Below are 56,503 nucleotides of genomic sequence, written 5' to 3'. Positions count from 1 at the left end.
TAGTCGGCTGCCGGTGCGGGTCGACGTCTTCCGCCGGTAGGAGTGATCAACCTCGCTCGCCGAGGCGGCCGACCGAGACCGTGATCACTGCGGTTTCCGTCCTCATCGTCAGTCCGGAGGCTTCCGTCCTGGTCTGACCCGTGCCGCCTGCCGGTTGAGGTGGTCGCGTTCGGCCACACTTGCGGCCCGTTCGGCAGCCATCGCATAGAGATCAGCGGCCCTCTCCGACTGTCCTGCCCGTTCGCGCAGATGTGCCTCCACGGCGAAGTAGCGCGGCAGACTCTCCTCCAGCCCCCGCAGTTCGGCCAGACCGGCCGCAGGGCCGTCGGCCTCCCCGACGGCCACGGCCCGGTTGAGGCGCACGATCGGCGTATCACGCAGGGCCAGCAGCTCGTCGTACCACTCGACGATCTGCACCCAATCGGTGTCGTCGACCTGCTGAGCGTCGGCGTGCAGCGCCGCAATCGCCGCCTGTGCCTGATACTGTCCGAGTTCGTCGCGGGCGAGCGCGGACTGCAGGATCTCGATGCCCTCGCGAATAAGGTGGCGATCCCATCGGGAGCGGTCCTGATCGACCAGGGCGATGAGTCGACCGTCGGGACCGAACCGGGCGTCGCGACGGGCGTGGTGGAGGAGCATGAGCGCGAGGAGTCCGTCCACCTCGGCGGATTCGATTATCGTCTTCAGCGTCCGGGTCAGTCGGATCGCTTCGGCGACGAGGTCGACGTCGCCCGAGTGGCCCTCGTTGAACACGAGGTAGAGAGTGGTGAGCACCGAGGACAGCTCGCCGAGCCGGTTGAGTCGTGAGCCTGCGATCGTGGATTTGGCGCGGCTGATGCGTTGGGCCATCGTCGCTTCGGGCACCATATAGGCGTCGGCGATCTGCTTCGTCGTCAGTCCGCCCACCGCCCGCAGGGTCAGGGCCACCGCCGAAGCGGGACTGAGGTCGGGATGGGCGCAGAGGAAGTAGAGATCGAGGGTGTCATCGGCGTTCGCGACGCTGTCGGTCCCGGGTTCGGATGAGGCCCCTGGTTCGGCGAGTGTGGCTGCCATGACCCGTTCCTCGCGTCTCATCCGCGTTCCGTCGGACCGCACGGTATCGAGGAACTTCCGCCACGCCACTGTCACGAGCCAGCCCTGCCGGTCGCGGGGCGGCTCGGACGGCCACGATCGCAGGGCTGCGATGAGGGCGTCCTGTACGGCATCCTCGGCGGTCGCGAAGTCTGCTCCACGACTGACGAGGATGCCGATCACGGCGGGGACGAGCCCACGCAGCTCCGCCTCGGCGAGGGGATCCGGATCGGTCATCGCGGTCTCCGTTCACGTCCCCGATCACTCGTCCACGCAGGGTGCGTGATCGAGGAAGGGCCGCAGTTCGAGCCATTCGTTGATCGGCTCCCCGCCTTTGCCCGGTGCGGCCGACAGCTCACCAGCGAGTTCGAGGGCGCGGTCGTAATCCTCGACGTCGATGACCATCCACCCGGCGATGAGGTCCTTCGTCTCGGGGAAGGGACCGTCCGTGACCGGAGGTCTGCCCCGTCCACCCGATTGGACGAAGGTGCCCTCGGGTGAGAGCGCCTGGGAATCGACGAATTCGCCCGTGTCCTTGAGCTTGTCGGCGAAGGCGTTCATATACGCCATATGTGCGTCGACCTCGGCGGGGCTCCACTGGTCCATCGGGGTGTAGTCCATATATTCGCTCGACATCCGATAGTGCTTGAGCATGAGGTACTTGGCCATGATGGTCTCCTTGTCTCGTGTCGCTCGCACGGGTTGTGCTCGCTGACATATCTGGGACGCAGCCGGACGAGTGTTCTCGACATCAGCGGCGAAGATCTCTCGGATTCATTCTGCTCAGGTCGTCGAACACAGTCCCAGAATAGGCCGATGTGTCCGTCCTGGAACACGCGTCACCGGATGCGAACACAGATCACCCCAGGTCACGGCTCTGCGTTGAGAAGCTTGTCAGGTACGAAACACCGACCGCTTGATCGCACATGAGTCCAGGAGCAGATCATGAAGACACAGACACTTCTCAAGACCATCACCGTTGCCGGAGCCCTCGCCGCGACCCTGACGCTCTCGGCCTGCGATATGCACATCTCCTTCGGCCAGGAGGGTCAGGCCCAGGAACAGGATGGCCAGCAGGCACAGGGGCAGCAGACCGAGAACAACTCCGAGACGACCGCCGAAGACCAGACAACGGATACGGGCCCCACCTCGAACTCCGCCACCGACGGTGCGGGGTCGACCGGCACGACGGACAACGGCACGACTGGCAGCAGCACCAACGGCAGCGGCGGATCCTCGGAATCCTCCAGCGCCTCCTCGGCGAGTGATTCCTCCACCTCGACCGGGTCGTCATCGAACGGTTCCGCCGCGAACGGATCCTCCTCGTCGAACGACACGACCGACGGCTACCAGGGCCCGCGGATCGGTGAAGAGGGAGTCGAGCTCGACGCGGACGGCAACGGCAAGATCCCCGCGGACGTGCTCGAGAAGGACATCGAACACGCCTACGCCAAGCAGGGCACCACGGTCGACACGGTCGACTGCTACTCGGACCTGCGGATCTATTCCCACAGCGGCTCGCAGTCCTGCACCGTCACCGCGGCCGGAAAGAATCACTACGGCACCGTGAAGATCACCTCGGCGTCGCAGTCCGGCATCGGCTACAGCCTCGAATTCCCGAACATCTGAGCCGGCGCTGCTCGGTTCCGTCCCTGACGCGACCTCCCCGACCCGCTCCCCTCGAGCGTCTCGCATCCCCGACTCGCACTCCCCTGGACACCGCGACCAGGGGAGTGCGTTCGTCGCGGTCTGGAACAAGTCCGCATTTTCCATTGTTGTGCCCACTGTGGGCGTCGGCCCAGCCCCAGGTCGGCCTCGTCGTTCCGGCTGGCCGCGCCCATGTCAGATTCGACAATCTCACCGATCACAACCGACAAGGAGCACCACCATGGCACTCTCTGACAAGAAGGTCGCATTCCTCCTCACCAGCGGCGTCGAGCAGGTCGAACTGACCAGCCCGCGCGCTGCCCTCGACGAAGCCGGTGCGACGACCGTCATCGTCTCCCCCTCGGAGGGGACTCTGCAGGCGATGGAAGGCGATTGGGAGCACGCGAAGACCTTCGACGTCGACGTTCCCGTCGCCGAGGCCTCCGTCGATGACTTCGACGCCCTCGTCCTGCCCGGCGGCACCCTCAACGCCGACGCTCTGCGCCTGAACGAGGACGCAGTCAACCTCGTCAAGGCGTTCTTCGCCGCCGACAAACCGGTCGCCGCGATCTGCCACGCACCGTGGATCCTCGCCGAGGCGGGAGTGGCGAAGGGACGGAATCTGACCTCCTTCATCTCGACGAAGACCGACCTCATCAACGCCGGCGCCGACTGGACCGACACCGAGGTGGTCATCGACGGCAACCTCATCACCTCGCGCAATCCCGGCGACCTCGACGCATTCAACAAGGCGATCGCCGACAAGTTCAGCTGAGCAGTCGGACAGACCCTTCGACGAACTCCCCGGAACGATCGTTTCGGGGAGTTCTTCTGTTCGTCACCCGCGGTCTTGACAGCCGCGCATATGATCTACTCATGCCAGCTTCCCCGTTCCTCAAGGCGACGACTCCTGCCCTCGTGGCACTGCTCATCGGGCTCCTCCTCATCCTGTGCACCACACCGTCTCCTGCGCATGCGGCATATGAGACGTCGGGTGCGATCGGCACGATGCACACATCGCTCGGCGGAAAAGCCGGAAAGCTCGGCCCGGCCACCGGCCCGCAGCGGTGCACACTGATCCAGAAGGGCTGCTATCAGTCGTTCAAGCACGGCAGCATCCACTGGACGAAGGCCACGGGCGCGCACGCCACGTGGGGCGCCATCCGCACAGCATGGAAGAAGTCCGGTTGGGAGCGCGGAACTCTGGGATATCCGACGAGCAATGAGTATCGGTCGGGCTCCGAAGTCAGGCAGAAGTTCCAGCACGGCATGATCGTGTGGATGGCGAAGTCCGGTGCGAAGGTGAAGCTCACGAAGTCGGCGAAGGCGCCGTCGTCGTTCGCGATCACGGGGTCGGGGTTCGGCCATGGGGTCGGGATGAGCCAGTACGGGGCGCGCGGAATGGCTGCAGCCGGGAAGACGTCGACACAGATCCTTCAGCACTACTACACCGGCGCGAAGGTCACGACGATGACGAAGAACGCCGACACCGACCTCAAGGTGCAGCTGCTGACCGGGAAGAAGTCGGTGACGGTCACTCCACGCTCCGGTCGTCTGCGGGTCGCAGTCGGGTCGAAGACCGTGGAGTCGGGCTCGAAGATCTCGATCGAACGCACCTCGTCCGGCATGATCAAGGCGAAGATCGGGTCGCAGAGCTATTCGGGGTCGAAGATCGTCGTCGAATGGCAGGGCACCCGGTATTGGAAGGGCTCTTCGGCGACGACGGTGTCAGTCAGCGGAGCGCAGAACGGGGCGACCGGCACCTACCGTCACGGTCGCCTCGAGATCAGCCAGCTGAAGAGCACGCTCAATGTCATCAACGTCCTGGGTCTCAACAAGGAGTACCTGCCCGGCATCGCCGAGATGCCCGCGTCCTGGCAGTCCGAGGCTCTGCGCAGTCAGGCCATCGCCTCCCGCACCTACGCTTACCGCAACCTCGGCGCCGCGAAGCCGGCGTGTGGCTGCCATGTCTACGACGAGGTGGCCTCGCAGCGTTTCCTCGGGTGGACTCATGAGAACGCGAGCGACTCCGGTCCCTGGCGCAGAGCCGTGGCCGCGACCCAGACCACGAGCGGGTCGACGGTGAAGTCGGCTCGTGTCGTCACGTACAAGGGCAGCCTCATCGACGCTGTCTATTCCTCGTCGGCCGGAAACAAGACGCATTCCGCCGCCGAGGTGTGGGGGTCGTCCGTGCCCTACCTGGTTTCGGTCGATGACTCTCCGTCGAAGTATGCCTCGGCGAAGAACCCGAACGCCTCGTGGTCGGTGACGATCAAGCAGGCCGATATGGCACGGGCATTCGGTCTGGCAGACGTCCGTTCCCTGTCGGTGTCGAAGACCGGTTCGGGTTTGGTGAAGACGGTGAAGGCCACCTCGGTGAAGGGAAAGACCATAAGTCGCACCGGCGATCAGCTGCGAACGAAGCTGAAGCTCAAGTCCGCATCGTTCAACGTAAAGTGACCGCGACCGCCCGAGCTCAGCGAGCCGACCGCGACCGACCGAGCTCACCGCGCCGACCGCGACCGACCGAGCTCAGGTAACGCGAAACTCGAAAATGTCGTCACTGGTGGCGACTCTTTCGAGTTTCGCGTTACCTGAGGGATTCCGACGGGCGGGTTCGCACTCCGGCGGGGGTGAGCAGTCCCTTGTTGACGAGTTCGGCTTCCTTCTCGCGCACGATGACGGGGAGAAAAGATCGGGGCGAAGTAAGAGCGGAACGGCGAAGTCCCGGCCCGCAGAATCTGCGGGCCGGGACTTCCGTGGCGGAGGATAGGGGATTCGAACCCCTGAGGGCGTTAACCCAACCCGCGTTCCAGGCGAGCGCCATAGGCCACTAGGCGAATCCTCCGCGAATCAGCTTATCCGAGTCATGACGACAATGCGAAATCGCGGTGGCCGAGTGTGAAGCATCCCACTTCCCGCAGGTGAACAGGTCCCCCAGTCAGCGACCGCTCGCAGCAGCCGGAGCCTGGAGTGCGCACCCGGAGCTTGGCATCTGCTCCGAGTGAGCCGTGGTGTATCCCGCACCTCAGGGGAATCGGCATAGGCTTGCCGTGAGCAGTGCGCGAAGCGGTCTCAGCCGACTCCGCTCAGGCACGTTCCCGACCGAGGAGTCCTCGTGAAATTCATGCTCATCATGCGCACGGTCGATCAGGTCGCCGTCGAACGAATGGCCGAAGCCGACTTCAACGAGATGATCGCCGCCATGGGCACCTACAACGAATCGATGATCAACGCCGGCGTCCTGTCCGACGGCGCCGGCCTGGCCGACCCGTCCGAAGGCGCCGTCGTCGACTTCTCCGGCAGCGAACCGACTACCACCCCCGGTGCCTATGGCAACCTGAGGGAGCGGATCAACGGCCCCGAGGACTTCCCCGAAGACAACGAATGGATCCAGAAAGAACAGGAATGGATCGAGCAAGGTCGCCTCAACAACGGCTGAGTCCCGTCGATTCAAGCGACCGTGTGGCCCCGCCCACTCGTTTTGTCCACCGAGGCCGCTCTCGACTAGACTGATTCGTGGCTCCCCGTGCGGCGTCATCTTGTGAACTCCCCCAGGGCCGGAAGGCAGCAAGGGTAAGCGAGCTCTGTCGGGTGCACGGGGAGTCCTCTATTCCCCAAGATCACAATTCCACAACTCCCCTTATCCCCCGTCTGCCCAGGTCAGCTCTGCCTCCGCAGCCTTCCGGACGCCAGAATCGGGGCCGAGAAGCGAATTCGTTAATACTTTCGTGATTTTGCTTCATTACCATTATTCGCAGTTCTCATCCCTGTGTTTTAACGAGGTTTCCCTGTTGTCCACAAAGATCCAAGGGGCCCTTGCCGCCCTTTCGGCGCTGGCCCTGCTCACGGCGTGCACGCCGTCGAGCAACGATCCCGATGCGACCCGCAATGGCGCGAACAAGACCGCCGAGGCGGCCGCAGAACCCGTGTTCCGCGTCGGAGCCGTCACCGACGAAGCCGCAGAGTCCGCGTCCGAATCGACTCCGACATCGCAGCCCGGTGAGGATGCGACATCGCAGCCCAGCGAGGGCGCGACCTCCGCTGCGGACCCGAGTCAGTCCCCCGATTCAGCCGCCTCGATCCCCGGCGCAGAGAACTTCGGCGAAGTGACCGAATCCGGAGATGAGATCGACCTCGACCCCGGCCGGCGCATCGGCATCTCCGTTGAGAACGCCGACCTCAGTGACGTCTCCGTCACCGAGGAGGCCCACCCCCGGATCGCGCACGATCCCGGCACATTCTTCGACGCTTCCGGAACGGCACTCGAGACCGATGAGGATGCTCGGGCCGGTGCGTCGACCCCTAGCTCCACCGAGTCCGAGCCCATCGACGATGAAACGAAGAACGGCGGAACAGCGAACGAGGACGACGCCGAGGCGGTATCCGCCCCGGCTGAGTCCGCCGCCTGGATCTCGACCTACGGCCTCGTCGCCGACAGCGAATATACCGTGAAGGCCACCGCCACGACGGACGGTGGTGACGAGGTCGACTTCGATGCCACGATCACCGTCGGTGCCAGCGACGGAGCACCGATATCGGTGCGCACAACGCTCGCCGATGATCAGACGGTCGGCGTCGCCGCCCCCATCATGCTCAACTTCGGTTCCACCGTGTCCAATGAATTCCGAGACGATGTGGAACGTCGCCTCTCGGTCAAGGTCACCGACGAGGACGGCAAGGAACGGAAGGTCGACGGCTCGTGGGGCTGGCTCTATGACGACCCGCAGTCCCGACTGCATTTCCGACCGAAGGAATTCTGGCCCGCCCATTCGAAGGTCTCCGTCGATGTTCCTCTCAAGGACGTGCCGACGGGAGAGAACAGTGTGGGTCAGAACGACCTCACACTCGATTTCGAGATCGGACGCAAACAGGTCGTCAAGGCCGATGTGAAGACCCACCGCATGACCGTCACCCGAGACGGCAAGACGGTCATGGACTTCCCGGCCTCCCTCGGCGCCCCGAAGTCCCCGTCGTACAACGGCACGCATGTGGTGATGTCGAAGGCCGCCGACTACACCATGACATCCGAGCAGTGGGACTACGAGACCGATGTGCAGTGGGCCGTGCGCATCCACAACAACGGCGAGTTCATCCACGCCGCCCCGTGGTCTGCCGGCGTCCAGGGCTCGCAGAACGTCTCGCACGGCTGCATCAACCTCACCACCCAGCGGGCGAAGGAGTATTACGACTCCGCGATCTTCGGCGATCCGGTCGAGGTCACCGGTTCGCATGTGAGCCTGTCGACCAACGACAGCGACATCTCGGACTGGGTCTATTCCTGGAATGAATGGAAGAAGCTGAGCGCCCTCGCCTGAGAGCGCCCAGCTTGCCTGTCTGACTCGACCGGGCCGTCGCCGTCGACTTACTTGTCGAGCTTCTCCACGGCCTTGTCGATCATCGGCACATATCGCTCCAGCGTCCACGGAACGGTGAGCGGGTTGATGATCGAGGACCCGGTGACGAACGCCTGGTCTGCGGAGGCCACGACGGCACCGGACTTGATAGCCGGAATGTTCGCGTACAGTCCCTGCGATTCGATCTCCTGCCTGTTCTTCTCGTCGGAGTAGAAGGTGAAGATGATGTCCGAGTCATTGAGCTTGTCGGCGTTCTCCAGACCGATGAGCGCCGAATCCGTTCCCGGCTCGTCATAGTCCTTCTTCAGCTCATCGATGACCGGGTCGGGAGTCAAGCCGAGGGCGGAGACCATGGCCACGCGCTGCTCGGAGGGATAGAAGACGCCGAGAGTACCGGGACCGGAGTTGTAGATGTAGGAGAACGTGAGGTCCTTGTACTCGTCCCGCTTGGCCTCCTTCAGCTGCGTCTTGATGTCGTCGACGAGACCCTCGGATTCCTCTTCCTGACCGAGCGCTTTCCCGATAGTCGTGATCTGCTCATCCCATTCGATGGTCCACGGCTGCTTCGGGTAGGCCACGGTCGGGGCGATGGCATCGAGCTGCTCGTACTGATCGGCGGTGATCCCGGACCAGGGGGCGAGGATGACATCGGGTTCGAGCTCGGCGATCGCCTCGACATCGAGTTCCGTGTCGCCCTGGAACTGCTCCGGCAGCTCCTCGCCCTTGTCCTTCACCGCCTCATAGATCCACGGCATGTACCCGGTGTCATCGGATCCCCACGCGTATTCCTCCATGCCGACCGGAGTCTTGCCCAACGCGATCGCGGTCTCCGTCGATCCCTGACCGAGGGTGACGACGCGTTCGGGCTCGGCCTCGATGACCGCTTCGCCGAGCGCGTGCTTGATCGTCACGGTCTCGAAATCGGCAGACCCGGACTCCTGCGCGGCCTGCGATCCCTGTCCGCAGGCGGTGGCGGTGAGCGAGAGCGCGACGAGCGCTCCGGTGATGACGGCCCGGCGGCTGTGAGGAACTGACATTCCTGTCCTTTCGACAGTGGTCGGAGCCTGATGCGACCCCTCGACATTAACGTAGGACAGCCTAACTTAACCGGCCGCCGATTCCGCAATATCTGTGAGCCACTTCACGTCGATGTCCCATCTCTGCTGAGAGCAGAAACCCTCGCCGAGGTGGCCCTGCGAACCGTAGGCTCACCCCATGACCCACATGCTCCCGCACAGTCCGACCCCGCCGCCGCTGTGGCGTGAGGCGCTCGGCCGCGCACTCCGACTGCGCCGGACCGACATGGGTCTCACCCTGGCACAGGTCTCCGAACGGTCCGGGGTCTCGACCCAGTTCCTCTCCGAGATCGAACGCGGGCTCAAGGACCCGTCGTCGGAAGTCATCGAGGCCGTCGCAGCGGTCCTCGGTCTGCAGCTTCCGCAGGTTCTCGTGCTCGCAGCTGTCGGCATGACCTCCGGGGTCTCCGCGACCGCGCTGCTGTCCGCCGCCGATATGACGCGAGCCGCACCCTCTCCGCCGGCGGCGGGTCAGGTGCGGCTCGCTCTGGCTGCCTGAACGACTCAGCCGTCACCGGCCTCGAGCCGATTCGCCCGCAGCACCTCGAGGCGGGCGCGGTATTCGGCCTCCTCGATGTCGCCCTGGGCGAAACGCTGCGCCAGAGTCGCCTCGGCGCTCCTCGTCCCCTCTCGTGCCGCATTCGCCCACGGCGGTCCCCCGGCCTGCCGCCACCGGCGACGGTTGAGCGTGACGATGAGGGCGATGATGAGTCCGATGACGAGGACCCAGAAGATCGGGATGAGGACGAAGAACGGCCAGGCCAGCGGACCGTGTTCCATATGCATGATGCCTCCTTGGCGGGTGTCCACGGCGGTCGTGGACCTGACATCCATCACACACCTCGAGCCGGGCGCGGCGAATCCGCCGACGGGAGTCACCTGTGCTGCTTCCTGCGGAGCAGATCTCAGCGTTCGTTGAGCCAGCCGGGCGACACCAGCCCCGATTCGTAGGCGAGGACGACGAGGTGGACGCGGTCCCGGGCCCCGACCTTCGTCATGATGCGGGAGACATGGGTCTTCGCGGTCAGCGGGGAGAGCACGAGCGATGCGGCGATCTCGTCGTTCGACTGACCTCGGCCGACGAGCGCGAGGACTTCGCGCTCCCGGTCCGTGAGGACGTCGAGCCTGGCGTCAGGTTCCGCCTTCAGCCCCAGTGACATGCGGGAGAGCAGGTACTTCGTGACCTCGGGTGAGAGCAGAGCCTCACCGGCGGCGACGACGCGCACGGCTCGGATGAGGTCGGTCGGGTCGGTGTCCTTGAGCAGGAAGCCGCTGGCCCCGGCGCGCACGGCTCGAACGATGTACTCGTCGAGGCCGAAGGTCGTCACGAGGACCACGCGGACGGCATCGAGCCGCGGATCGGCAGCGATCTCCTCCGTCGCCCACAGACCGTCTCCGCCGGGCATGCGGATGTCCATGAGGACGACGTCGACGGGCGCCCTGCGCAGCGCGTCGAGGAGGTCCTGCCCGCCGGAGGCTTGGATCGTGACCGCGATGTCGTCCTCGGAATCCAGCAGCGAGGCGAAGCCGGCGCGCACGAGCTGATGATCGTCGGCGATCGCGACTCGGATCGGTGTCATCGCCGCGCCTCCTCGCCGGGTGTCCCTGTCGGATCGACGCTCCAGGGAAGGTCGACGTCGACGGTGGTTCCCCGCTGACCTGCCGATGACAGTTCGAGTGTTCCGTTCAGCAGCTTCGCCCTCTCGCGCATGCCCATGATTCCCGCCCCTTCAGCACCGCCGGACATCCCCGTCCCATCATCGCTGATGCGCACGCGCAGTCGGTCCGAGGTCCGTTCGATCACGACCTGTGCGCTGCTGGCCTGCGCATGTCTGAGCACATTCGTCAGCGCTTCCTGGATGATCCGATAGGCGGCCGCATCCGTCGACTGGCCGGGGCTCTCCCGCGCTCCTCCGGCGTCGGTGTCCCGCCGATCGTCCACGCTGATGCCGGTGGAGCCGACGAGGCGGGAGATCAGAGCCGGGACATCGTCGAGCCCGAGCATCGGTGCCAAGGGCGCCGGCTCCGCCCCGTCCGCAGAACCGGCGTCCGAGCGCATCGTGTGCAGCACGGTGCGCACTTCATTGAGCCCCGTGCGGCTGAGCTCCCTGATAGCGGCGAGCGCCGAACGAGCCTGCTCGGGGTCGCGGTCGATGAGGTGTTCGCCGACTCCGGCTTGGACGTTGATCTGTGACAGAGCATGGCCGAGGACGTCGTGGAGATCCCGGGCGATGCGCAGTCGTTCGACTTGGACCACCTCGGCGTGGCGAGCGCTCTGTTCGGCTGCCTCCTGGCGCGCCAGCTCGCCGCGGCGGCGGACGAATGCGCCGATGCCCACGGCGATTGCCAGTCCCATCGTGGCCGAGACCACCCGCCCCACCGACCAATCGATTCCCAGCATGGGGCCGAGCAGCAGGCAGCCCACCCAGACTCCCGCCGCCGAGGCGATCGCCCAGAGCTGACGTCCGCGGACCATCGCGGCGACGACGGCGAAGAGAAAGGCGGCATAGAACGGCGTCGTCCCGGGCCCGGCCTCCACCGGTGACCACGGTCCGCGGTCGCCCCACGGGCTTGGTCCCATTCCGTGTCCGCCGGATCCTGCATCGGGAGTCGCTGCCGCCCACACCAGGATGTCGAGGAGGGCAAGTCCCGCCAGTGCTGCCGCGCGCGGTCCCGGCCACCTCGCTGCGAAGAAGAAGATCGCAGGTGAGACGACCGCAGTGCCGATGCGGACGATCATCGCGGCCGCAGACGTATCGGTCTGGGCGGCAAGGACGATGGCGAACGGCAGCTGCAGCACCACTGCGGCGACGGTGAGAAGGACGATCCGTCGGCGTGCGCGCGGCGGAGATCCTTCCGCGGGTGCGCGGAGGTCTGGACGGTCCGATCTCATTCTCCGATCGTAGCGACCCGCGCCCGAGGTCGTCGTCATCCTCGGGGAGTACTTCCGACCACCTCGGTGGGAGCAGAGAGTCAGAGGATGACGTCGACGAGTCCGAAGTCCCGTGCCGCCTGTGCGTCGAGGACGAGGTCGCGATCGAAGTCACGGTGGATCTGCTCCGGGGTCCGACCGGTGCTGTCGGCGAGCATCTCTTCGACTTCTCGGCGCTGTCGCACGATCTCGTCTGCGGCGACGATGAGGTCGGGGATCGTGCCCCGTGCTCCTTCGGCGTGCGGCTGCCGCAGCACCGCGCGGGCGTGGGCGAGCATCGCCCGCTGCCCGGGTTCTCCGGCGGCCAGGAGCACGGCCGCGTCGGCGGCAGCCTGCCCGACGCAGGTGGTGGCCACGGGTGAGCCGATGTGGTGCATGGCGTCGAAGATCGCGGTCATCGCGGTCAGTGACCCGCCCGGGGAGTTGATGTACATGCTGATCGGCAGATCCCGGCTGCTCGAATCGAGGTGCAGCAGCTGCGCGATGATCGTGTTCGCCACCCCGTCGTCGACGGGCACGCCGAGGTAGACGATGCGATTGCCGAGCAGGTGAGAATAGACGTCGACGATCTTCTCGCTGCCACCGGAGCGGTCGACGACGTTGGGAATCGTGTACTGGCTCATCGGGTTCCTCCGATCTGCGCGTGCAGATCGGCCGGGGAAGTCAGGACCCGGTCGACGAGTCCGTATTCGATCGCCTCCTCGGCGGTGAACCATCGGTCCCGCAGTGAGTCTTCGAAGATGCGTTCGTACGACTTCTCGGTCGCCTCGGCGATCCGGGTGAGCACGGAGTCCCGGACCTCGCGGAGGTCGTCGCCTTGGAGTTCGATATCGGCGGCGGCTCCTCCGATCCCACCAGAGCCCTGGTGGAGGAGGATGCGGGCGTGGGGCAGGGCCAGACGTCTTCCGGGTGTGCCCATGCTGAGCACGAACTGCCCCGCCGAGGCGGCCCACCCGAAGGCGATCGTGACCACGTCATTGGGCAGGGCGGCGATGGTGTCGGCGATCGCGTGCATCATCGGCACGGATCCGCCGGGAGAGTTGATCCACAGGTGGATATCGGAGCGTGGGTCCTCGGCGGAGAGGAGGACGAGGCGGGAGATGATCTCCATTCCGTTCTCGTCGCGCAGCTCTCCGTTGAAGACGACGGATCGGTAGGCGTAGAGCATTCTCCGGGTTTCGGGGATCGCGGTCGTCGTCGGAGACTCGTCGGGCTCGGAGAACACCAATGGGCTGGTTGCGGTTCGTGTGTGCATGTCTCCACTGTGCGATCCAGCGACGGCGAACCGAGCACGGATCCGCTGGAAGCGGGACCGTGCCGCTGTGAGCGGACGGGCACATCTGAGGCTCCGGCGACCCTTGACTCTTCGTCCGGGCGCGGGCTTAGGATCGACGGCATGAGCACACAGCGAGATCGGGCCGGTCACCTCATCGATGCGCACGGTCGCACATTCGCCGCGGAGGCCGCGATCACACTCCGGGACAAGCCGGCCCCGCTGTGGCAGCTGCTCGTCCTCAGCCTGCTCCTGTCCACGCGCATCAGCTCCGACATCGCCCTCGCGAGCGCGCGCGAGCTGTTCTCGGCGAAGTGGAGAACGCCGCAGCGTCTGCGCGCGAGCACGTGGCAGCAGCGCGTCGATGCGCTCGGACGCGGCGGGTATCGCCGCTACGACGAGAGCACCGCCACCCGTCTGGCCGAGGCCGCCGATCTGCTCATCGACCGATGGGACGGGGACCTGCGGAAGCTGCGCGATGAGGCCGAGGGGCAGCCTCGTCGGATTTCGGGTCTCCTGCAGGAATTCACCGGGATCGGTCCGACCGGGGCGTCCATCTTCCTCCGAGAGGTCCAGCAGGTCTGGCCCTCGGTGAGGCCAGCCTTCGACCCGCTCGTTCGCAAGGGCGCGAAGACGGCCGGGCTGCCGGAGCAGGACGAGAAGCTGGCCGCGTTGGTCGACGACGAGGACCTCGCAGGACTCGCGGCCGCGCTCGTGCGTCTCGCCCGAGATCCGGACCTCGCCGCCGACGCGCAGGACTGAGACCTCCGCACAGGCTCGCGTGCTAGCATCGACGCACACGAAAGGGGATGAGATGATGGCGAATCTGTGGCTGACTCTGCAGCTGCTCGTCGTCGTGCTCTCTGCTGACCTCGACTCGGTCGTTCCCCAGTCCCCCATTCATCTCATCGTTCTGGCTCTCCTCGGCGCGGCCCTGCTGACGCCGATCGCCGCATGGGCGAGCATCGCTCTGCTGCGCGTGCTGTCGCTGTCCGCGCGTCCGCCGTCATTGCCGGATACGCGCCGAAGCACTCGCGAATTCCGCATGCCGGAGGCACCCGGCACTCCGGGTACTGCTCTGCCCAGAGCCCCCTCACGCGTCGTTCGCGCCATCGCCTGAACGACCTCACCTCGCGTTCCGCACGGAACGCCTCCCCGCCTCGGCGCGGGCGATCTTCCTTCGTCTGTGCGCAGCGATGCGTCTGAGTCAGTCCTCACGGTGGTGGCCGCCAACGACCCACGTCAACCGCGCCCCAGCGCGCCCTGTCCGAAGGACACACACCCGTGAACATCTACGAATTTCTGCCCATCCGCCTGCTCGTCGAAGCCGCCTACACGGTGGTCACGGGGATCAGCGACATTCTCGAACCCCTCGCCGGGGCTCACAGTGCGGCCCTAGCCGTCATCGTGCTCACCGTCCTCGTCCGCGCCGTGCTCATTCCCGTCGGGGTGTCGCAGGTCAGAGCCGGCATCACTCGGAAACGTCTGGCGCCGAGGATCAGTAAGCTGCAGACGAAATTCAAGAAGCAGCCCGAGCTCATGCAGCAGAAGCTCATGGAACTGTACAAGGAGGAGAACGCCTCCCCTTTCGCCGGGTGTCTGCCGGTGCTCGCGCAGATGCCCGTGCTCATGGCGGTCTATGGGCTCTTCATCAATTCGACGATCGGCGGGCATGCCAATGAGCTGCTCGGGCATACTCTCTTCGGCCTGCCGTTGAACACGAGCTTCGTCAAGCTGCTCGGCGCCGGAGATCTGACCGGAACAGCGATCACGGTCTACCTCGTCCTCGTCGTGCTCATCGCCGTCGTCGCCGGGTTCTCAAGGCACCTGCTCACCCCGGCCGTGCCCGAGACCCCGGCCGTTCCCTCGACGAAGAACGGAGCTGATGCTCCGGCGATGCCGGATCTGTCAGGAGTGATGAAGACCCTGAGCTTCATGCCCTTCCTCACTGCGATCTTCGCGCTCTTCGTCCCCTTGGCCGCTGCGCTCTATCTGGCGACGACGACCACGTGGACGCTCGGCGAACGGCTCGTGCTCAACCACGTCCTCGGGGCAAACGAACCGCAACGGGAGGAGTCCTCCCGAGTCGGTGACTGAACCAGACACACGGTGCCGGCCACGGAGATGAGGGAGCCCGGGACGAAAGATCGGAATCTTTCGGCCCGGGCTCCTTCCGGCTTCGAATCGAAAGCGGCTCTCTGCGCCGACGGCCGGTGCAGGGCCGCCTCGGTGATCAGGCGATGATCGGCTCCGGTCGGGTGCCAGCCACGACCTTGAGAGCACCGTCGACGACGGTGGCACGCACGGTGCCGCCCTCTTCGACCGCCTCGGTGACGAGGAGATCGGCGATGCGGTCGTCGAGTTCGCGCTGGATCGCGCGACGCAGCGGACGGGCACCGAACTCGGGTTCGTAGCCTTCATCGGCGAGCCAGTCGAGAGCCTCTGCCGAGACGTCGAGGGCGATGCCCTGAGCCTCGAGACGCTTCTTCGACGTGGCGAGCTGATGATCGACGATGGAGCGCAGCTGCTCGCGATCGAGCCGCGAGAACATCACGGTGTCGTCGATGCGGTTGATGAACTCCGGACGCATGAACTCCTTGAGCCGGCCCATGACCTTGGCCTTGAGATCCTTCTCCGCATCCCCGGCGGCACCGGAGGCGAAGCCCAGCGGAGTGCCGGACATGAACTCGGAACCGAGGTTCGAGGTCATGATGATCACGGTGTTGCGGAAGTCGACCGTGCGGCCCTGGCCGTCGGTGAGACGTCCGTCGTCGAGGACCTGCAGCAGCAGGTTGAACGCATCCGGGTGGGCCTTTTCGACCTCGTCGAGCAGGATGACCGAATACGGGCGGCGGCGGACCTTCTCCGTCAGCTGGCCGGCCTCGTCGTAGCCGACGTAGCCGGGAGGAGCACCGACGAGACGCGACACCGTGTGGCGTTCGCCGAACTCGCTCATATCGAAGCGGATCATGGCCGACTCGTCGTCGAACAGGGTCTGTGCCAGAGCCTTCGCCAGCTCGGTCTTGCCGACACCGGTGGGGCCGAGGAAGAGGAAGCTGCCGATCGGCCGGTTGGGATCGGCCATGCCCGTCTGGCTGCGGCGGATGGCACGCGACACGGCAGTCACGGCCTCGTCCTGACCGATCACACGGTCGTGGAGGACCTCTTCCATGTTCGCCAGACGCATCTTCTGGCTCTGCGTCATCCGTGCTGCCGGGATTCCGGTGGCGCGGGAGACCACATGAGCGATCTCCTGCTCACCGATGATCGCCTCGGCGGCAGCGGTCTGCGCGGCCTGCGCGTCCGGGTTCTCGGCGGATTCGATCCGGGCGGCCACCTCGTTGATCTCATCGCGGACACGACCGGCGCGCTCGTAGTCCTCGACCTCGATCGCGGACTTCTTCTCCGCTTCGAGCTCGGAGAGCTTGAGCTTGAGTGCGTCGATGTCGACGCCGGGACCGCGCCCCAGCGACATCCGGGCACCGGCCTGGTCGATGAGGTCGATGGCCTTGTCCGGCAGGAACCGGTCGGTGATGTAGCGGTTCGACAGCTCCACGGCGGCCCGGACCGCCTCGGCGGTGTAGGTGACCTCGTGGAACTCTGCGTAGCGGTCCTTGAGTCCGTCGATGATCGTCACCGCGTCCTCGACGCTCGGCTCGCCCACGGTCACCGGCTGGAAGCGGCGTTCGAGAGCCGAATCCTTCTCGATGGTGCGGTACTCCTTGAGCGTGGTCGCGCCGATCATGTGCAGATCGCCGCGGGCCAGGCGCGGTTTGAGGATGTTTCCGGCATCCATCGAGTTCGCTTCGCCGTTGCCGCCGGCGCCGACGAGGGTGTGGAGTTCGTCGACGAAGACGATCATGTCTCCGTCGTCGGCGATCTCGTTCAGTGCTCCGGTCAGACGCTCCTCGAAGTCACCGCGGTAGCGGGTGCCCGCGAGCATTCCGGGCATGTCGAGAGCGAGGATGCGCTTGCCCTGCAGCTGCTTGGGCACCTCGCCCGAGTGGATGGCCTGAGCCAGGCCCTCGGCGACCGCGGTCTTGCCGACACCGGCCTCGCCGAGGAGGACCGGGTTGTTCTTCGTCCGGCGGGCGAGGATCTCGATCGTCTGCTCGATCTCTTCCGAGCGGCCGATGACGGGATCGAGCTTGCCTTCGGCGGCGAGTTCGGTGAGGTCGGTGCCGAACTTCTCCAGCACGGATTCCTGACCGTCCTCACCGTCGGCGTCCGGACCGGGGTGCATGCCTGCGGCTTCGGCCGCCTCGGCACCGGCCTGCAGGGCTGCCTGCGTGACTCCCGCCTGCGCGAGGATCCGCCCGGCGGGCATCTCCTGATTGAGCACGAAGGCGAAGAACATGTGCTCCGGATCGATGTAGGTCGACCCGAAGGCCCGCGCCACCTGGTAGGCGTCGAGCAGAGCGCGCTGGGCAGAACCGGTCAGTGTGGGCGTGGAATCCGCCTCAGTGTCGGTGCTGGCCGGAAGGCGCTCTTCGACGCTGGCGGCGATGGCCTCGGGATCGGCACCTGCTTGGCGCACCGCGGAGATGCCGGGTTCGGAATCGACCATGGTGCGCAGGATATGGAGTGCGTCGACCTCGGACTGGCCGTGACGGCCCGCGAACTCCGCGGCCGCCTCGATGACTTCATGGCTGCGCTTGCTCAGCAGCCGGTTGATGTCGACGGAACGGCCTCGGCGGGCTCCGGTCTGTCCCTGGAGGAAACGAGCGAGGAACTCGTCGAACGAGTCTCCGCCCGAGCCTGCGGGTCCGAAGAATGTGGCCAAAGCTGACCTCCTCTTTCAAAGTTGAGCGTATACGACTCAATCAACAGGCGGAGGGTCGTTGTTATTCCCGAGGAGGCTGAGGCCGCCGTCACACGCAACGGCGGGCATGCGTGCGATCAGCCCTTCGATGGCCACCCGTTGGGTTTGCAGCCCTGCAGACCCTTCGTCTGCTGCTGCATGAGTGGGGCGGTCTGGCCCGGGCCGGGGCAGGATTCGTGGCCGTGGCCCAGCGCGTGACCGACCTCGTGGTTGATGAGGTACTGCCTGTACTGGACGATGTCGTCGAATTCGTCCGTGGCAGAAACCCAGCGTTTGGCGTTGAGGATGACGTTGGGCCCGTTGCGGCACGAGAGCTTGCCCAGAGTACGCAGGGGCAGACACATCTCGTCGACGGTGTCGGGGCTGGCGATGGAGATCATCGTGTCCTGGCCCTCGTCGACGAGCTCGATGGAGACGTCGTCGATGCCCTGCCAGCCGCGCTCGTCCTGCAGGGTCTTGATGATGAAGTCCCCTGCCTGGTCGACGTCGATGGGCAGGTTGTCTTCGACGCGGAGTGCGACCTTGAAGGTTGTGCCGTCGTCACGGTTGGGCCCGGCCTCCTCTTTCGGCCGGTCCCATTTCCCGCTGCCGTGCGTGTCGATATCGGCTTCGCTGACTCCTGCCGCGCCGGCGTCGTCGACGCTCGCGGTCTCGGTGGGCGTGGGCGACTCCGTCGGTTCGCCGCTCGGCTTATCACCTGCTTCACCGCTCGGGTCAGGCGATGCGACCTGTGTTTCGGCCGCCTGCGGAGTCGGTCGGGTCTCGTCTTCGGCTGCGGGTGCGCAGGCGCTCAGCCCGATGAGCAGCGAGGCAGCGGCAAGGGAGGTCAGGGCGCGGAGGCGTGGGCGGGAGGCGATGCGGGTTCGACTGAGCACGCCTGCGAGTCTAGCCGCAGCACGCGGCGCTGCGGCGGGTGAACTGCCGGTTTTCGGTGATGTCAGAACTCGAGGACGCCGCCGGGGCCGCGCAGACGCGCCCGCAGGCGGCAGTCGGGCCCTTCGACCACCGTGGTGTCACCGGCGCCGAGCTCCTCGAGCACCTGCCGCGCCGCCTCGGGCTCCGGGGATTCCACGCGGAATTCGAGCAGCTCGAGGGTGGGCAGGCCCGCCTCGGCGGGGTGGACGGATTCGCCCCAGTCGATGAGGAACGGCTGCGCACCCTCGTGCGGCAGCGGGGAGCGCGTGGTCAGTCGCCATTCGAGGCGGTCCCCCTCGGCGGTGTCGCGGGCCATGTCCTGGACTTCACCGAAGTCGATCCCGGCGGTGTTCGCGGCCGCGATCTTCGCGAGGAACGCTGGCGGGTGGATGGCCCAGGTCTGCAGGGTCGGCTCTGTGGCCAGATGTGCGTCGAGCGGCAGGGTGCCGTCGACGGTCGGCTCCTGTTGCGGGTCGGGGCCGAGGATCTCAAGGTAGGTGTGCGCTCCCTCCGGCCAGCCCGCAGGGGCGAGTCCGAGGAGGAAGTTCGCCGTCCCCCGCCCCGGGTGTGAGCCGCCGGGAACTGCGCGCAGCCCCGTGGCCGCCTCCACGGCAGCGACCCCGGCCTCGAGGTCGGGCACCGTGATGATGAGGTGGTCGAGTTCAGCGGGAATGGTGTTCAGAGCGTCCATGATCCACCCGGACCTTTCGAAATCAGCGTGTAGGCCTTCAGTCTCCCCCTCTTCGGCATCGAGGGCAATGATGTCGAGGGCGCAGCCGAAGAAGTCGAGGACCGCGCCGAGGTGGACGCGCGGTTCCCGTGACCCGGCAGCAGCCGTGACGGGTTCACATCACCGTCCGCCGACTTTACCCCGAGTCGAGCCTCTGATTGCTCAACACACTCTTGAAGATCAGGAACGGCGATGACCAGATGTTCGAAGTTCGAATTGCTCAACATGTCTCAATATTAAGCCCCGGATTGACGGCGATTACACGGATGCGCTTAACTCGAGGCATGCACATCCACTTCGGGCTCCGCGCCGGACACTGCCTCTGCCTGCCTTCAATGACACCCGCAATGTCCGCATATTGTTGAACTATCCTGCTCAGTTCTCTCAGTTCCATCCCACTTGCCCGAAGGACGTCTTCAATGACGGATCACCGTCTCTCCACCCACGCGCGTCTGACTCAGCGCCACCTCAACCGCCGCTCGGCTCTCAGCCTCGGTCTCGGTTTCGGCACTCTGCTCACCCTCAGCGCCTGCACTCCGCACGACTCCGGCTCCCTGGCTGAGAGCGAACCCGTACGCGGTGGGGTGCTCACTTACTTCGAACCCCAGACCTGGACTCTGCTCTACCCGCCGTCGGTCGGTTTCTACCCCAACGGCGGAATCATGAACAACATCTCCGCGAGGCTGCTGTGGCAGGATCCGGAGACCCTCGAGCTGCATCCCTGGCTGGCCACCGAACTGCCGGAGACGAATGCCGACGCGACGGCCTATACGTTCACCATCCGTGAGGGCGTGACCTACTCGGACGGTTCGCCGCTGACCCCGGCGAACGTCGCGAAGAACTTCGACCTCTTCGGTCGCGGCGACGAAGCACGCACGCTGCCGGTGTCCGAGCAGATCTCGAACTATGAACGCAGCGAAGTCCTCGACGAGCATCGGGTGCGGTTCCACTTCTCGGCACCCTCCCCCGGTTTCGCCCAGGCGACGTCGACGATGAACGCCGGACTGCTCGCCGATTCCACCCTCGCACTCGACGCCGACGGATTCGGCCCGGGCGGAGCCACGCAGATCCACACCTGCGGGCCCTTCCACATCACCGCCGAGACCATCGGCACGAAGCTCTCCGTCCGTGTCCGCGAAGACTACGACTGGGCACCCCCGCACCTGAAGCATCAGGGGCGTGCCCACCTCGACGGCATCGACTTTCTGACCAACAACGAATACTCCGTCCGCATCGGTGCCGTGCTCTCGGGACAGGCCGACGGCGTCCGCGACGTCCAGGCCCCCGATGAGTCCCGCGTGACCGAACAGGGGCTGCGCCTCTATGCGAAGGCGACGAACGGAATCAACAACAGCATCAACTTCCGGTTCCGCCACGACCTGCTGGCCGATATCGACGTCCGTCGGGCACTGATCGCCGCCATCGACCGACAGGAGATCGTCGACAAGCTCTTCACCCCGAACTACCCGCTGGCCACGGGCCTGCTGGCCAAGGGCGCAATGGGCTACACCGATCAGTCGGGTTCCTGGGAGTTCGACCCGGACAGGGCCGACCGCCTCCTCGACAAGGCCGGGTGGAGCGAACGCAACGGACAGGGCTACCGCATCAAGGACGGGCAGCCGCTGGCTCTGACGGTGAATATCGCACTGCCGCAGCCGCGGTCGAACGAAGTGCAGACCCTCATCCAACAGCAGCTGCGCCGAGTCGGTGTGCGCCTGTCGATCAACCCCGGGGACCAATCGAAGCAGACTCTCGACGCTCTCGAACTCGACACCGTGCAGATCTACCATTCGATGGTCGCCCGCGCCGATTTCGACAATCTGCGCTCGAACTACTCCTCGGTCAACCGCGACGTCTTCCTCAACGGAGTCGACCGCACGGACGCCGAGGACGATTCGGTCGATGCGAAGATCGACGAACTCCTCGAAGAGTTGGCATCCGAACCGGATCATAAGCAACGACAGCAGGCCGCCGAGGCGGTCCAGAACCACCTCGTCGACCAGGCCTATGTGCTGCCGTTCTTCGAAGAGCCTCAGGTCTTCGCATTCCGCCGCCGTGTCCACGGCTTCACCACCGAACCCGTCGGACGTCCCGATTTCTACAGCACCTGGCTGGCAGGAGAGAAATGATCCTCGACACCCGCTACCTCATCCTCCGCCTGGGCCAAGCGGTCCTGGTGCTGCTGCTCGCGTTCACCGCGGCGTTCATCCTGCTCAGCCTCATCCCCGGCGACGGAGTCACCGCCCGCTTCGCCGACCCCGCACTGGGCCTGTCCCCCGACCAGATCGCCGAGATCCGTGAGGCCACCGGCGCCGACGACTCCTGGTTCGGCAAATACCTCACCAGCATCACCGGTTTCCTCACCGGGGACTTCGGCTATTCGGTCCAGACCGGTGCAGCCGTGTCGACGATCATCGCGGCGGCTCTGCCGTCGACAGCGGTGCTCGCGGCCTCCGGGTTCGTCACCGCCCTCGTCCTCGCCGTCGTCATCGCCGTCTTCGCGACCTTCGGCCCGGCCACCGGTCCGGGCGCACGAATCCGTCGGATCCTCGACTCGGTGCCCAGCCTCTTCATCTCCATCCCCGTGTTCTGGCTCGGAATCCTGCTCATCCAGGTCTTCTCCTTCCAGCTCGGTCTCGTCTCCGTCGTCGACCCCGGCCCCGCCGAGGCGCTCGTACTGCCGACCCTGACCGTGGCGGTTCCGCTCTCGGCCCCGATCGCTCAGGTGCTCATCCGTTCCATCACGGAGGTGCAGGCCTCCGGATTCGTCAAGGTCACCACCGCAAAGGGCGCCTCCGAACTGTGGATCCTCGTCCACACCGTCGCCCGCAACGCGGTGCTGCCGGGACTGACGATCATCGGACTCGTCTTCGGTGAGCTCGTCGCCGGGGCCGTGGTCACCGAGACCGTGTTCGGCCGCAACGGCATCGGACTCATCACCGCTCAAGCGGTGACCCACCGGGACAATCCGATCCTGCTCGCCGTCGTGGTCATCGCCACCTTCGGCTACGTCATCATCAATCTGGCAGTCGACCTCCTCTACCCCGTCATCGACGTGCGACTGCGCACCAAACGCAGCGCCGCCTCGGCGGGCAGATCCCTGCGCAGCCACGACGAACCCACACGTCGGGCGCTGACGGCGACCGCCGCCAGCGTCGGCGTCGACCTCGACTGGGACGACGAGACGAAGGAGAAGGACTCATGAGCATCGCCGACGTCTTCACCCGCAGCCAGGGCACGAGCCCGAAGCGCACACGCGCACGCGGCGGTCGGGCACGCGCCGCGCTCACCCCGGCCACCATCGCCTCAGGACTGGTGCTGCTCATCGCCATCGCCTGGGCGCTGGTCCCCGGCCTCTTCACCCATTTCGACCCCAATGACGGAGGAGACACGACCGCCCTGCTGGCACCGAGCCTCGAGCATTGGTTCGGCACCGACCAGACCGGTCGGGACGCCTTCACCCGCGTCGTCTACGGCGCCTCCCAGTCCCTGCTCGCCGCGCTCGTGGCCGTCGGGGTCGGGCTGGTCGTCGGCACCGCGATCGGGCTCATCGCAGGCACCAGGCGCGGGCTCGTCGACGATGTGCTCATGCGATTGATCGACGTGCTGCTGTCCATTCCCGCGATCCTGCTCAGCCTCTCGATCGTCGTCGTCCTCGGCTTCGGCACGATCAATGCGGCCATCGCCGTCGGAGTCACCGCCATCGCCCAGTTCGCCCGTCTCGCCCGGTCGCAGGCGGTGCAGATCAACACGAGCGACTTCGTGGCCGCAGCCTACGGCTCCGGCGGCACCTTCTTCTCCGTCCTCATCCGCCACATCCTCCCGAACTCGATCTCTCCCGTGCTGTCCCTGGCGGTGCTCCAGGTCGGTTCGGCGATCCTCCAGATCTCCACGCTCGGATTCCTCGGCTACGGCACCCCGCCGCCGACCCCCGAATGGGGTCTCATCATCGCCGAGGGCCGCAACTTCGTCGCCACCGCATGGTGGCTGACCGTGCTGCCCGGCCTCGTGGTCATGGCCATCGTGCTCGCCACCCACCAGATCGGCAACACCCTGCGAAAGGTGACATCATGACCGACGCCTCACTGCTGCGCATCGACGGTCTCTCCGTCGAATACACCCACCGAGGCGGCCCGACGGCACCCGCCGTGAGCGAACTCGACCTCGTGGTCCGCCCCGGTTCGATGACCGCAGTGGTCGGCGAATCCGGATCGGGAAAGTCGACGACGGCGAACGCCGTCATCGGGCTCCTCCCACCTGCGGCGCAGGTCGCGGCCGGGCGGATCCGCCTCGGCGATCTCGATCTGCTGGCCCTGGGCACCTCCGGTTGGCGCGGTGTGCGCGGTTCCCAGATCGGCTATGTCCCACAGGATCCCGGGTCATCTCTCAATCCGCTGCAGACCGTGGGCAGATCCGTCGCCGAGGCGCTGCACATCCACCGCCGGGCGAACCGGGCCGAGGCCCGCGCCCAGGTCATCGAACTGCTGGCCCGGGTCGGAATCGATCAGCCGGAGAAGCGGGCCGACCAGTTCCCGCACGAGCTCTCGGGCGGGTTGCGGCAGCGTGTGCTCATCGCCGCTGCCATCGCGCTGCGCCCGCGCCTGCTCATCGCCGACGAACCCACCTCCGCGCTCGACGTCACCGTGCAGAAGCAGGTCCTCGACCTCCTCGACGAACTGCGCGCCGAGACCGGGATGGGCATCCTCTTCATCACCCATGATCTGGCGGTCGCCGGCGAGCGCGCCGACGAGGTCGTGGTCATGCAGGGCGGACGCATCGTCGAATCGGGTCGGGCCGGTCGGGTCTTCTCGGACCCGGCCACCGCGTACACCTCCCGCCTCGTCTCCGACGCCCCCGCACTGCAGACGAAGGCTCGTCCTCCCCGCGCCGAGGCGGCCGGGCAGTCCGCGCGTCCGTTCGTCTCCGTCGAATCACTCACCCACATCTTCGACCGAGCCGGTGATCAGATCACCGGTGTCCACGGCGTGGACTTCACGGTGGCACGCGGGGCCACGCACGGTCTCGTCGGCGAATCGGGTTCGGGCAAGACGACCACGGGCAAGGCGCTGACCGGGTTCCTCACACCGCAGTCCGGACATGTGCGCATCGGTGACTTCGACGCCGCCGAGCTCGGACGCGGTCGTCCCTCACGGCAGCGGCTGCGGGAGTTCCGTCGCACCGTCCAGCTCGTACATCAGAACCCGTTCTCCGCGCTCGATCCCAAGCACTCGGTCCGCTCGACCCTGACCGAGCCTCTGCGCAACTTCCGCCTCGGCGACCGTGCTTCCCGGCCAGGTCTCGTCGCCGAAGCGATGGATCGGGTGGCGCTGCCGAACGACTTCCTCGACCGGCGTCCGGCAGAGCTCTCCGGCGGCCAGCTGCAGCGGGTCGCGATCGCTCGCGCCCTCATCGTCGAGCCCGAACTGGTCGTCTTCGACGAAGCGGTCTCCGCCCTCGACGTGACCGTGCAGGCGCAGATCCTGACCCTGCTCGACCGGCTGCAGAGGGAGCTCGGTCTGACCTACGTCTTCATCACCCATGACCTCGCCGTCGTCCGTCAGATCGCTGATACGGTATCCGTGATGTCGCACGGGCATCTCGTCGACGACGGTGCGACCGAAGAGATCTTCACCCGCCCGCGCTCGGCCTATACACGCACTCTGCTCGAGGCGATCCCACGTCCCGCGACGCTGTCGACGGATGCAGCGCCTGCACACATTCGACCGGCAACCCCGACCCTGCTCACCGCAGCAGCAGAAAGCTGAGAACCATGACCCCTCAACCCACCGACACCCAGGCGACCGGCACTGCCACGACCGAGCCGAAGCTCGGATTCTTCACCCGCCTGCTCGAGGACGCCCCAGCCGCGCAGCGCTACCGCTTCGCCCTCGAACAGATCGAGACGGCCGAGGACTTCGGCTTCCATTCCGCATGGGTCGCCCAACACCACTTCTCCGCGGCAGAGGGCGGGCTGCCGTCCCCGCTCGTCTTCCTCTCCCACGCCGCTGCACGCACCAGTCGCATCTCGCTGGGCACGGCGATCATCACCCTGCCGATGGAGAATGCGGTGCGCGTGGCCGAAGACGCCGCCGTCGTCGACGAGCTCGCCGCCGGGCGCCTCGAGATCGGCCTGGGCTCAGGTGGGAATCCGAAGTCCTTCCCGGCCTTCGGCACAAGCTTCGCTGACCGCCGCGAGGCCTTCGCCGAGAACCTCACGACCCTGCGCACACTGTTCGCCGGCGACCGGCTGCCCACCGACCACCGCCTCTACCCTGCCCCTGGAACGGAGCGTCCGAGCCTTGACCGGCGACTGTGGCAGGCGACCTTCTCCTCGGGCGGAGCCGGTGCGGCCGGCGCTGCCGGGGACGGACTCATGCTCTCGCGGACTCAACCGCGCCCACATGACGATCCGGGGGCTCGCCTCGACGAGGTGCAGCTGCCCGTCATCGACACCTATCTCTCCCAGCTGCCGGTTGGACTCGAACCGCGCATCCTCGCCTCACGCACCGCCGTGGTCGCCGATGCCGCGGATCTGCCGAGGCTGCGCGAGATCACCGAACCCGCGCTGCGGGCCGAGGCCGACCGCCTCGTCGGCTATGACACCTCCGGGCTCAGCCTCAATGAGCTCCTCGTCGCCACCGACACCTACCTCGGCACCCCCGAGCAGGTGAGCGAACGGCTGAGCCATGACCGGGTGCTCGACCAGGCCACGGATGTCAGCTTCCAAGTGCATTCTGTTCCGGCGACGAACGAGACCGCTCTGCGCTCGATCGAACTGCTCGCCACCGAGGTGGCCCCGGCTCTCGGGTTCGCCGTGACCAAGGAGCGGGTGCACTGAGATGGCCGATATCATCAACCTCCTCGCGGGAATCGCGGCGAAGGATCCTCTCGATGCCCTCCGCGATCACCGGGCGCAGGCGAAGGAGAATGCGCAGCGCAGCTTCGAAGCCCTGCTCGAGCCCGCTGATCCGAAAGTTGTGAGCTTCCGGGACCGCTATGCCGTGTCCGCGTTCACCGCCGGCCTCCTCGGTGCCCCCGTCGCCGAGGAGTTCTACCGTGACCTGCTCCGTGACGAGGACGAGGCCGCCTCCTGGACGATCGCCGAAATCCTCGACGACGTGCTGCTCGAACTTGACTCGCTCTCTTCTGTCCGCGGCCCCTACGGCACCTTCGAATCTGCGGCGCTGGCCGATGAGAACGTGACCGGTCCCTGGCTGAGCCTCGGCGAGAAGTCCATCGAGGTGCTCGGTCCGCTGCTGGCCGCCGGCCTCGAGTTCGCGCACATGCTGGTCCTTCATCCGCGCGATGCTCGGCCCGAGCATCTGGCGCTGCTGCTCGCTGCGGGTTGGGACGAGGACGGAATCGTCACCCTCGCCCAGCTCGTCTCGTTCCTCAACTTCCAGATCCGCATCAGCACCGGCCTTGCGGCGTTGGCCCACGCTCCGGCGGCAGCCGGGCCTCCGGCCGCGGACGAGGTTCCGTCGACCGATGACGGTGCGTTCGCCTCGGCACAGGGCTCCCTCGTCTCTTCGAAAGCGGGCGAGGCACTGGAGACGGTGGGCGAGCGGGTGAGCACCTACCCTGATCTGGCTCGTCCCGAACTGTTCCAACAGTCGGGACTCGGGTGGGTGCCCTGGATCGCGCCCGTCGCCGAGTCGGACCTCAGTGATGCGCAGTCAGATGCACTCATCGAGGCAGGACGGGCGAAGAACCCCTACTTCCGGCTGCTCGCAAGAGATCCGGCCGCGCTCAAGGCACGAACCCTGACCGACTTCGACATCTTCTTCAACACAACCGATGGCCTGGGGCGGGCCGAACGCGAACTCGCGGCGACAGCGGCCTCACGCCTCAACGGATGCCTGTTCTGCGCCTCGATCCATTCGCACCGTGCCACCGAGGAGTCGGGACGACGGGACGTGGTCCAGCGCCTTCTCGATGAGCCCATCGGCGCGAAATCCGATCTCGGCGATCCGCTCTGGAATGCCGTTGTCGATGCCTCGGCAGCACTCACCCTGACCCCGCAGGCCTTCGGCCCGCACCATGTCAGCGCGCTGCGCGAGGTCGGCCTTGAGGACGGGGACATCATCGACGTGCTGGGCTGCGCGGCATTCTTCAACTGGGCGAACCGGCTGATGCTCTCCCTGGGCGAGCCTGAGGTGCTGAACGCCGGGAAGTGAGCCTGACGACGACGTCGTCGATGCGGTTGGGGCGACCACCGGGCCCGATCACGGACCGATGCGACTCCTCGGCGGTGACGATCTCCCACTCGCTGGGATCGAAACGACTCGTGATTGCGGCGGCCGTGGCGGTGGCCTCGCTCGGCGGGTGGGTGTCCCCGGCTGAACTGTGCTGGTGGAGGTGACCGACGATGAGCAGGGTTCCTTCCGGCGCGACCCAGGAGGCGAGGCGGTCGTAGAACTCCAGCTGCGGTATGGCGGGATGCGCGTAATGCGTGGTCACCAGGTCATACTGCGTCTCGGGTTCCCAGACAGAGAGGTCCGCCCGGATCCAGCGCACGTCGCCGACGACCCCGGCTGCAGCAGCTCGGTCCGCTGCATAATCCAGTGCCGCGTCGGCGACGTCTGCCCCAGTCACGTCCCACCCGTTGGCCGCCAACCAGATCGCTTCGGCACCCGCTCCGCAGCCCGCATCGAGGGCAGTTCCGGGGCGGAGTCCGCCGATCTCCCGGACGAGATGGGGATTCGGTTCCCCGGAATCCATCCGCTGGCCGCGTTCGCCCGTCCACAGCTGGTCCCAGTACTTTCTGTCGAATGAGTGTGTCATCACGCGACCGCCCCATCGTTGTCGCGGTCCAGCTCCGCGGCTGCCCGGTCAAGATCTTTGAAGATGAGATCCGTGTTGATGTGCTGTGCCGCGAGTGCTCCAGCGGCTACCGCACCGCTGACCTGCGCGCCGATGTCAGTGGCGTTGCCGGCGACCCAGACGCCCGGCGCGGAGGTCTGACCGAAGGAGTCGGTCTCGATGAAGGCTCCCGCTGGATGTTCGGTGGGCTCAAGGCCGATTCCTGCGAAGAGCTCGGCCCGGGCCACCATCGGCGTGGCCACGACAGCAGCGTCGATCTCAACGACCCGCCCGGTGCTCAGTCGCACCCCGGTGAGCCGATCATCGACGATCTCCAGGCTCTCGATTCCCCCGTCGACCACGGGGATGTCAAGGGCTCGAAGCTTGATCCGCTCGTCTTCGCTGAGCTCATGGTCGCCGGTGAACAGCATCACCTGGGAGCTCCACTGACGGAACAGAAAGGCCTTGTGGACGGCCATCGGGTTGGTGACCAATACGCCGATGCGGCTGTCGCGCACTTCCCATCCGTGGCAGTACGGGCAGTGGAGGACTCCGCGTCCCCACTGTTCGCGTACGCCGGGGATCTCGGGAAGCTCATCGACGAGACCGGTTGCGACGAGCAGTCGTCTGCTTTCGATGGAATCGCCGCTGCGCAGGCTGACCGTGAAGCCCTCTGCGCTGCGGGTGACCTCGACAGCCTCGTCATCGACGATCTCACCGCCGTAGCCGAGCACCTCGTCCCGTCCTCGGGTCCTGAGCTCGCTGGGGCTGATGCCTTCAAGACCGAGGAGCCCGTGCACTCCGTCTGCGGGCGCGTTGCGCGGCTGCCCCGCGTCGACCACCGTCACCGTACGGCGGGCACGAGTCAATGTCAGTGCGGCGCTGAGGCCAGCCGCCCCCGCTCCGATGATGATGACGTCTCTGATTCCGCTCTTCGGTCCTGCCATGTCGTTGTCCTCTCGGCGAATTCGGAACTGCCGCTCTGGCGTTCCGCTGATTCGATGATGATGACAATCGGTCTCAATTGCAAACACCTTTTCCAAATGGCAAACTGGAGAGTATGGACGATCTCATGAACCGCACCCTCGATGCCGTCGGACCTCGGCTGAAGCATCTGCGTTAGCGCCGCGACATCACGCTGAGCGACCTCGCCGAGGAGACCGGCATCTCGATCAGCACTCTGTCACGACTCGAAGCCGGTCGCCGGCGTCCCACACTTGAACAGCTCCTCCCCCTGGCGCGCGCATTCGGGGCCACCTTGGACGAGCTCGTCGACGCACCCGCGACCGGGGATCCTCGCGTCAACCTTCGCCCGCTCCCAACCCGGGATGGTCGGACCGTCCTCCCGCTGACCCGGCGCGCCGGAGGCATTCAGGCGTACAAGTTCGTCCTTCCCGCAGGTGCTGACGACGCTGAACCCGATCTGCGCACCCATGAGGGCTACGACTGGGCATTCGTCCTCAACGGCAGACTGCGGCTCGTCCTCGGCGAGCACGACCTCATCCTCGAGCCGGGGGAAGCCGCCGAGTTCGACACCCGCACCCCGCACTGGTTCGGGGCCACCAGTTCAGGGCCGGTCGAGTTCCTCAGCCTCATTGGGAAGCAAGGAGAACGTGCCCACCTCAGAGCAGCCCCGAAACGCTCCGGCTCCGAGTAGCATCGGTCCCGGCAGCGCGGGTGCTTCAGGCGACGTCCATGAGCGTCGAGCGGATGATGAAGCGGTTTCCCGTCGGTGATTCGACGCTGAAGCCGCTCCCCCGTCCCGGCACCACATCGATCGTCAGATGCGTGTGCTTCCAGTATTCGAACTGCTCGACCGACATCCAGAAGTCCAGTCCGGCCTTCTCGGCATCGTCGATGGGCAGTTCGAAGTGTCCGAGCAGCACATCGGCTTCCGAGGTGAGGAAGTCGCCTTCGGGGAAGCACATGGGCGACGAGCCGTCACAGCAACCGCCGGACTGGTGGAACATGAGCTGTCCGTGTTTGTCGACGAGGCCGGCAAGCAGGTCGATGGCGGCCTGAGTCATCGCCACCCGCGATTTCTCTTCGCCCTCGATCGTCGGTGTCGATTCGAGAGCGGCTGTTTCGGCTGTTTCACTCATCAGAAGAATCCTTGTGCATTTTCGGAGTAGCTGACCAGCAGGTTCTTCGTCTGCTGGTAGTGGTCGAGCATCATCTTGTGGTTCTCACGTCCGATGCCCGAGGATTTGTATCCGCCGAACGCAGCGTGGGCCGGGTAGGCGTGATAGTTGTTCACCCACACACGACCGGCTTGGATGTCGCGCCCGGCCCGGTAGGCGGTGTTGCCGGTGCGGGCCCAGACTCCGGCGCCGAGGCCGTAGAGGGTGTCGTTGGCGGTGGCGATCGCGTCGTCGTAGTCGGAGAACGAGGTCAGCGCCACTACGGGCCCGAAGATCTCCTCCTGGAACACGCGCATCGCGTTCGTGCCCTTGAAGATCGTCGGCTGGATGTAGAACCCACCGGCGAGATCTCCGTCGAGTTCGGCCTTGTCGCCGCCGATGAGCACCTCGGCGCCTTCGTCCTTGCCGATCTTGAGGTAGGACATGATCTTCTCGAACTGATCATTCGAGGCCTGCGCACCGACCTGGGTGTCGGTGTCGAGCGGGTTGCCCTGTTTGATCGACCGGACGCGTTCGACGCCAGCGGCGACGAAGTCGTCGAAGATCGAGTCCTGGACGAGGGCACGCGACGGACAGGTGCAGACCTCGCCCTGATTGAGCGCGAACATCGCAAAGCCTTCAAGCGCTTTGTCACGGAAACTGTCGTCGGCAGCCATGACGTCATCGAAGAAGATGTTCGGCGACTTGCCTCCGAGTTCCAGGGTCACCGGGATGATGTTCTGCGAAGCGTACTGCATGATCAGTCGGCCGGTCGTCGTCTCACCGGTGAACGCGACCTTGCGGATGCGTTTGTTCGACGCCAGCGGTTTGCCGGCTTCGACGCCGAAGCCGTTGATGATGTTGAGGACGCCGGGAGGCAGCAGGTCGCCGATGAGTTCGGCGAGGACGAGGATCGAGGCCGGCGTCTGCTCGGCCGGTTTGAGGACGACGCAGTTGCCGGCGGCGAGCGCCGGGGCGAGCTTCCACGTGGCCATGAGAAGCGGGAAGTTCCAGGGGATGATCTGTCCGACCACGCCGAGCGGCTCGTGGAAATGGTAGGCCACGGTGTCGTCGTCGATCTGTGAGATGCCGCCTTCCTGCGCCCTGATGGCGGACGCGAAGTAGCGGAAGTGGTCGACGGCCAACGGTAGGTCTGCGGCCAGCGGCTCGCGGATTCCCTTGCCGTTGTCCCAGGTTTCGGCGACGGCGAGCATCTCGAGATTGGACTCGATGCGGTCGGCGATCTTCAACAGGACGTTCGAACGTTCGGCGACCGACGTCTTGCCCCAGGCCGGCGCCGCCGCCCAGGCGGCATCGACGGCGGTCTCGACATCGTCAGCGGTGGAGCTGGGAATCTCGGTGAAGGCCTGCCCGGTGACGGGGGTGATGTTCTCGAAGTAGTTGCCGTCCTTCGGCGGCACCCACTCTCCTCCGATGTAATTCTCATAACGGGGCTTGAACGTGACGAGCGCGCCGTCGGTACCGGGTGCTGAGTAGACTGCCATGACACTCCTTCGTGTGAGTCCGTCCGCTCGGATTGTTCTGTCACGTCCGGTGCACTGACCGGTGCTCGCCGAGTCGATGGACAGCGTCCTCTCACCTTAGGCCGGACCGCCCGCAAGGACAATAGGTCGGCGGGTCTCGGCGGGAAGTTCGCCAGAGAGCCGAACGGTACCCTGGATGTGGCGCTTCGCGTCTCAGCAAGAGATGATCGAACCATTTGACGGTAAGGAACCTCTGAACGATATTCGGCGAGCGGCGGCTCGCTCGATGTCAGGGCTGTCGATCGCTTGGACGTGCAGGTGAGGTTCCGTGCTGTTGCCCGAATTCCCGCAGCGGCCGATCTCTTGGCCGATCTGCACCTTCTGGCCCGGTCGAACCTGAGCGCTGCCCCGCTGCAGATGGCACAGAGCCACGATTCCGCCGGAGCTCCTGACCATGACGTGGTTCCCGGCAAGCGCCCACCACCCCTTTGCAGCACGCCTGTGCTGAGTCAGCGCATAGCCGAGCGAGGGCAGACCCCGATAGGCACGATGATCGAGTTCGGAATCGTGGACGGTCATCACGGTGCCATCGGTCGGGGCGAGCACGGGCCGGCCGAAGCCCGTGAAATTCTCCGGAGGTTCGGACCGGAACAGCGATCCGACAGTGAACGCCGCCGAACGCCCCGCGTCGTCGACCGGTACGAAGTCGATGCTGAACGAGGACGCGAACATCGTCGTACCGTGACTCGGTACGCGATCGGCTGGGCTGTTCTGCACCAGCCATCGGCCGGTGAAGGGGAAGTCCAGGTCGAGACCAGCAGCTTCCGTCGGATCCGTCATCGTGCGAGCCCGGTCTGCCGAATGGCAGCGTAGAGAACCATATCCCTGCGCTGTCGTCTCACCCATGCCTTCGCCTCATACTCCGTCGCGCAGCTCGGCAACGACCCCGTCAGAGGCACGTAGGGATCGGTCGAGAGCTCACGCGCCATTGCACTGTCTCGCATTTCCACGGGTCGCAGGCGAAGTCGTCCGCGAACGGGCGAAGTCGCCGGCCACGGCGGAAAGACGGGCCCAGTCATACCAGCGCCTTGACCATGATGAGGCAGGGGGCGCCCTCGCCCCACAGCTCGGTCTCCTCGAGGGGGAGGAAGCCCATCTTTTCGTAGAAGTGTCGCGTCCGCGCATAGTTCGGATCCTCCTTCGACGGTCCGAGAGTCTTCACCTGCAGCAGCTTCGCTCCACGAGCCCGCACACCATCGGTGACGGCTTCGATCATGGCAGTCCCGACTCCCCCGCCGTGGACGCAGCGATCAACGACGGTGAAATGGATCTCGCTGGTCTGCGGGAAATGGTGCGTCACCAACGTGACGCCGACGACTCGTCCGCTGTCGTCGCGCACCGTCCACGTCTCCATGGTGCGTGCGTCGTCGATGTATTCGGCGTTGGATTCGGGCCTGCCGAACCATTCCGGCACGGTCGCGAGCAGTCGTTCCACATCCTCGGGGACCGCATCGTCGCGGTTGGTCGTCCAGCCAGACTCTGTCATGAAGCACATCATAGGTGGGAGGCCGGGCCGCCGACACCCGTTGCTAGACTCGCCACCATGAGCGAACCCGACTCCCCCGTCCTTCGTCTGATCCCCTACCTCGCGGCGATCTCTGCCGCGATCTTCGCGGGGTTGGCCATGGCCGGAACCGGAGAGAGCAACCTGCTTGTCACTCTGGTCGCAGCAGGAGCCGGATACTTCGGCGCATATTACCTCGTCAAGCTCATCATTCACGTCATCGTCACCCGCTTCGGCACCGGCGATCACGACGACCAGAGCTGAGGTTCTCTCCGCCGCCCCTACCTCTTCGCCTGCGCAGGCACGACGACCTTGCGGATGATGATCAGCGCCGAGGCGGCCACCGGCACCGCAACCACCGCACCGAGCACACCGCCCAAGGTTCCACCGGCGATCGCGGCGATGATGACGAGGGCTCCGGGCACGTCGACCGCTGCGTTCATGATCCGCGGGCTGAGCAGATACGCCTCGACCTGCATGTACACGAGGTAGTAGATTCCGGCAGTGATGCCCAGCCCGGGCGAGACCATCAGACACGACGCGGTGATGATGATCGCGCCCGTGATCGGGCCGACCAGAGGGATGAGCGATGCCAGGAACGCCACGAACGCCAACAGCGCAGGCAGCGGGGCACCGATGATGGTCAGGAAGATCGCCGAGCACACGCCGTTGACGACACCCAAGGACACCTGCCCGAGGACGTAACGCCCGATGGAACGGGTGACCTCCTCGGTGACGGATTCGACGGTCGCCCGCGATGAGGCCGCGACCAGGGAGAACATCGCGGACTTGATCGTCGGCATGGACACCGCGAAGTAGATGGTGAGGATGACGACGATGATCACGCCGGTGAGGAAGCTCAAGATCCCCGCTCCGATCGACACGACCCCGCCGCCGAGGGAGAGCACATTCTTCGGATCCGAGGCCCAATCCGCGATATTCGCAAACACCGCATCGACGTCGATCGCGCCGGTGAACTGCTTCTCGAGTTCCGTCACCCACCCGGTCGTCGCGAGGTTCGCCACGATCCCGGGCAGATCCGCGATGAACGTCTGGATCTGACTGATCACGGCCGGGGCGATGAGCAGCGCGACGCCGACGACGATGAGGATGAAGGCCACGACGACGATGAGGACGGCCAGTGACCGCGGCACCTTGCGATCGACGAGCCACTGCACGATCGGCTCGAGACCGAGGGCGAGGAACAGCGCCAAGCCGATATAGATGATCACGGTCGCCACGGACTGCAGCGCCGCCATCACCGCGATCGCCAACCCCACACCCAAGGCCCCGGTGAACCCGAGCCGGAATGCGCTGTTGAGTGTGAGGGACTCGCCTCGCCCAGTGCCCATGGAAACCAGTGTAACCAGCGATCATGCACTGGTCGGCTCACTCACGTTAGGATCGGAGCGAGACCCCAACCGCAGAGAAAGTGAATCGTCGAGAATGAGCGCAGATCCGAACAGCATCGATGTCTGGGAAGCGTTCCTCGACCCGCAGACCGACTATTCGCTGCCCGATTTCGCCGCGGTCACCCCGGCGACGCTGCTGACCGCGGTTCGCACGGCCACCGATTTCGCCCGCGCCGAGGTGGCTGCGATCATCGCAGACGACGCCGAGTCCACGTTCTTCTCCACCACCGTGAGATTCGAATCCGCGTCCGTGCCGATGACCCGCATCGCCTCCGTGGCCGCAGCCATCGAATCGAATCATCTGCGTCCCGAACTCACCGACGCCGTCTCCGAGGTGTGGGAGCTCCTGTCGGCCACCCAGACAGAGATCCTCCTCGACGTCGACCTCTTCCACCGCATCGAACAGGTCTCGGTCGCCGACCTCAACCCCGAGGACAAACGTCAGCACGAGCTCACCATCGAACTCTTCGTGCGGGCGGGAGCCCGCCTCGGCGAGGAGGAACGGGAGCAGATGGCCACGATCGCGGCCGAACTGACCACCCTGGAGAACTCCTTCTCCCGCGCTCTGCAGCTCGATACGCGCGAACTGGCCGTCCACCTCAGCGAGGCCGAGTCCCTGGCGGGGATGAACGACGACCAGATCGCGGCGGCAGCGAATCGAGCGGCCGATCGCGGCGTCGACGGCTATCTGCTGCCGCTGAACAACTTCACCCAGCAGATCGTCCTCGAATCCCTCAGCACGGCACAGACCCGTCGGCACGTGCTCAACAACTCGATGGCGCGCGGATCCCGCGGCGGCGACGGCGACACCCGCACCCAAGTCGCCGACACCACGGCACTGCGTGCGCTCAAGGCGCACCTGCTCGGATATCCCTCCTACTCGTCCTTCGCCATCGACAACCAGACCGCAGGCAACCCCGACGCGGCAGCCGATATCGTCTCCTCCCTCATCAATCCCGCGAACGCCCAACTCGACGAGGAGCTTGCGCAGGTCAAGGAGCGCTACGGTCTCGAGACGGTCGCAGCCGAAGACGTCAAGTACTACCTTGCGAAGTTCCGCGCCGACGAATTCGGCATCGACCCCGACGAGGTGGCCAAGTACTTCGAGTTCGACACCGTCCTCACCGAGGGCGTCTTCCGCGCGGCCACCGGCCTGTACGGAATCACCTTCGCCCCCTACGAAGGGGTCACCGCCTGGCATGAGGACGTCCGCGCCTATGAGGTCACCGACGTCACCGAGCGGCACTTGGGGCTCGTGCTCATCGACCCGTACTCCAGGGATACGAAACGCGGCGGAGCATGGATGGACCAGCTGGTTCCGGCCTCCCGCCTGACCGGGCTGCTGCCGGTCGTCACCCTCTCACTCAATCTCGCCAAGCCCGGCCCGGGTCGGCCCACCCTGCTCAATCCGACCGAACTGACGACGTTCTTCCACGAGTTCGGTCACGTCCTCCACGGGCTCTTCGCGAACTCCACCTACCCGTCGACGGCGGGCACCGCGGTCCCGCGCGACTATGTCGAGTTCCCGTCCCAGCTCAATGAGATGTGGCGCTTCCATCCCCAGGTCCTCCCCCACTTCGCCAAGCATGTCGACACGGGTGAGCCGATGCCGGCCGAACTCGTCGATGCGCTCATCGCCAGCGACAAGTTCGGGCAGGGCTTCGACACGATCGAATACCTCGCCGCGGCCATGCTCGACCTGTCCTGGCATTCGCTCGAGGCCGGGGACCACATCACCGAGGTGCTGTCCTTCGAATCCGAGGTGCTCGCCGCCGCCGGCTTCTCCCCGCTCGTGCCGCCGCGCTACCGGTCGACGTACTTCGGGCACGTCTTCGCCTCCGGCTATGCGGCCGGCTATTACTCCTACCTCTACTCCGAGGTCATCGCCGCCTGGGTCAGCGAATGGTTCGAGGAGCAGGGCGGACTGAACCGGGAAGCCGGAGAGGCCTTCCGCGAGGCCATCCTCGCGCCGGGCTATTCGGTCGACCCGATGGCCGCGATCGAACGCTTCTTCGGCACTCGCCCGGATGTCGCACCGCTGCTGCGCCGCCGCGGTCTCGCCGAACCCGTCACCGAGAAGGATGGCGAGGCCGACGACGCCGAGGCGACCACGGCCGAGTCCGAGCCCGGAGCCGTCTCGGCGAAATGGGACCATCCCAACCACGAGGCGGTCGCCGCCGATCTCACGTCCGCCGGCATCGAACCGCGCATCGAGGTCTTCACCGAGGCGACACCGAATGCTGCGACGGCGGCCGAGGCTTTGGACATCGAGGTCGGGGCGATCGCGAACAGCCTCATCTTCTCCGCGGGCGGCTCCCCGGTGCTCATCATGGCCTCGGGTGCCCACCGGGTCGACACCGCACACGTCGCCGAACTCATCGGCGTCGATTCGCTCGACCGGGCGCCGAAGGAACTCGTGCGGGAGGCGACCGGGCAGGTCATCGGCGGAGTCGCACCGTGCGGTCACCCGAGCCCGATTCCCACCTATGTCGATGTGTCGCTGAAGGATTATCCTGTTCTCTGGGCCGGCGCGGGGACACCGAATTCGATGGTGCCCCTGACGTACGAGCAGCTGCTCACGGTCACCGGAGGAGAGGAAATCACCGTTGTCGCAGAAGAGTCCTGAGGCGGAGCCCGGGCGCTCCGAGGCTGAGTCTGGGCAGCCGGGTCGCATCACCGATCCGGCGCACACCACCTCGGCTGCCCGCTTCGCAGCCTTCGCCTCCTCCCGGGGCCGCTACTATGCGGTCTTCCTCGCCGTGTTCTGCGCGGTGCTCATCATCTCGAACATCTCGGCCACGAAGGTCATCGGCTTCGGCCCCATCGTCACCGACGGCGGCGCATTCCTCTTCCCCATCGCGTACATCCTCGGCGATGTGATCAGCGAAGTGTACGGCTTCAAAGCCGCCCGCAAGGCTGTGATCACCGGTTTCGGCCTGCAGATCCTGGCGACCTTCGTGTTCTGGCTCGTGCTCATCTCCCCTCCCGGTCCCGGTTATGAGAATCAGGAGGCCTTCGCCGCCGTGCTCGGGTTCTACCCGCGCATCGTCGCGGCCTCCCTCGTCGGCTACTTCGTCGGCCAGCTGCTCAATTCGTGGGTGCTCGTAGCGGTGAAGAAGCGGATGGGCGAGTCGAAGCTGTGGGTCCGCCTGCTCACGTCGACAGGCGTCGGCGAGTTCGTCGACACTCTGCTGTTCTGCATCATCGCCTTCGCCGGAGTCATCCCGGGGCTCGACTTCATCAACTACATCATCGTCGGCTTCGTCTACAAGGTCGCCGTCGAGATCATCTTCCTGCCCGTGACCTACCGCGTCATCAAGCTCGTCAAGCGGCACGAACCCAGTTACGAGCTCGACGCCGCCGACGCCGGTCGCTGACAGACGCCGGTCGCTGACACCGCCCGCCTGTGCTCGCGGTGCCGCTCCCGCCGCATTCCGCCAGCTGTCGACCGCTCAGGTCCCGCGAAACTCGAAAGAGTCGTCGCCGGCGACGTGTTTTTCGAGTTTCGCGTGACTTGAGGCGCTGGAGGCCCGCTGGAGGCCCGCTGGAGACCCGCTGGCCGCGGCCTAAGCTACTTCGAGTAGTAGCGGCCGACAACCTCGCCTTCGAGCTCGTCGAAGCGGCCGTCGATCATCGCCTGCCGGATCTCATCGACGAGCGAGACGACGAAGTGTTCGTTGTGGATCGTGCACAGGGTGGAGAAGAGCATCTCCTTCGCCTTGTACAGGTGCCGCAGGTACGCCCGCGAGTAGTTCTGGCAGGTGTAGCACGAGCAGTCGGGATCCAAGGGTCCGAAGTCGCGTCGGTACTTCGCGCCGGTGAGGTTGTACCGGCCGTCGCGGGTGTAGATCGCGGCGTTGCGGGCCACGCGGGAGGGCGAGACGCAGTCGAAGGTGTCCGCGCCGGTCTTGATCGATTCGAACAGGTCGTCGGGTTCGGAGATGCCCAGCAGGTGCCGCGGCTTGTTCTCCGGCAGCTCCTCGCACACCCAGCGGATGATGATGCCGAGGTTCTCCTTCTCCAACGCCCCGCCGATGCCGAAGCCGTCGAAGTCCATGGCGCCGAGGTCCCGCGCGGCCTTGCGCCGCAGATCTTCGTACTGCGCACCCTGCAGCACCCCGAAGAGCGCCTGATACGGCCGATGCGAACGCTCCTCGGTGAGCCGGAAGTGCTCCTCGACGCAGCGCATCGCCCACAGCCGGGTCCGCTCAACCGACTCCTCCTGGTAGCCGCGGGTGTTGATGAGTGTGGTCAGCTCGTCGAAGGCGAACATGATGTCGGCGCCGAGTTCGTGCTGCACCCGCATCGAGATCTCCGGAGTGAAGCGGTGCATCGACCCGTCGAGATGCGACTTGAACGTCACCCCGTCGTCATCGACGTTCGACAGCCGCTCCTTGCCCACGGCCACGAGCTCGTCGCTGCGCTCGCCTGCGGCCTCCATCGAGATGACCTTCTTGAAACCCGAGCCGAGGCTCATCACCTGGAATCCGCCGGAGTCGGTGAACGTCGGTCCCGGCCAGTTCATGAACCTGCCCAAGCCGCCGGCCTCGTCGATGAGGTCCGATCCGGGCTGCAGGTACAGGTGGTAGGCGTTGGCGAGCACCGCCTGTCCGCCGAGCTCGGCGACCTCGTCGGGGCGGACGGCCTTGACCGTGGCCTTCGTGCCGACGGGGATGAATGCGGGAGTCTGAATGTCGCCGTGCGGAGTGCGGATGACGCCGGTGCGCCCGCCCGTGTCCATCCGGGTGCCCACCTCGAAGCCGAACTGCGAACGGTCGTTGATGGGCGTGGTCTCGGGTGCCGCCGGGGATTGGTCTGTAGTCACCGGACAAGCTTAACTGGGACCATGACGTTCCCGCAGATGCTCGCCTCCGCCGAGGCGGCCCATCCCATCGTCCTCGACGGCGGCTTGGGCACCGCCGCCGAGGACCGCGGCATCGACCTCGACCATCACCTGTGGTCGGCCGAGCTCATTCGCACCGGCCCAGACACCCTCGCCGAGGTGCACGCCGCCTTCGCCTCCGCCGGTGCCCGCATCCTGACGACAGCGAGCTATCAGGCGACTCCGCTCGGCTTCGCCCGTGCCGGAATCAGTGCCGAGGAAGGCCACAGGATCATCGGTGAGAGCGTGCGGATCGCGCGCAGGGCTGCTGACCGCACTGCCGCTGCGGGCAGAGGCACCCTCGTCGCAGGGTCGGTCGGACCCTATGGTGCCGCGCTCGGCGACGGTGCCGAGTACACCGGGGACTATCGACTGACTCCTGAGGAGTTCACCGACATCCATCGTCCGCGCATCGCGGCCCTCGCCGAGGCGGGAGCGGATCTGCTCGCCGTCGAAACCCAACCGCGCCTCGACGAGATCCGCGCGATCGTAGGGCTGGCCGAGGAGACCGATCTTCCGGTCTGGGTGAGCGTGACCCTGCAGGACGGCACGGACACGGTCGCCCCGGCCCTGCCCGACGGCAGCTCCCTGGCCGACGTCGCGAAGGCGGCGACCGCCTCGGCGTCGGTGCTGGCGATCGGGGTCAACTGCGTCCGGTCCTCCCTGGTGGCCCCCGCACTCGAGGAGCTGTCGGCACACACGGCAATGCCGCTCATCGCCTACCCGAACTCGGGCGAGATCTACGACGCGAGCGCCATGGAATGGCGGGACGACCGCGCGGAAGCCGGGATCGGGTCATGGCCGGTGGCGGAGTGGACCCGCCTCGGCGCGCGGATCGTCGGCGGCTGCTGCCGGGTTCGACCGGACGACATCGCAGTGCTCAGTCACCGGGGCTGAGCGATCTTGGCCTCAGCCGAGCATCTTGCCCGGGTTGAGGATGCCCAACGGATCGACCGCCGCCTTGATCCCCGACTGCAGAGCCTGAGCACCGGCATCGAGCTCCCGCACCAACCAGTCCCTCTTCAGATACCCGACCCCGTGCTCACCGGTGATCGTCCCACCCAGATCCAGACCCAGCTGCATGATCTCGGCGAACGTCTCCTTCGCCTCGGCCACACTCGCCTCATCCGAGGCATCGAAGAGCACACTCGGATGCATATTCCCATCCCCGGCATGACCGGCCGTGGCCACCTCAACCGCATGCCCGGCCGCGATCTCATCCAAACGGGCGAAGAACTCGCCGAGGCGGGACCTGGGCACGCACACATCATCGATGAGCTCTCCCCCGCCGATGCCGGCCACATACTTCTCCATCGCCGGGGACACGGCCCGACGAGCCGCGACGAACATCTCCGAATCCGCCGGATCCTCGGAGAAGAACACCTCATCGGCCCCCTGCTCGACGGCGATGGTCTCGAACTTCTCGAGCGCGGCGACACCGGCCGGGCCCGGAGCATCGGACTGGACGAGCAGGAGCGCCCCGGCACCATCGGGCAGACCGAAATCCCCATAGGCATTGATCATCGCCACCGTGCCTCCGTCCATGAGTTCGAGCATCGACGGCGCCGCACCCGAGGCCATGAACGCAGAGACCGTGTGACCGGCCGACTCCATATCCGGAAAGATCCCGACGCCTGTCACCGGTGGCGCCAGCAGCGGTCTGAGCCCGAGGGTGATCTCGACGATGACGCCCAGAGTCCCCTCGGATCCCACGAACAGTCCCGCCAGGTCGAGACCGGCCACTCCCTTCGCGGTCTGCCGGCCGAGCTTCGACACGGTCCCATCGGCGAGCACCACGGTCAGTGCCCGCACATAGTCCTTCGTCACCCCGTACTTCACACAGCACATCCCGCCGGCGTTCGTGGCGACATTCCCGCCGATCGTCGAGATCGCCACCGATCCCGGATCCGGCGGATACGACAGACCATGCCCGGCCAGCGCCTGCTTGAGATCCTGGTTGATGACACCGGGTTGGACGCGGCAGGTCTGATCGACCTCGTCGATGTCGACGATCGCATTCAGCTTCGCCACATTGAGCAGGATCGCCCCGTCCGTGGCATTCGCCGCACCCGACAGGCCCGTCCTCGCCCCCTGCGTGACGACCGGGATCCGATGCTCGGTGGCGAACCGCATCACCGCGACCACATCATCGACGCAAGCGGCACGCACCACAGCCGACGCCTCACCGGCCGGACAGAACAGCGCCTTGTCCGACGAATAGGCATCGATGACGTCGCGGTCGGTGACCAGCGCCCCCGAACTCAGCTCGGCGGCGAGTCCGCCCAGATCCGCGCTCACTGTGGCATCCGCACTCATCGTCACAGCGACGCGGCGACCTTGAGCACGCGTTCGAGCGCCTCATCAGGTCCGATGCTCACGCGCACGCCGCCCTGCAGACGACGCACGGCCACGGCCTGCTTCGCGCACTCGCCTTCGAAGGCGACAGCCGCCTCGGGGTCGAGAGCGATCCACACATAGTTGCCCTGAGCGTCGGGCACGGACAGACCCAGCTCTCGCAGATCGTGGGCGAACCGGTCACGCACCGCGGCGATCTCCTTGGCACGCACAGCCACCTCGTCGACTCGGGACAGGGATTCCCGGGCCGCGGCCTGGGCGCCGGCGGTCACGGAGAACGGGGCGATGACCTGTCGCATCGCCGAAGCGATCTCGACGTCGGCGATGCCGAATCCCACTCGCAGACCGGCCAGACCGTGTGCCTTGGAGAAGGTCCTGGCGAGAACGAGATTCGGGTGCTTGCGCCTGGCCGTCAGGCCATCGACGGCCTCGGTCGCGAACTCCAGGTACGCCTCGTCGAGGACGACGATGACGTCGTCCGGCACCTCGGCGAGGAAGCCGTCGAGCTCGGCATCGGAGATCGTCGGGCCGGTCGGATTGTTCGGCGAGCACAGCAGCACGAGTCGGGTCGTGTCATCGATCGCCGCCGCCAGCCCGGCGAAATCGTGGCGACCGTCGTCGAGGAGGTCGACGGGGCGCTTCTGGGCACCCCGGGCCGAGGCGAGGATCGGGTACATCTCGAACGACGGCCACGGATAGACCACCGATGTGCCCGCCTCGAGGGTGATGTTCGTCAGCGCCGTGAGGACTTCGGAGGCACCGGCGCCGGGGACCACCTCGGCGGGTTCGACGTCGAGGTGGGAGGCGATATCGGCCACGAGCGCGGCCGCGGTGGGATCGGGGTAGTTCCCCGGGATCGCCGAGGCGGCTGCCATCGTTTCGATGACACCCGGCAGCGGCGGCAGGTGGTTCTCGTTCGAGGACAGTTTGTACGGGGTCAGGCCCGGTGATTCGACGGGAGGCTTGCCGGGAACATAGGGAGGGAATTCGGCGAGCGCGTCACGGAGCAGGAAACGTTTGGACATGTGCCCATAGTTGCACACCTTGTGGCGGGCGACACAGACCGTCTTGCCAAACCGTCCGAATGGTCGGATTCAGGTGGTCGGGACGGACGTCCATCCGCTGTGAGAATGCTCTCGCGACTGTCCGTTCCCTCCTCCCGGGTTACAGGTGGGCCGACGCCGGAGAGTACCCTGAGAGACGAATACATAAAGCCAGTGACGAGGAATGAGAGTCCAAATGCCCTCACCGCAGGAAAAGGTCGACGTCGTCTTGATCGGCGGCGGCATCATGAGCGCCACACTCGGTGCCATGTTGACCGAACTTCAGCCCGACTGGGACATCCGTGTCTACGAGAAGCTCGACTATGTGGCCACCGAGAGCTCGGACCCGTGGAACAACGCGGGCACCGGCCACGCCGCACTCTGCGAACTCAACTACACCCCCGAGGACTCCAACGGCGACATCGACCTGGAGAAGGCCTCGACGATCAATCAGCAGTTCCACCATTCGCGACAGTACTGGTCGCACCTCGTCGACACCGGTGTGCTGACCGATCCGAAGTCCTTCATCAACCCGATCGCCCACGTCAGCTACGGCCGCGGCGACAAGGGCCGTGACTACATCAAGCGCCGCTACGAGACGATGGTGCGCAACCCGCTGTTCGCCGATATAGAGTACACCGACGACCCGGCGACTCAGGCCGAGTGGCTGCCGCTGATGTTCGAGGGCCGCGGACCGGGCCAGGTCAACGGCATCTCGCGGATCAAGCAGGGCACCGACGTGGACTTCGGTTCGCTGTCGGGCCAGCTGCTCAGCTATGTCGCAGACAAGGGTGCGACCGTACGCACCAGCCACCAGGTCACCGATCTCGAGCGCGCCTCCGACGGTTGGACTCTCACCGTCAAGGATCTGCTCTCGCACGAGTCTCACCGGATCGGCGCGAAGTTCGTCTTCGTCGGCGCCGGCGGCGGCGCCCTGCCGCTGCTGCAGAAGTCGGGCATCCCCGAGGGCCGCGGCTACGGCGGCTTCCCGGTCTCCGGAATCTTCCTGCGCACAGGCAACGAGGACCTCGTCGCCCGTCACCAGGCGAAGGTCTACGGTCAGGCGGCTCAGGGTGCTCCCCCGATGTCCGTTCCGCACCTCGACACCCGCGTCGTCGACGGCAAGGACTACCTCATGTTCGGCCCGTACGCCGGGTTCTCGCCGAAGTTCCTCAAGAAGGGTCGCTTCACCGACCTGCCGTTCTCCGTGCGCGGGAACAACCTCGCCACGATGCTCAACGTCGCCAAGGACAACACGGATCTCGTCACCTACCTGCTCGGTGAGCTGGCTGCGACGAAGAAGGCCCGCTTCGAGGCGATGCACCAGTTCATCCCGAATATCGACCCGTCCGACTGGGAGTTCATCCAGGCCGGTCAGCGCGTGCAGGTGATGAAGAAGGACCCGAAGAAGGGCGGTGTCCTCCAGTTCGGCACCGAGCTCATCTCCTCGGCCGACGGGTCGATCGCGGCTCTTCTCGGCGCTTCCCCGGGCGCGTCGACGGCCGTGCCGATCATGGTCAACCTGCTCAAGACCTGCTTCCCGCGTGAGTACGCAGGCTGGGAGAAGCACTTCAAGGACATGATCCCCTCGCTGGGCCGCGACCTCGTCGACGACGAGACCCTGCTCAAGGAGGTCTCCGAGTACACCTCGCGGACCCTCCAGCTGATCTGACGAATCAGCAAGACCTGAGCCTCGCTGCGAGCGAGGAGACAGCACGAAGCGGCTTGCCGGAATCACTTCCGGCAAGCCGCTTCTCTTCGTATGCCCGGCCCGAGCTCAGAGGCTCAGAGGCTCAGAGCTCAGGGGCTCAGAGCTCGACTTGGCGATTGACGTCCTTGTACAGCAGGTAGCGGAAGCGTCCCGGCCCGCCCGCGTAGCAGGCCTGCGGGCAGAAGGCGCGCATGGAGATGAAGTCACCCTCCTGCACCTCGACCCAGTCGCCGTTGAGGCGGTAGACGGCCTTGCCCTCGAGCACGTAGAGCCCGTGCTCCATCTCGTGGGTCTCCGCGAACGGGATGACCGCTCCGGCTTCGAAGGTGACGATGTTGACGTGCATGTCGTAGGCGAGGTCATCCGGGTCGAGCGGACGGGTCGTGCGCCAGCGCCCGTCGGTGCCCGGCATCGGCGAGGGCTCGACATCGGCGTCGTTGCCGAACTTCGCCTCAGGGGTCAGTCCCGCCACGGGCTGATAGCGTTTGCGCACCCAATGGAAGCGGGCCGCCTCGGTGCCGGTGGACCTCGCCGACCACGACGAACCGGCGGGGAGGAACGCGAACCCACCGGGGGTCAGCGTGTGCGCGGTGCCTTCATGGGTGACCTCGAGCCGGCCGGCCATGACGAAGAGGAATCCCTCGACCTCGGACTGTGGTTCCGGCGCTTGCGCGCCGCCGCCGGGGGCGACTTCGAGGATCGTCTGCGAGAACGTCACCGCTCCCCCGGCCACGGGCTTGCTCAGCACCCACGACCGGGTCCCGGTCCACTCGGGCAGGTTCGAGGTGACGATATCGCGCAGCACTCCGCGCGGGATGACCGTATAGGCCTCGGTAACGAGGGCGCGGTCGGTGAGCAGATCGGACTGGGGCGGGTGCCCGCCGGTCGGGGCCCAGTAGGTGTACGGATCGGTCGTCGTCATGGATCGAGTCTCCTTCGGTCGGTGGTCAGTCTGCTCAGTCGAGCGAGCCGGTGCGGGCCAGCTGCCCGAGCTGGGTGAGGCTGAGGTTCGTCCGCGAGGTCACGAACTCCTCGGTGTGGGCTCCGCAGACGAGGCCCCGGTCGAGGTAGCGGGCGAGCGCCTTCGCTGTGGCGGGTTCGTCGAGAACGGTCGAATCCGCCTTGAACACGTAGTCGTGAAGGCGCTGAGCCGCCCGTGCCCCGCCTTCGCGGTAGAAGGCGAAGGTCGCTAAGAACCGGGTCGGAAGCTGGTGCGGGTGCAGATCCCAGCCCTGGTAGATCCCCCGCTTGAGGTGGCGGCGGACGAGGCCGGCGTGCAGTGCCCACGCGTGGTGGACCTCTGCGGGTTCGCCGAGCGGGAGGATGTTCGTCGACCCGTCGGAGAGGTGGACTCCGGTGCCGGCGACGGCGAGCATCATCTGGTTCTTCGCGAAATCGGCGACCGGATGGTCCATCGCCTGGTAGGCCGCGGCCACGCCCATCGATGCGGAATAGTCGTAGGTGCCGTAGTGCAGCGAGGTCACGCGCCCGGCTCCGGCCTGCAGCGCCGTCGCCAGCGGAATGGTGCCGTCGGCGGCAAGGACGAGCTGCGGGGTCTCGACCTGGATCTCGAAGGTGATCGTCCCCTCGCCGAGGTTGTGCTCGGCTTCCAGCGCACGGGAGGCGAGCACCATCGCCCGCACTTGGTCGACGGTGCTGACCTTCGGCAGGGTGAGCACGAGGTTGTCCGGCAGCTGACCGCCGGCCTCGATGAGTTCGGACAGGAACAGATCGAGAGTGCGCAGACCGCGTTCCCGGGTCGCTGACTCCATGCATTTGAAGCGGATGCCGACGAAGCCGGGGGCTCCCTTCTCGGTGCGGCCGGCCACCGCATCCCGGGCGGCCTGGGCGACCCAGCGGTCCTCGGTGTCATCGCCCTGGTCGCCGAATCCGTCCTCGAAGTCCAGGCGCAGGTCCTCGATCGGTTCGCGCTCGAGCTTCGCGGTGACCGCCTCGGCGAGGAGTTCGGCCTCCCTGGCCACCTGGTGGATGCTGGGCCCCTGGCCCGGGATCGCGGGACCGGTCTCCTTACGGGCGGCGGTGATGACGCGTTCGGCCAGCTGGAGCATTCCGCCATGGGCCTCGACGCATTCGAGCGCCTGCTGCCCCCACCGATACGGCAGGTCCGCACTCGTGCGGTCGCCGGGCACATACACGGTGTGCACGGGTTGACGGACGTCGCGGTCACCGGGATACGCGGTCGTCAGGAGCTCGTCCGTGTCCCCCAGCAGTGAGTCGATATCGGTCAGTGTTGATCGTTCCACTTTCACATCCTCTTTCTGTGCACGGGGTTCGACGGCGAGGCGGCGGCGCCCGGCCTGGCCTCATTGTCTCTCATTGTCCGCCGCCGGGCACGGAGACTCTCTGGGGTTTCAGGACGAGACCGCCGCGACCGCCTCGGCGACCTTCTTCGCGACCTCCGGATCGAACACGGAGGGGATGACATAGCCGGGGTGGAGTTCGTCCTCGGGGATGCACGAGGCGATCGCGTCGGCCGCGGCGACCATGATGTTCTCGTCGACATCGCGGGCTTCGGCGTCGAGGAGTCCGCGGAAGATCCCGGGAAAGGCGAGCACGTTGTTGATCTGGTTCGGGAAGTCGCTGCGGCCGGTGGCCACCACGGCCGCGTGCTCGGCCGCCTCGGCGGGGTCCACCTCGGGATCGGGATTGGCCATGGCGAAGACCAGCGCACCGTCGTTCATCGCCGCGATATCGTCACCGCTCAGCACATTCGGGGCGGAGACGCCGATGAACGCGTCAGCGCCGACCACGGCTTCCTTGAGCGTGCCGGTGAAGCCCTCGGGATTCGTGTTCGCCTGCAGCCATCTCTTGTGCTCGGTGTCCACGCGCGAGTCCGGGCCGATCGCGCCGTCGCGGCCGCAGGCGATGATGTTCGTGGCGCCGGCGACCTGGAGGAGGCGGATGATGGCGTTGCCGGCCGCACCGACTCCGGAGACGACGATGCGCAGGTCCTCGATCTTCTTGTCCACGACCTTGAGCGCGTTCTTCAAGGCGGCGAGGGTGACGACGCCGGTGCCGTGCTGGTCGTCGTGGAAGACGGGGATATCGAGTTCGGCACGCAGGCGGGCCTCGATCTCGAAGCAGCGCGGGGCGGCGATGTCCTCGAGGTTGATTCCGCCGTAGGCCGGGGCGATGGCCTTGCAGATCGAGATGATCTCCTCGGTGTCCTTCGTATCGAGAGCCACCGGCCAGGCGTCGACATCGGCGAACTGCTTGAACAGCACTGCCTTGCCCTCCATCACCGGCATGGCCGCCTCGGGGCCGATATCGCCGAGGCCGAGCACCGCGGTGCCGTCGGTGACCACGGCGACGGTGTTGCGTTTGATCGTCAGCCGGCGGGCATCCTCCTTGTTCTCCGCGATCGCCTTGCACACGCGTGCCACGCCGGGCGTGTAGGCGCGGGAGAGGTCGTCGCGGTTGCGCAGGGGAACCTTCGGGACGGATTCGAGCTTCCCGCCGAGGTGGAGGAGGAAGGTCCGGTCCGAGACCTTGCGGACATCGACTCCGGGCAGGGCGTCGAGAGCGTCGGAGACCTCGTCGGCATGAGCAACGTCGCGGGTATCGGCGCTGACGTCGATGATGACCGCGTGCGGAGTGGACTCGACGACGTCGAGGGCGGTGACTGACGCACCGGCGGCGGCGGCCGCGGCCACGAGGTCGGAGGTCGTGGCCTTCCCGACCTCAGTGCCGACGCGCAGAGTGATGGAATATCCGGGGCTGGTGGCGACCATGAGCAATATCCTCCTTGATATCAAGTTTCCGTATTATGGATAGTAACTTTTGCCTAGTGGAAATTCTAGCCGGTGTCCGTGGATTCGGAAAGTTTCTTCCATTTCAGGACTAGACTGAACGGAGTTTCACTGCCGAGACTCCCCACAGATTAAGGAACATCGATGAGCAGCAGCGACACCCCGGCGATCCGCCAGTCCAAGGGCGGCGTGCAGTCCGTCGAACGTGCGTTCGGACTGCTTGAGTGCATTGCGAACTCCGCGGGCTCGGCGACGCTGAGCCATATCGCTGCGGACGTCAACCTGCCCCTGCCGACGATCCACCGTCTGCTCAACACCCTGGTCAATCTCGGCGTGGTCCGACAGCTGCCCGATCGCGGATATGCGCTCGGGCCCGGACTGGTCCGCCTCGGCGATATCGCCGGCTCGCAGCTCGGCGCGATCGCCCGTCCCTATCTGCGGGACCTCGTCGCCGAGCTCGGAGAGTCGGCGAATGTGGCCACGATGGACGGAGACATGGTCGTCTACGTCGATCAGGTCGCCTCGGAGCGGCAGATGCGGATGTTCACCGAGGTGGGACGCCGCGCGCACATGCACGCCACCGGGGTCGGCAAAGCCATCCTCGCGGGCCTGGAGCCCGAGCAGGTCCGGCATATCGCCACCACGGCCGGCATGCCCACTCCCACGGAGTTCAGCATCGGAACGATCGGCGATCTCGAGGCCGAGCTGAGCCGCATCCGTGCGCGCGGCTATGCCATCGACGAGCAGGAGCAGGAGCTCGGGGTCCGCTGCTTCGCCATGGCCATCCCCGACGCCCCCGCCCCCTTGGCGATCTCCGTCTCCGGTCCGATCAGCCGCGTCGATCAGTCCTTCGCCGACCGCGCCGTTCCGCTGCTGCGGGACGCGGCCGCCCGCATCTCCGCAGAGATGCAGAGCGGCCGCTGAACCTGTTCCCGTTGCTTCGAACCGGCTCAGGAATCTCCGCCGGCCATCCCCGAGGTCCCGGCATTGGCATCGCCCAGACGATAGCGTCGAGCCGCCTCGGCGGGAACGGATCGGTCGATCTCACCGCGCTTGGCGAGCAGCTGCAGGGTGCGCACGACCATCGAATGGGCGTCGATCTTGAAGTGCCGGCGAGCGGCGGCCCGAGTGTCGGAGAAGCCGAACCCGTCGGCGCCGAGGGTCGCGAAGTCGTGGTCCAGGTACGGCCGGATGAGGTCCGGCTGGGTGGAGTCGAAATCGCTCGTGGCCACGATCGGCCCCGGCTGTCCGTCCAGCTTCCGGCGCACATAGGGCACGCGTTCCGCGGTCTCGGCCCCACCGTCTGCAACGGTCAGCTCCGCCGCTTCGCATTCGAGTCCGTCACGGCGCAGCTGCGCCCATGAGGTCACCGACCACACGGCGGCGTCGACGCCCCAATCGGCGGCGAGCAGGTCCCGGGCCTCGAGCGCCCAGGGCACGGCCACACCGGAAGCGAGCAGCTGCGCGTGCGGACGATCGCCCGGAGCCGCCTCGGCGACGCGGTGGATGCCCTTGAGGATGCCCTCGACGTCGACGTCCTCGGGTTCGGCCGGCTGGAGCATCGGCTCGTTGTACACGGTCAGGTAGTACATGACATTGCGCTCGTCCTCGCCGAGGTCGTGCTCACCGTACATGCGGTGCAGACCGTCGCGGACGATGTGTCCGATCTCGTAGCCGTAGGCCGGATCATAGACGCGCACGGCCGGGTTCGTGGCCGCGAGCACCGGGGAATGCCCGTCGGCATGCTGCAGCCCCTCGCCGGTCAGAGTCGTCCGTCCGGCGGTGGCGCCGATGATGAACCCGCGCGTCATCTGGTCGCCGGCGGCCCAGAAGGCGTCTCCGGTGCGCTGGAACCCGAACATCGAGTAGAACACGTAGATCGGGATCATCGGTTCGCCGTGGGTGGAGTACGCGGTGCCCGCGGCGGTGAACCCGGCGGCGGCACCGGCCTCGTTGATGCCCACGTGGAGGAGCTGACCGGAAGTCGCCTCCTTGTACGAGAGGAACATCTCGCGGTCGACGGCGAGGTAGTTCTGCCCGTTCGGATTGTAGATCTTCGCGGTCGGGAAGAAGGCGTCGATTCCGAAGGTGCGGGCCTCATCAGGGATGATGGGCACGATCCGCTCCCCCAGACCCTTCTCTCGCATGAGGTCCTTGAGCAGCCGGACGAAGGCCATGGTCGAGGCGGCCATCTGCTGGCCCGAGCCCTTCTTCGTCTGCGCGAACGCCTTGTCGCTGGGAGCGGGCAGGGCGATCCGATTGTTCTCCGGCTTCCTCTCCGGCACGAATCCGCCGAGCTGGCGCCGCCGGTCGAGCATGTACCGGATCTCCTCGGAGTCCTGTCCCGGGTGATAGTAGGGCACCGCATACGGGTCCTCGTCGATGACCTTGTCGCTGATCGGGATGTCCATCCGGTCGCGGAAGGCCTTGACGTCGTCCGCAGTGAACTTCTTCATCTGGTGGGTAGCGTTGCGGGACTCGAACGTCGTGCCCAGACCATAGCCCTTGACGGTCTGGACGAGGATGACGGTGGGCTTGCCCTTGGTGTTCACGGCCTTCTGGTAGGCGGCGAAGACCTTGTGATAGTCGTGGCCGCCGCGCTTGAGGTTCCAGATGTCGTCATCGCTCAGGTTCTCGACGAGACCCTTCGTCGCGGGGGTCCGGCCGAAGAAGTTGTCGCGGATGAAACCGCCGGATTCGGCCTTGAAGGTCTGATAGTCCCCGTCGAGGGTCTCGTTCATGATCTTCACAAGGTCGCCGGTGCGGTCGGCGGCGAGCAGGTCGTCCCATTCGCGGCCCCACAGCACCTTGATGACGTCCCAGCCGGCGCCGGTGAAGGTCGCCTCGAGCTCCTGGACGATCTTGCCGTTTCCGCGCACGGGTCCATCGAGGCGCTGGAGGTTGCAGTTGATAACGAAGGTGAGATTGTCCAGTCCCTCGTTCGCGGCCAGCTGCAGGGCACCGCGCGATTCGGGTTCGTCCATCTCCCCGTCGCCGAGGAACGCCCACACCCGCTGATCCGAGGTGTCGGAGATGCCCCGGTGGTGGAGATAGCGGTTCATCTGCGCCTGATAGATCGCGTTGATCGGGCCCAGCCCCATCGACACGGTCGGGAACTGCCAGAACTCCGGCATCAGCCGCGGGTGCGGATAGGAGCTCAGCCCGTGCGGGGCACGTGAGATCTCCTGCCGGAATCCGTCCAGGTCGGCCTCGGTCAGGCGGCCCTCGAGGAACGCACGCGCGTACATCCCCGGTGAGGCATGGCCCTGGAAGAAGACCTGATCGCCGCCGCCGGGATGATCCTGGCCGCGGAAGAAGTTGTTGAATCCGATTTCGTAGAGTGTGGCGGCGCCGGCGTAGGTGGAGATGTGGCCGCCCACGGAGATCTCGGGCCTCTGCGCCCGGTGGACGAGCATGGCCGCGTTCCACCGCATCCACTTGCGGAAGCGGCGTTCGACCTTCTCCTCACCGGGGTAGAACGGTTCCTGATCGACGGGAATCGTGTTGACGTAGTCGGTGGTGGTGACCTTGGGCTGGGCGACGGAGTTCGTGGCCGCGCGAGCGCGCAGCGCCTCCATGATCTCGCCCGCGCGCTGGGTTCCGCGCGCGTCGACGAGGCCCTCCCAGGACTCGAGCCATTCATCGACCTCTTCGTCGGTGATTCCCCTCGGACTCGCCGAGGATGTGTCCTGTGTCATAACGGGGGTTTCCTTCTCGCAGGGTCCGGGCTCCCGGAACAGTACCCCGGGAGCCCGGAGATGGAAAGTCCTGTCTCAGCAGGTGATGTTCAGATCTCAGCAGAAGCCGGCGACCTGCGCCCACGCGTCCTTGTTCTCGTCGACGCCTTCGCGGGTGAAGGTGGCTTCGATGAGGCCGTAGGGGCGGTCGGCGACGATGAAGACCTCGTTCGGGTTCTCGAGGCCGAAGCGTTCGATGTCATAGAGGAAGTGGTGCTTGTTCGGGCAGGAGAAGCGGATCTCGTCGATCTCCGGCACGGCCTCGATGACCTTCTCGCCCATCTGGTAGAGCGTGTGCTGCAGGGCGTGGGAGAAGTGGTCGGTGAAGGAGTCGAGGATGATCTCCTTGACCTTGGTGTACACGGCTTCGAAGTCGAGGTCGGTGGTGTTGTAGATCCACCGCGTGGCGATATCCGTGGCCAGGATCCGGTCGTCGGTCTCCGGCAGCGTCGTGTACTTGTCCTTCGGATAGCCGACGAAGCCCGATTCCGTGGTCTTGAGCACGGTGAGTCCGTTGAAGCCGGAGATCAGCGTGTCCTTGTCGCCGTCGCGGGTGAACACGACGGTGCGGACCTCGGGGGCGGACTTGAAGAACGAATGCTGATGGTCGTTGATCCGATCCCAGCCGTATTCTTCGGCCTCCCAGCGTCCGCCGGTGACCCAGTCGAAACTCGACGTGAAATGGTCGGCCAGGCCCATGAGGAACTGTTCGGGCGAGCTCACGCCCAGCTCCTTGGCCTTCGCGAAGACCGTGTTCTTCTGAGTGTCGGTGGCGACGACGTGTTCGTTGTTGCCTTCGGTGTGGGCGGTCTCGAAGTCGCCCCACAGCTGCGAGGTGACGTTGAGATCGCGGATCTCGTGGCGGTCGCTGTCGCGGTAGACCCGCATGAGTCGGTTCTCCGCCTTGCCGTACTGGTTCGATGTCAGTCGGACCTTGCTCATTTTCTTCCTCCAGTTCGTCGGCGTGCGCACCTGCACACGCCGTGACCATTCGATTGGCGAGGCCAGCCGGGACGAACCGGGCGGCTTCGGCGGTTTGTTGAGGATGGAGATCCTGCAGGGGGCCTGCTTCCCCTGTGAGCGACTGCGGGTGCGGCTCAGCTGCCGCGGTAGGTGCTGTAGGCGAAGGGGCTGAGCAGCAGCGGAATGTGATAGTGCTCCTGCCCGGCCTGGACGGTGAAGTCGATGGTGACCACCGGGTGGAAGTGATCGATCTCCCGGGCCGCGAAGTACTCGCCGGTGCCGAAGACGATCCGGTAGTCCCCCGGCTCGAGGTGGTCGGGGCCGAAGTCGGAGACTCTCCCGTTGTCGTCGGTGCGGGCCGAGACGATGACCTCGTCCCCGGAGCAGAGAGTGACCTCGAGGTCGGCGGCCGGGCTGCCGACCATAGAGTCGAGTGCGTGAGCGGTGATGAAGCTCATGAGAGGATCCCTTCGAGTCTGAGTTCGGCGATCTGGATGAGCTGCTGCCCGACCTCGGCGGTCTCATCCTCTTCGGTGTTGTCCATGCGGCGCTGCAGTTCGGAGAGGATCTCCTCGGGGGTGCGACCGGCGGCGCGGATGAGGAACACGCGGTCGAAGCGGGCTTCGTAGGCGGCGTTCCCGGCGGCGAGCTGGGTCTGCACGTCTGCTTCGAGGGCGCCGAGGCCGGCCTGCTCGCGGCTCGAGTGGGCCGCCTCGGCGCTCTCACCCTTCGCCTTCTCACCGATGCGCGGATGATGGGACATGGCCGCGTCGATCTCGGCGGTGGTCAGCGGTGCGGCGGCACGCGACGCGGCCGTGGCGGCGTCGAGGTCGGTCAGAGGGCGGGCGTCGACGACCGCGTCGATCCACCGGTCGACGTCGATGCAGGGACGCAGAATTCCGCGGGCATCATCGGCTGGGAGTCGATTGAACTCGGCCAGGTCCACGGTGACCTCCTTGGCAGGCGCTGAATGACTTTCACGGTTCGGAATACCATTTCCGAACGACTGCTCCGAGTCTGCTGGGCGCCATCGGCAATGTCAAATTGCTCACACATTAATGTGGAAACTTTCTTCCGTATGGTGGATAATGGTCTTGTGGCAACCGCCGCACACCCGGCCATCGACGATGAGGTTGAATGAGTGCATGAGCCCGAATACGACAGATCAGACCCCGTCAATCGTCTGCGCCCCTGACTCCTTCAAGGGCTCAGCCTCCGCCCCTGCCGCCGCGGCCGCCATGGCCCGCGGCGCTCGGGCGGTCTTCCCCGGCGCACGGGTCACCGAGCTGCCCTTCGCCGACGGCGGGGAGGGCACGCTCGACGCCCTGCTGGCCGTATGGGGAACTCGGCCGCGCACCGTGGACACGGTCGATGCCCTGGGCAGGGCCGCCTCGGCGGCCTTCGGTCTGTCCCCCGACGGAACCACCGCGGTCATCGAGGCGGCCCAGGCCAACGGCCTGCCGCAGGTCTCGGACGTGGAGCTGCAGCCCGAACGCGCCGACACCTACGGCGTCGGGCTGCTCGCGGCCGCAGCTCTCGACCTCGGAGTCGAGGAGATCCTGCTGTGCATCGGCGGCTCGGCGAGCACGGACGGCGGGACCGGAATACTGGCCGCCCTCGGTGCGCGCTTCGTCGACGCCGACGGCGATCCCGTCGCGCCCGGCGGCGGCGGGCTGGCCGCGATCTCCGCGATCGACACCTCGGCGCTGGACCGACGGGCCGCTGCGGTGCGGTGGCGCATCGCCGTCGATGTCGACAATCCGCTCACCGGTCCCCGCGGGGCCGCTGCGGTCTTCGGCCCGCAGAAGGGAGCGGACGCTGACTCGGTAGCCGTCCTCGATTCCGGCCTCGAGCACCTGGCCGAGGTCCTCGCCGACACTTCTGCCGAGGCCGAGGCCCTGGCGGCGACGCCGGGATTCGGGGCCGCCGGCGGGATCCCGCTGGCACTGACGAGCCTGCTGGGCGCCGAGGTGGTGCCCGGATCGACGATGGTCGCCGAGGCCGTGGGACTGACCGCGGCTCTGGCCGACGCCGATTTCGTGTTCACCGGGGAGGGATCCTTCGATTCCCAATCCTTGGGCGGCAAGGTCGTCGCGGCCGTGCGGGATCATGCCCCCGCCTCGGCGAGGGTGATCGTCATCGCCGGTCGGGTCGGTCTGACCGCCGCGGAGTGCCGGGAGGCCGGGATCACGGCGGCGCTGTCGATCGCACCGGGGCCGGCCGACCTTGCCGCCCTGTCCGAGCGCGCCGAAGCGCTCATCGAGGACACGGCCGCGCAGGCGTGCGCACTCAGCTCGCCGTCGGATCACACCATTTCAACGACGAAAGGACGCACCATGACCACGACCACTCAGACTCAGCTCGCCGTCGGAGACATCGCTCCCGACTTCACGCTCACCGACGCGGAGGGACGGGCCGTGTCGAAGGCCGACTATGCCGGCCGCAGCGTCATCCTCTACTTCTACCCGAAGGCCGCATCGCCGGGGTGCACGACGGAGGCCTGCGATTTCCGGGACAACCTCTCGGCACTGTCGGCCGCCGGCTTCGAGGTCCTCGGGGTCTCCCCCGATGACACCGAATCGCTCAAGGAATTCGCCGCCGAGGAGGGGCTGACGTTCTCGCTGCTCTCCGATCCCGGTGCGGCGGTCGCGAAGGCCTACGGCAGCTATGGGCAGAAGACGATCGGCGAGCACACATTCCTGGGCACTCAGCGCTCGACCTTCGTCATCGGCGCCGACGGCACCCTGATCCACGCCGAGTACGACGTCGACGCTCGCGGCCACGTAGCCCGCCTCCGCACCCACCTCCTCCCCTAATTGCTACTGTGAGTATTGATA

Annotated in this window: 51 protein-coding genes, 1 tRNA gene and 1 other RNA gene; 24 read left to right on the top strand and 29 right to left on the bottom strand. The window is 66.2% G+C overall.

Annotated features, from left to right (window positions below; genetic code table 11):
* Positions 1–108 precede the first annotated feature (108 nt).
* Both FHG09_RS19005 and FHG09_RS19000 read right to left on the bottom strand, forming a co-directional pair.
* A complete protein-coding gene (locus FHG09_RS19005; protein ID WP_152349210.1) occupies positions 109–1,308 on the bottom strand; it encodes an RNA polymerase sigma factor in 1,200 nt (399 codons plus the stop codon).
* Between the two features lie 24 nt (positions 1,309–1,332).
* Complete coding sequence (locus FHG09_RS19000) at positions 1,333–1,740, bottom strand: YciI family protein (RefSeq protein WP_152349209.1); 408 nt, start codon at positions 1,738–1,740, stop codon at positions 1,333–1,335.
* A 276-nt stretch (positions 1,741–2,016) separates the two neighbouring features.
* On the opposite strand from FHG09_RS19000, the gene FHG09_RS18995 reads away from it, so the two are divergent.
* The 3 genes from FHG09_RS18995 to FHG09_RS18985 all read left to right on the top strand — a co-directional run bounded on the left by FHG09_RS18995 (position 2,017) and on the right by FHG09_RS18985 (position 5,178).
* Positions 2,017–2,700 carry a hypothetical protein gene (locus tag FHG09_RS18995; RefSeq protein ID WP_152349208.1) on the top strand — a complete coding sequence of 228 codons (684 nt, stop codon included), beginning with the start codon at positions 2,017–2,019 and terminating at the stop codon, positions 2,698–2,700.
* A 259-nt stretch (positions 2,701–2,959) separates the two neighbouring features.
* The gene (locus FHG09_RS18990; protein ID WP_152349207.1) at positions 2,960–3,493 is read left to right on the top strand and encodes a type 1 glutamine amidotransferase domain-containing protein; all 534 of its coding nucleotides are present in this window, start codon (positions 2,960–2,962) and stop codon (positions 3,491–3,493) included.
* Between the two features lie 101 nt (positions 3,494–3,594).
* A complete protein-coding gene (locus tag FHG09_RS18985; protein WP_152349206.1) occupies positions 3,595–5,178 on the top strand; it encodes a SpoIID/LytB domain-containing protein in 1,584 nt (527 codons plus the stop codon).
* Positions 5,179–5,478: 300 nt separating this feature from the next.
* On the opposite strand, the gene FHG09_RS18980 is transcribed toward FHG09_RS18985, so the two are convergent.
* A tRNA-Ser gene (locus FHG09_RS18980) sits at positions 5,479–5,566 on the bottom strand.
* 279 nt (positions 5,567–5,845) lie between these two features.
* On the opposite strand from FHG09_RS18980, the gene FHG09_RS18975 reads away from it, so the two are divergent.
* The 3 genes from FHG09_RS18975 to FHG09_RS18965 all read left to right on the top strand — a co-directional run bounded on the left by FHG09_RS18975 (position 5,846) and on the right by FHG09_RS18965 (position 8,036).
* Complete coding sequence (locus FHG09_RS18975) at positions 5,846–6,160, top strand: YciI family protein (RefSeq protein WP_227492887.1); 315 nt, start codon at positions 5,846–5,848, stop codon at positions 6,158–6,160.
* A gap of 76 nt (positions 6,161–6,236) precedes the next feature.
* An RNA gene (gene ffs / locus FHG09_RS18970) (signal recognition particle sRNA small type) lies at positions 6,237–6,332 on the top strand.
* Between the two features lie 180 nt (positions 6,333–6,512).
* Positions 6,513–8,036, top strand: a complete 1,524-nt coding sequence (locus FHG09_RS18965) for an Ig-like domain-containing protein (RefSeq protein WP_227492882.1) — start codon at positions 6,513–6,515, stop codon at positions 8,034–8,036.
* A gap of 47 nt (positions 8,037–8,083) precedes the next feature.
* On the opposite strand, the gene FHG09_RS18960 is transcribed toward FHG09_RS18965, so the two are convergent.
* Positions 8,084–9,112 (bottom strand): iron-siderophore ABC transporter substrate-binding protein, encoded by a 1,029-nt coding sequence (locus FHG09_RS18960; protein WP_152349204.1) that lies wholly within the window; start codon positions 9,110–9,112, stop codon positions 8,084–8,086.
* 178 nt (positions 9,113–9,290) lie between these two features.
* Here FHG09_RS18960 and FHG09_RS18955 point away from each other — a divergent pair, with 178 nt between their 5' ends.
* Positions 9,291–9,650 (top strand): helix-turn-helix domain-containing protein, encoded by a 360-nt coding sequence (locus tag FHG09_RS18955; protein WP_227492881.1) that lies wholly within the window; start codon positions 9,291–9,293, stop codon positions 9,648–9,650.
* A 5-nt stretch (positions 9,651–9,655) separates the two neighbouring features.
* On the opposite strand, the gene FHG09_RS18950 is transcribed toward FHG09_RS18955, so the two are convergent.
* The 5 genes from FHG09_RS18950 to FHG09_RS18930 all read right to left on the bottom strand — a co-directional run bounded on the left by FHG09_RS18950 (position 9,656) and on the right by FHG09_RS18930 (position 13,338).
* Positions 9,656–9,937 (bottom strand): SHOCT domain-containing protein, encoded by a 282-nt coding sequence (locus FHG09_RS18950; protein WP_152349203.1) that lies wholly within the window; start codon positions 9,935–9,937, stop codon positions 9,656–9,658.
* 119 nt (positions 9,938–10,056) lie between these two features.
* Positions 10,057–10,731 (bottom strand): response regulator transcription factor, encoded by a 675-nt coding sequence (locus FHG09_RS18945; RefSeq protein WP_152349202.1) that lies wholly within the window; start codon positions 10,729–10,731, stop codon positions 10,057–10,059.
* Complete coding sequence (locus tag FHG09_RS18940) at positions 10,728–12,044, bottom strand: sensor histidine kinase (protein ID WP_193627452.1); 1,317 nt, start codon at positions 12,042–12,044, stop codon at positions 10,728–10,730. The genes FHG09_RS18945 and FHG09_RS18940 overlap by 4 nt, the downstream gene beginning before the upstream one ends.
* Positions 12,045–12,124: 80 nt before the next feature.
* Positions 12,125–12,706, bottom strand: coding sequence for a ClpP family protease (locus FHG09_RS18935; RefSeq protein WP_152349200.1), 582 nt, complete (start codon positions 12,704–12,706; stop codon positions 12,125–12,127).
* Complete coding sequence (locus FHG09_RS18930; RefSeq protein ID WP_152349199.1) at positions 12,703–13,338, bottom strand: ClpP family protease; 636 nt, start codon at positions 13,336–13,338, stop codon at positions 12,703–12,705. The genes FHG09_RS18935 and FHG09_RS18930 overlap by 4 nt, the downstream gene beginning before the upstream one ends.
* Positions 13,339–13,479: 141 nt before the next feature.
* On the opposite strand from FHG09_RS18930, the gene FHG09_RS18925 reads away from it, so the two are divergent.
* The 3 genes from FHG09_RS18925 (at position 13,480) to FHG09_RS18915 (ending at position 15,453) form a co-directional block, all read left to right on the top strand.
* The gene (locus tag FHG09_RS18925; RefSeq protein ID WP_152349198.1) at positions 13,480–14,118 is read left to right on the top strand and encodes an endonuclease; all 639 of its coding nucleotides are present in this window, start codon (positions 13,480–13,482) and stop codon (positions 14,116–14,118) included.
* A gap of 52 nt (positions 14,119–14,170) precedes the next feature.
* Positions 14,171–14,476 carry a hypothetical protein gene (locus FHG09_RS18920; protein WP_152349197.1) on the top strand — a complete coding sequence of 102 codons (306 nt, stop codon included), beginning with the start codon at positions 14,171–14,173 and terminating at the stop codon, positions 14,474–14,476.
* 164 nt (positions 14,477–14,640) lie between these two features.
* A complete protein-coding gene (locus FHG09_RS18915; protein ID WP_152349196.1) occupies positions 14,641–15,453 on the top strand; it encodes a YidC/Oxa1 family membrane protein insertase in 813 nt (270 codons plus the stop codon).
* Positions 15,454–15,589: 136 nt separating this feature from the next.
* Here FHG09_RS18915 and FHG09_RS18910 read toward each other — a convergent pair whose 3' ends face one another.
* From FHG09_RS18910 to FHG09_RS18900, 3 genes are all read right to left on the bottom strand, one after another.
* Positions 15,590–18,139, bottom strand: coding sequence for an ATP-dependent Clp protease ATP-binding subunit (locus FHG09_RS18910; RefSeq protein WP_152349195.1), 2,550 nt, complete (start codon positions 18,137–18,139; stop codon positions 15,590–15,592).
* A gap of 116 nt (positions 18,140–18,255) precedes the next feature.
* On the bottom strand, positions 18,256–19,053 hold the full coding sequence (locus FHG09_RS18905) for a DUF3152 domain-containing protein (RefSeq protein ID WP_227492880.1): 798 nt from the start codon (positions 19,051–19,053) through the stop codon (positions 18,256–18,258).
* A gap of 62 nt (positions 19,054–19,115) precedes the next feature.
* Entirely contained in the window at positions 19,116–19,784 is a 669-nt protein-coding gene (locus tag FHG09_RS18900) for a VOC family protein (RefSeq protein WP_152349194.1), read from the bottom strand.
* Between the two features lie 458 nt (positions 19,785–20,242).
* Between FHG09_RS18900 and FHG09_RS18895 the strand changes: the two genes are divergently transcribed.
* The 6 genes from FHG09_RS18895 to FHG09_RS18870 are packed head-to-tail and all read left to right on the top strand — an operon-like array spanning position 20,243 to position 28,000.
* A complete protein-coding gene (locus FHG09_RS18895) occupies positions 20,243–21,952 on the top strand; it encodes a TIGR04028 family ABC transporter substrate-binding protein (protein WP_152349193.1) in 1,710 nt (569 codons plus the stop codon).
* A complete protein-coding gene (locus FHG09_RS18890; RefSeq protein ID WP_152349192.1) occupies positions 21,949–23,028 on the top strand; it encodes an ABC transporter permease in 1,080 nt (359 codons plus the stop codon). The genes FHG09_RS18895 and FHG09_RS18890 overlap by 4 nt, the downstream gene beginning before the upstream one ends.
* Complete coding sequence (locus tag FHG09_RS18885) at positions 23,025–23,897, top strand: ABC transporter permease (RefSeq protein ID WP_152349191.1); 873 nt, start codon at positions 23,025–23,027, stop codon at positions 23,895–23,897. The genes FHG09_RS18890 and FHG09_RS18885 overlap by 4 nt, the downstream gene beginning before the upstream one ends.
* Entirely contained in the window at positions 23,894–25,588 is a 1,695-nt protein-coding gene (locus FHG09_RS18880) for a dipeptide ABC transporter ATP-binding protein (protein WP_152349190.1), read from the top strand. The genes FHG09_RS18885 and FHG09_RS18880 overlap by 4 nt, the downstream gene beginning before the upstream one ends.
* A gap of 5 nt (positions 25,589–25,593) precedes the next feature.
* Positions 25,594–26,661, top strand: a complete 1,068-nt coding sequence (locus FHG09_RS18875; protein ID WP_152349189.1) for a putative FMN-dependent luciferase-like monooxygenase — start codon at positions 25,594–25,596, stop codon at positions 26,659–26,661.
* 1 nt (position 26,662) lies between these two features.
* Positions 26,663–28,000: an alkylhydroperoxidase domain protein gene (locus FHG09_RS18870; RefSeq protein WP_152349188.1), complete on the top strand. Its 1,338-nt coding sequence runs from the start codon at positions 26,663–26,665 to the stop codon at positions 27,998–28,000.
* Here FHG09_RS18870 and FHG09_RS18865 read toward each other — a convergent pair.
* Together FHG09_RS18865 and FHG09_RS18860 are read right to left on the bottom strand one after the other, a co-directional pair.
* A complete protein-coding gene (locus FHG09_RS18865; protein ID WP_152349187.1) occupies positions 27,936–28,607 on the bottom strand; it encodes a class I SAM-dependent methyltransferase in 672 nt (223 codons plus the stop codon). The two genes, FHG09_RS18870 and FHG09_RS18865, sit on opposite strands and share 65 nt — an antisense overlap.
* The gene (locus FHG09_RS18860; protein WP_152349186.1) at positions 28,607–29,572 is read right to left on the bottom strand and encodes an NAD(P)/FAD-dependent oxidoreductase; all 966 of its coding nucleotides are present in this window, start codon (positions 29,570–29,572) and stop codon (positions 28,607–28,609) included. Before FHG09_RS18860 ends, FHG09_RS18865 begins: the two co-directional genes overlap by 1 nt.
* 185 nt (positions 29,573–29,757) lie before the next feature.
* Between FHG09_RS18860 and FHG09_RS18855 the strand changes: the two genes are divergently transcribed.
* On the top strand, positions 29,758–30,282 hold the full coding sequence (locus FHG09_RS18855; RefSeq protein WP_319803272.1) for an XRE family transcriptional regulator: 525 nt from the start codon (positions 29,758–29,760) through the stop codon (positions 30,280–30,282).
* A gap of 25 nt (positions 30,283–30,307) precedes the next feature.
* Here the strand turns inward: FHG09_RS18855 and FHG09_RS18850 are convergent, their stop codons facing one another.
* The 4 genes from FHG09_RS18850 to FHG09_RS18835 form a co-directional block, all read right to left on the bottom strand.
* Positions 30,308–30,727, bottom strand: a complete 420-nt coding sequence (locus tag FHG09_RS18850) for a DUF779 domain-containing protein (RefSeq protein WP_152349185.1) — start codon at positions 30,725–30,727, stop codon at positions 30,308–30,310.
* On the bottom strand, positions 30,727–32,250 hold the full coding sequence (locus FHG09_RS18845) for an aldehyde dehydrogenase family protein (protein ID WP_152349184.1): 1,524 nt from the start codon (positions 32,248–32,250) through the stop codon (positions 30,727–30,729). The genes FHG09_RS18850 and FHG09_RS18845 overlap by 1 nt, the downstream gene beginning before the upstream one ends.
* A gap of 192 nt (positions 32,251–32,442) precedes the next feature.
* The gene (locus tag FHG09_RS18840) at positions 32,443–33,069 is read right to left on the bottom strand and encodes a M23 family metallopeptidase (RefSeq protein ID WP_152349183.1); all 627 of its coding nucleotides are present in this window, start codon (positions 33,067–33,069) and stop codon (positions 32,443–32,445) included.
* 235 nt (positions 33,070–33,304) lie between these two features.
* The gene (locus FHG09_RS18835; RefSeq protein WP_152349182.1) at positions 33,305–33,775 is read right to left on the bottom strand and encodes a GNAT family N-acetyltransferase; all 471 of its coding nucleotides are present in this window, start codon (positions 33,773–33,775) and stop codon (positions 33,305–33,307) included.
* Between the two features lie 57 nt (positions 33,776–33,832).
* Here FHG09_RS18835 and FHG09_RS18830 point away from each other — a divergent pair, with 57 nt between their 5' ends.
* Positions 33,833–34,057 carry a hypothetical protein gene (locus tag FHG09_RS18830; protein ID WP_152349181.1) on the top strand — a complete coding sequence of 75 codons (225 nt, stop codon included), beginning with the start codon at positions 33,833–33,835 and terminating at the stop codon, positions 34,055–34,057.
* Between the two features lie 17 nt (positions 34,058–34,074).
* Here the strand turns inward: FHG09_RS18830 and FHG09_RS18825 are convergent, their stop codons facing one another.
* Positions 34,075–35,145: an AI-2E family transporter gene (locus FHG09_RS18825; protein ID WP_152349180.1), complete on the bottom strand. Its 1,071-nt coding sequence runs from the start codon at positions 35,143–35,145 to the stop codon at positions 34,075–34,077.
* A 94-nt stretch (positions 35,146–35,239) separates the two neighbouring features.
* Between FHG09_RS18825 and FHG09_RS18820 the strand changes: the two genes are divergently transcribed.
* Both FHG09_RS18820 and FHG09_RS18815 read left to right on the top strand, forming a co-directional pair.
* Entirely contained in the window at positions 35,240–37,831 is a 2,592-nt protein-coding gene (locus FHG09_RS18820) for a M3 family metallopeptidase (protein ID WP_152349179.1), read from the top strand.
* A gap of 46 nt (positions 37,832–37,877) precedes the next feature.
* Positions 37,878–38,582, top strand: a complete 705-nt coding sequence (locus tag FHG09_RS18815) for a queuosine precursor transporter (RefSeq protein WP_413773158.1) — start codon at positions 37,878–37,880, stop codon at positions 38,580–38,582.
* Positions 38,583–38,776: 194 nt separating this feature from the next.
* On the opposite strand, the gene tgt is transcribed toward FHG09_RS18815, so the two are convergent.
* Complete coding sequence (gene tgt / locus FHG09_RS18810) at positions 38,777–40,030, bottom strand: tRNA guanosine(34) transglycosylase Tgt (protein ID WP_152349178.1); 1,254 nt, start codon at positions 40,028–40,030, stop codon at positions 38,777–38,779.
* Positions 40,031–40,051: 21 nt separating this feature from the next.
* Here tgt and mmuM point away from each other — a divergent pair, with 21 nt between their 5' ends.
* Positions 40,052–40,984 carry a homocysteine S-methyltransferase gene (mmuM, locus tag FHG09_RS18805; protein WP_152349177.1) on the top strand — a complete coding sequence of 311 codons (933 nt, stop codon included), beginning with the start codon at positions 40,052–40,054 and terminating at the stop codon, positions 40,982–40,984.
* 12 nt (positions 40,985–40,996) lie between these two features.
* On the opposite strand, the gene FHG09_RS18800 is transcribed toward mmuM, so the two are convergent.
* Positions 40,997–42,403 carry an FAD-binding oxidoreductase gene (locus tag FHG09_RS18800; protein ID WP_152349238.1) on the bottom strand — a complete coding sequence of 469 codons (1,407 nt, stop codon included), beginning with the start codon at positions 42,401–42,403 and terminating at the stop codon, positions 40,997–40,999.
* Between the two features lie 2 nt (positions 42,404–42,405).
* Entirely contained in the window at positions 42,406–43,467 is a 1,062-nt protein-coding gene (locus tag FHG09_RS18795; RefSeq protein ID WP_152349176.1) for a pyridoxal phosphate-dependent aminotransferase, read from the bottom strand.
* A gap of 214 nt (positions 43,468–43,681) precedes the next feature.
* Between FHG09_RS18795 and FHG09_RS18790 the strand changes: the two genes are divergently transcribed.
* Entirely contained in the window at positions 43,682–45,157 is a 1,476-nt protein-coding gene (locus FHG09_RS18790) for a malate:quinone oxidoreductase (protein WP_152349175.1), read from the top strand.
* 136 nt (positions 45,158–45,293) lie between these two features.
* On the opposite strand, the gene FHG09_RS18785 is transcribed toward FHG09_RS18790, so the two are convergent.
* The 3 genes from FHG09_RS18785 to FHG09_RS18775 form a co-directional block, all read right to left on the bottom strand.
* Positions 45,294–46,118 carry a bifunctional allantoicase/(S)-ureidoglycine aminohydrolase gene (locus FHG09_RS18785; RefSeq protein WP_152349174.1) on the bottom strand — a complete coding sequence of 275 codons (825 nt, stop codon included), beginning with the start codon at positions 46,116–46,118 and terminating at the stop codon, positions 45,294–45,296.
* Between the two features lie 34 nt (positions 46,119–46,152).
* A complete protein-coding gene (locus tag FHG09_RS18780) occupies positions 46,153–47,460 on the bottom strand; it encodes a DUF6986 family protein (RefSeq protein ID WP_152349173.1) in 1,308 nt (435 codons plus the stop codon).
* Between the two features lie 108 nt (positions 47,461–47,568).
* On the bottom strand, positions 47,569–48,948 hold the full coding sequence (locus FHG09_RS18775; protein ID WP_152349172.1) for an NAD-dependent malic enzyme: 1,380 nt from the start codon (positions 48,946–48,948) through the stop codon (positions 47,569–47,571).
* Positions 48,949–49,110: 162 nt separating this feature from the next.
* Between FHG09_RS18775 and FHG09_RS18770 the strand changes: the two genes are divergently transcribed.
* Positions 49,111–49,890, top strand: coding sequence for an IclR family transcriptional regulator (locus FHG09_RS18770; protein ID WP_152349171.1), 780 nt, complete (start codon positions 49,111–49,113; stop codon positions 49,888–49,890).
* 26 nt (positions 49,891–49,916) lie between these two features.
* Here FHG09_RS18770 and aceE read toward each other — a convergent pair whose 3' ends face one another.
* The 4 genes from aceE to uraD form a co-directional block, all read right to left on the bottom strand.
* On the bottom strand, positions 49,917–52,664 hold the full coding sequence (gene aceE, locus FHG09_RS18765; RefSeq protein WP_152349170.1) for a pyruvate dehydrogenase (acetyl-transferring), homodimeric type: 2,748 nt from the start codon (positions 52,662–52,664) through the stop codon (positions 49,917–49,919).
* 96 nt (positions 52,665–52,760) lie between these two features.
* Positions 52,761–53,645 (bottom strand): factor-independent urate hydroxylase, encoded by an 885-nt coding sequence (pucL, locus tag FHG09_RS18760; protein ID WP_152349169.1) that lies wholly within the window; start codon positions 53,643–53,645, stop codon positions 52,761–52,763.
* Between the two features lie 155 nt (positions 53,646–53,800).
* The gene (gene uraH, locus FHG09_RS18755) at positions 53,801–54,124 is read right to left on the bottom strand and encodes a hydroxyisourate hydrolase (RefSeq protein ID WP_152349168.1); all 324 of its coding nucleotides are present in this window, start codon (positions 54,122–54,124) and stop codon (positions 53,801–53,803) included.
* The gene (gene uraD, locus FHG09_RS18750; protein ID WP_152349167.1) at positions 54,121–54,612 is read right to left on the bottom strand and encodes a 2-oxo-4-hydroxy-4-carboxy-5-ureidoimidazoline decarboxylase; all 492 of its coding nucleotides are present in this window, start codon (positions 54,610–54,612) and stop codon (positions 54,121–54,123) included. Before uraD ends, uraH begins: the two co-directional genes overlap by 4 nt.
* A 199-nt stretch (positions 54,613–54,811) precedes the next feature.
* On the opposite strand from uraD, the gene FHG09_RS18745 reads away from it, so the two are divergent.
* Complete coding sequence (locus FHG09_RS18745) at positions 54,812–56,482, top strand: glycerate kinase (protein WP_152349166.1); 1,671 nt, start codon at positions 54,812–54,814, stop codon at positions 56,480–56,482.
* The last annotated feature ends 21 nt before the right edge of the window (positions 56,483–56,503 follow it).

It is taken from the genome of Brevibacterium sp. CFH 10365 (genome assembly GCF_009299785.1).
Taxonomy (GTDB): Bacteria; Actinomycetota; Actinomycetes; order Actinomycetales; family Brevibacteriaceae; genus Brevibacterium; species Brevibacterium limosum.
The sequence above is the reverse complement of the archived record's forward strand: the minus strand, read 5'-3'. Positions and strand labels throughout refer to the sequence as shown.

Bases quoted from the DNA above. Each gene is read 5' to 3' on its own strand.
- FHG09_RS19005 (WP_152349210.1), bottom strand. From the start codon at position 1,308: ATGACCGATCCGGATCCCCTCGCCGAGGCGGAGCTGCGTGGGCTCGTC.
- FHG09_RS19000 (WP_152349209.1), bottom strand. From the start codon at position 1,740: ATGGCCAAGTACCTCATGCTCAAGCACTATCGGATGTCGAGCGAATAT.
- FHG09_RS18995 (WP_152349208.1), top strand. From the start codon at position 2,017: ATGAAGACACAGACACTTCTCAAGACCATCACCGTTGCCGGAGCCCTC.
- FHG09_RS18990 (WP_152349207.1), top strand. From the start codon at position 2,960: ATGGCACTCTCTGACAAGAAGGTCGCATTCCTCCTCACCAGCGGCGTC.
- FHG09_RS18985 (WP_152349206.1), top strand. From the start codon at position 3,595: ATGCCAGCTTCCCCGTTCCTCAAGGCGACGACTCCTGCCCTCGTGGCA.
- FHG09_RS18975 (WP_227492887.1), top strand. From the start codon at position 5,846: ATGCTCATCATGCGCACGGTCGATCAGGTCGCCGTCGAACGAATGGCC.
- FHG09_RS18960 (WP_152349204.1), bottom strand. From the start codon at position 9,112: ATGTCAGTTCCTCACAGCCGCCGGGCCGTCATCACCGGAGCGCTCGTC.
- FHG09_RS18955 (WP_227492881.1), top strand. From the start codon at position 9,291: ATGACCCACATGCTCCCGCACAGTCCGACCCCGCCGCCGCTGTGGCGT.
- FHG09_RS18950 (WP_152349203.1), bottom strand. From the start codon at position 9,937: ATGCATATGGAACACGGTCCGCTGGCCTGGCCGTTCTTCGTCCTCATC.
- FHG09_RS18945 (WP_152349202.1), bottom strand. From the start codon at position 10,731: ATGACACCGATCCGAGTCGCGATCGCCGACGATCATCAGCTCGTGCGC.
- FHG09_RS18940 (WP_193627452.1), bottom strand. From the start codon at position 12,044: ATGAGATCGGACCGTCCAGACCTCCGCGCACCCGCGGAAGGATCTCCG.
- FHG09_RS18935 (WP_152349200.1), bottom strand. From the start codon at position 12,706: ATGAGCCAGTACACGATTCCCAACGTCGTCGACCGCTCCGGTGGCAGC.
- FHG09_RS18930 (WP_152349199.1), bottom strand. From the start codon at position 13,338: ATGCACACACGAACCGCAACCAGCCCATTGGTGTTCTCCGAGCCCGAC.
- FHG09_RS18925 (WP_152349198.1), top strand. From the start codon at position 13,480: ATGAGCACACAGCGAGATCGGGCCGGTCACCTCATCGATGCGCACGGT.
- FHG09_RS18920 (WP_152349197.1), top strand. From the start codon at position 14,171: ATGATGGCGAATCTGTGGCTGACTCTGCAGCTGCTCGTCGTCGTGCTC.
- FHG09_RS18900 (WP_152349194.1), bottom strand. From the start codon at position 19,784: ATGGACGCTCTGAACACCATTCCCGCTGAACTCGACCACCTCATCATC.
- FHG09_RS18895 (WP_152349193.1), top strand. From the start codon at position 20,243: ATGACGGATCACCGTCTCTCCACCCACGCGCGTCTGACTCAGCGCCAC.
- FHG09_RS18890 (WP_152349192.1), top strand. From the start codon at position 21,949: ATGATCCTCGACACCCGCTACCTCATCCTCCGCCTGGGCCAAGCGGTC.
- FHG09_RS18885 (WP_152349191.1), top strand. From the start codon at position 23,025: ATGAGCATCGCCGACGTCTTCACCCGCAGCCAGGGCACGAGCCCGAAG.
- FHG09_RS18880 (WP_152349190.1), top strand. From the start codon at position 23,894: ATGACCGACGCCTCACTGCTGCGCATCGACGGTCTCTCCGTCGAATAC.
- FHG09_RS18875 (WP_152349189.1), top strand. From the start codon at position 25,594: ATGACCCCTCAACCCACCGACACCCAGGCGACCGGCACTGCCACGACC.
- FHG09_RS18870 (WP_152349188.1), top strand. From the start codon at position 26,663: ATGGCCGATATCATCAACCTCCTCGCGGGAATCGCGGCGAAGGATCCT.
- FHG09_RS18865 (WP_152349187.1), bottom strand. From the start codon at position 28,607: ATGACACACTCATTCGACAGAAAGTACTGGGACCAGCTGTGGACGGGC.
- FHG09_RS18860 (WP_152349186.1), bottom strand. From the start codon at position 29,572: ATGGCAGGACCGAAGAGCGGAATCAGAGACGTCATCATCATCGGAGCG.
- FHG09_RS18850 (WP_152349185.1), bottom strand. From the start codon at position 30,727: ATGAGTGAAACAGCCGAAACAGCCGCTCTCGAATCGACACCGACGATC.
- FHG09_RS18845 (WP_152349184.1), bottom strand. From the start codon at position 32,250: ATGGCAGTCTACTCAGCACCCGGTACCGACGGCGCGCTCGTCACGTTC.
- FHG09_RS18840 (WP_152349183.1), bottom strand. From the start codon at position 33,069: ATGACGGATCCGACGGAAGCTGCTGGTCTCGACCTGGACTTCCCCTTC.
- FHG09_RS18835 (WP_152349182.1), bottom strand. From the start codon at position 33,775: ATGACAGAGTCTGGCTGGACGACCAACCGCGACGATGCGGTCCCCGAG.
- FHG09_RS18830 (WP_152349181.1), top strand. From the start codon at position 33,833: ATGAGCGAACCCGACTCCCCCGTCCTTCGTCTGATCCCCTACCTCGCG.
- FHG09_RS18825 (WP_152349180.1), bottom strand. From the start codon at position 35,145: ATGGGCACTGGGCGAGGCGAGTCCCTCACACTCAACAGCGCATTCCGG.
- FHG09_RS18820 (WP_152349179.1), top strand. From the start codon at position 35,240: ATGAGCGCAGATCCGAACAGCATCGATGTCTGGGAAGCGTTCCTCGAC.
- mmuM (WP_152349177.1), top strand. From the start codon at position 40,052: ATGACGTTCCCGCAGATGCTCGCCTCCGCCGAGGCGGCCCATCCCATC.
- FHG09_RS18800 (WP_152349238.1), bottom strand. From the start codon at position 42,403: ATGAGTGCGGATGCCACAGTGAGCGCGGATCTGGGCGGACTCGCCGCC.
- FHG09_RS18795 (WP_152349176.1), bottom strand. From the start codon at position 43,467: ATGTCCAAACGTTTCCTGCTCCGTGACGCGCTCGCCGAATTCCCTCCC.
- FHG09_RS18790 (WP_152349175.1), top strand. From the start codon at position 43,682: ATGCCCTCACCGCAGGAAAAGGTCGACGTCGTCTTGATCGGCGGCGGC.
- FHG09_RS18785 (WP_152349174.1), bottom strand. From the start codon at position 46,118: ATGACGACGACCGATCCGTACACCTACTGGGCCCCGACCGGCGGGCAC.
- FHG09_RS18775 (WP_152349172.1), bottom strand. From the start codon at position 48,948: ATGGTCGCCACCAGCCCCGGATATTCCATCACTCTGCGCGTCGGCACT.
- FHG09_RS18770 (WP_152349171.1), top strand. From the start codon at position 49,111: ATGAGCAGCAGCGACACCCCGGCGATCCGCCAGTCCAAGGGCGGCGTG.
- aceE (WP_152349170.1), bottom strand. From the start codon at position 52,664: ATGACACAGGACACATCCTCGGCGAGTCCGAGGGGAATCACCGACGAA.
- pucL (WP_152349169.1), bottom strand. From the start codon at position 53,645: ATGAGCAAGGTCCGACTGACATCGAACCAGTACGGCAAGGCGGAGAAC.
- uraH (WP_152349168.1), bottom strand. From the start codon at position 54,124: ATGAGCTTCATCACCGCTCACGCACTCGACTCTATGGTCGGCAGCCCG.
- FHG09_RS18745 (WP_152349166.1), top strand. From the start codon at position 54,812: ATGAGCCCGAATACGACAGATCAGACCCCGTCAATCGTCTGCGCCCCT.